A 57,671-nucleotide genomic window follows, 5' to 3' on the forward strand; every position below is an offset into this window, starting at 1 on the left:
ATTTGATCAGAAGGAGGGTCCCGAGGCCTTGGTGATCTCCACCGACCCCCTCGGGCCTGTGAACTCTATGTACGGCGTCCGCCCTCGTCAAATCAACCGCTCTCTCGACGGACGGCCCTCACCGAGGGGGCCGGACAGCCGGACGCGCGACGGACGGACACATAGCAGGTATGTGGTTTTCAACGCTTTTAGCAGGATATTTCATCTGCTTACGGGGCAGTCGGCAGGGGCGCACACGCCGTACGGCGAAACCCACACGGAGCAGGGGGGCTCTCAGTTGCCGGACAGGGGAACGGAAGGAAGACCGGGGAGCAAGGCGGGGAAGGCGTCGGCGAGGGTGCGGAACGCCGCCGCGGGCGTGGCGCTGCGACTGCTGAAAGCAGTCAACGCCCGGCGGGCCCGTCACGCGCCCGCGCCGGACGCCGGGACGGTCAGGATCCTGCTGCAGCACGCCTATGGGATGGGCGGCACCATCAGGACCGTGCTCAACCTCGCGGGATACCTGGCACGCGAGCGGGACGTGGAGATCGTCTCCGTCGTCAGGGCGGCCAAGGAGCCGTTCTTCCCCATCCCGCCCGGGGTGCGGGTGTCGTTCCTGGACGACAGGACCCGGCCACGCGGCCGGGTCGGACGGTTGCTGTCACGCTTCCCGAGCGTCCTCATCCCGGAACAGGAGAACGTCTACCGCTCGGTCTCCCTCTGGACGGACCTGCGCCTGGTCGGTTTCCTGCGGTCGCTGCGCGGCGGCGTGCTGATCTCGACCCGTCCCGGGTTCAACCTGGTCACCGCGTTGTTCGCGCCCCCCGATGTGCTGACCGTCGGCCAGGAGCATGTGGCGCTCGACGTCCACTCCCCCGAGGTCCGGCGGCTCATCAGGAGGCGGTACGGCAGGCTCGACGCCTTCGTCACCCTCACCCAGGCCGATCTCGACCAGTACGCCAGGCTGTTGAGGGCGAATCCGCCGCGGCGGCTGCTGCGCGTCCCCAACGCCGTTCCCGACCTGGCCGGTGACGTCTCGGCGCTGGAGGAGAAGTGCGTGGTCGCCATCGGCAGGCTGGTGCACGCCAAGGGCTTCGACCGGCTGGTCGAGGCATGGAAGCACGTCGCGGCGGCGCACCCTGACTGGGTGCTGCGCATCTACGGGGGTGGCACGCAGAAGGCCGAGCACCGGCTCAGGACGAGAATCGAGGAGGCCGGGCTGGCGGACAAGGTGTTCCTCATGGGCAGTTCCTCCGAGGTCGGCGTCGAACTGGCCAAATCGTCGATCTACGTCGTCAGCTCACGCTACGAGGGATTCGGCATGACGATCCTGGAGGCGATGAGCAAGGGCGTGCCGGTGGTGAGCTTCGACTGCCCGCACGGTCCCAAGGAGATCATCACCCACGAGCACGACGGCCTGCTCGTACGCCCGCGGAAGCCGCGGGCGTTGGCCGAGGCCGTCTGCCGTCTGATCGAGGACCGCGAGCTGCGGGCCAGGCTGGGCGGCAACGCCCTGCTCACCGCCGCCGGATACGACCTGGACGCCGTCGGCTCCCAGTGGGACTCGCTCCTGGCCGATCTCGTGAGGTCCTGACCCCGAGGGCCCGTCAGCGCGTGGACCGGGTCCGGTGAGGGCGAAGCCGTGGGCCCTGTCCGGCGAAGGCCGAGGCGAGGGCGTGGGCATGGCCGGGCGGCGTCGCCGGCCCGTCGTGGACGGGGCTCATACGACTGGGAAGAACGCGAAACTCCGGTAATCTGCCCGTCGTCGTCAGGAGGTGGCAGATGGCCGAAGCGGGCGCCTTGTCGGTACCGGGCTACGAGGTGTCCGGCGTGCTCGGCCAGGGCGGTTTCGGAATCGTCTACCGGGCCAGACAGCTGGCGGTCGACCGTGAGGTCGCTCTCAAGGTCGACAACCGGGTGCTGGTCTCCGAACGGGACCGTCGCCGTTTCATGCGCGAGGTCACCTCGGCGGGGGCCCTGTCCGGGCACCCGCACGTCGCCCACGTCTACGACGCCGGGGTGCTCGCGGACGGCAGGCCGTACATGGTGCTGGAGCTGTGTCCCGGCGGGTCGCTGCTGGACCGGATGCGCTCCGAGGGGCCGCTCGCGCCCGCCGAGGTCGCCGACATCGGCATCCGCATCGCGGACGCCCTGTCCGCCGCCCACGCCGCGGGAGTCCTGCACCGCGACATCAAACCGGCCAACATCCTGATCAACCGGTACGGCAACGTGGTGCTGTCCGACTTCGGCCTGGCCACCATGCCGTCCTCGGGCGGCGAGGCGTCGGTGACCCGGGAGTCGCTCACTCCCGCGTACGCGCCGCCGGAGGCGTTCGACCTGACCGAACCCGCGGCGGCGGGAGACGTCTACTCCCTGGCCGCCACGCTCTACGCGCTGCTGTCGGGGCGGCCGCCCCGGTTCCCCGAGAGCGGGGTGGTCAACATCGCGGTCATCATGGCCCTGCACCGGTTGCCGATTCCGGAGATCCCCGGTGTGCCGCCCGAGCTGACCGCCGTGCTCCGCCACGCCATGGACAGCGACCCCGGGCGGCGGACCTCGTCCGTCGCGGCCCTGCGGGACGCTCTCACCGACCTGCACATGGACCGGGACGTCCGGGGTCCGAGGCCGATCCCCCCGCGCCCCACTCCCACACCGCCCCCGTCCCAGAGCGTCCGTCACGCCGCGCCCCCCGTTCCGCAGCCGGGCCCCTTCGTCACCGGCCCCGGCGTCGGTCCCGCTCACGCGTCCTTCCCCGGCGGGCCCTCGCCGTACGGCCTGCCGCAGGCGCGTCCCTCCGCGGGCAAGGAGGCGGTGCGCGCGCACCTGACCTCGCCGGGGTTGCAGGGGTTCGGGACCACCCAGTCACCGGCAAGGGACGTCGCGCCGCCTCCCGGTTCCTCGAACACCAGGGTGTTCGTCGCGGTGGCCGTGGCCTTCGCGATCCTGCTGCTGGCGGGGATCGGCCTGATGCTCATGGACAGCTTCGGCCAGGGGGTCTCCGTCACCGGGCAGTCCGGCACCGCGGGGATCTCCGGCGCCGTGGAGAACACGGGAACCGCGCTCGGGGTGCCCACGGTCACCTCGGGCTGTCCCGCGGCGACGGTGGCGGGCGCTCACGCCTCGTGCGTGGAGAAGGCCGAGTGCTGGGGCGGGCTCGTCGTGATCGCGGGCGACGCGGCGGCCAGGTCCATCCCGTGCGACGAGTCGCACGCCTGGGAGACGTTCGCGATCGCCACGCTGCCGAGCGGCCTCACCTACGACATGCCGTCCGTGGAGAGACACCAGCTGGTGAGGAAGACCTGCGCGGCCAGGATCCTGCTGGCCTCCCGGTACGGCGCCGCCAAGACGCTCCCGGACAAGTGGCAGGCCACGGTGCTGCCTCCTTCGAAGGAGGAGTTCGCCAGGGGGGTGCGGACCTACCGCTGCCTCGGGGGCGTGGTGGGCGAGGACCGCACAGGAGCCGCCTTCCGTCCGTGAGCGCCGCGGAGTCGTTCCCGGCCGTCCCGCGGGCGGGGGCGTGTTCCGTGCGGACCTCGACGAGCGCCTCTCCAGCCTGGCGGTGCAGACTGACATCCTTGAACGCGAAGGGGGTGTCACAACATGACTCAGGCACAGATAGGCGTGACGGGCCTGGCGGTGATGGGGGCGAACCTGGCTCGCAACCTCGCCAGGCACGGGCACACGGTGGCCGTCCACAACAGGTCGCAGTCCAGGACCAAGACGCTGGTCGAGGAGCACGGGCACGAGGGGTCCTTCGTCGCCTGCGAGACTCCTGAGGAGTTCGTCGCGGCGCTGGAGCGCCCGCGCCGCGTCATCGTGATGGTCAAGGCGGGAGCGCCGACGGACGCGGTGATCGAGGAGTTCGCTCCGCTGCTCGAGCCCGGCGACATGCTCGTCGACGGCGGGAACGCGCACTTCCTCGACACCCGCAGGCGGGAGGCGGCGCTGCGGGAGCGGGGAATCCACTTCGTCGGCGCCGGGGTCTCCGGAGGCGAGGAGGGCGCGCTGCTCGGGCCGAGCATCATGCCGGGCGGCTCCAAGGAGTCCTACGAGGCGCTGGGTCCGTTGTTGGAGGACATCGCGGCGAAGGTCGACGGCGTGCCCTGCTGCACGCACATCGGTCCCGACGGGGCCGGTCACTTCGTGAAGATGGTGCACAACGGCATCGAGTACGCCGACATGCAGCTCATCGCCGAGGCGTACGACCTGCTCAGGCAGGGGCTGGGGTTGAGCCCGTCACAGCTCGCCGACGTCTTCGACGAGTGGAACCGGGGCGAGCTGTCCTCCTACCTCATCGAGATCACGGCGGAGGTGCTCCGGCAGGTCGACGCCTCGACCGGCAAGCCCCTGGTGGACGTGATCGCCGACCGGGCGGAGCAGAAGGGCACCGGGCGGTGGACGGTGCAGATCGCGCTGGACCTGGGCGTCCCGGTGAGCGGCATCGCCGAGGCGGTGTTCGCCCGCTCGGTCTCCGGTCACGCGGACCTGCGTGAGGCCGCCCGCGGCCTGCCGGGCCCCTCGGGCGTGCCCGCGGGCGTCCTCGACGAGAGCTTCGTCGAGGACGTGCGGCGGGCGCTGTACGCGTCGAAGATCATCGCCTACGCGCAGGGGTTCGACCAGATCAGGGCGGGGAGCGCCGAGTACGGCTGGGAGGTGGATCCGGGCGCGCTGGCCACGATCTGGCGGGGCGGCTGCATCATCAGGGCGGTCTTCCTCGACCGCATCCGTGAGGCCTACGAGTCCGAGACCCCTCCGGTGACCCTGCTGACCGCTCCGCTCTTCGTCGAGGCGTTGGGGCTGGCGCAGGACTCGTGGCGGCGGGTGGTGGCGAGGGCGGCCGAGTTCGGCATCCCCGCGCCCGGCTTCTCGACCGCGCTGGCGTACTACGACTCCCTGCGGGCCGAGCGCCTGCCCGCCGCCCTGATCCAGGGCCAGCGGGACTTCTTCGGCGCGCACACCTACCAGCGGACGGACCGGGAGGGGAGCTTCCACACCCTGTGGTCCGGTGACCGGTCCGAGATCGGCGGCTGAGACCCGCTCCCGCCGGGGGCCGCCCCCGGCGGGACGGCTCCGGCCGGGACCGGTTGTCGGCTTGGGCGCGTCGGTGTCTGGACCGAGGCCCGGCTTGGGCGCGTCGGTGTCTGGAGTGACGAGGGGAAGACGCCGACGCGGAAACGCCCAAGCCCGCGACGCCGCAGGCGTCGCGAACAAACACCGCTCAGCCGAGGCGGGGCAGCAGGTCGAACGCGCGCCGCGCGGCGGCGACCGCGGCGGGGTACACCTGGTCCGCCGTCTCGCCCTCGGCGAGCCTCGCCCAGTTTCCCCTCGCCAGCACGCGTTGCACGGCGAGGACCTGTCCCGCGACGAGCCTGGCGGTGAGTTCGTCCACGGTCTCGGCGAGGGCTTCGGCGAGGGCCTCCTCGTCGACGGCCATGTGGTGCAGGAGCCTGGCCGCCAGGCCGGGGACCGAGAAGATCATCCGGTGGTAGGCGAGCACCTCGCGGTGGTCGTTGAGCCCCGTCACGGGGTCGCGTCGCTCCAGTCCCGCCAGGAAGTGACGGCGGAGGGCGGCCAGCGGCGTCTCGCCCTCGTCGCGCCGCCGTACGACCAGGGCGGCCTCGCCCTGGTGGTCGGAGATCCGGTGCAGGACGAGGTCCTCCTTCGTGGCGAAGTACTTGAACAGCGTCGGCTTGGAGATTCCCGCGGCCGCCGCCACCTCCGCGACGGACACCTCGTCGAATCCCCGCTCGAGGAACAGGGCGATCGCCGCGGCGGATATCGCCTCGTGGACCTGCTGTCTCTTGCGCTGCCGGAGTCCCGTCACCCGTTCAACCTAACAGACACGCAACCGGGTTAATATCTTAACCCGGTTAACCTTTTTAGGGGTGATGCGTGTGACGGGCACGGGGCTCGACGAGGAGCTGGCGTATCTGGCCGAGTGCAGGGCGGGCCTGCGCCGCATGGTCGAGGGCGCTCGCCTGAACGTCGTCGTCGGCGAGCACGTGGCCGGGGACCGCTACAGCGCGGAGAGGCTGGGACGTCACCTCAAGAGCCTCGCCAAGGAGCTGGAGGAGGAGCCCGAGGGCCCCGCGTTCTTCGGCCGCCTCGACTTCGGCCACGGCCCCTCCGCGGGCGACCACCGGGGACAGCGCTACTACGTGGGGCGGCGGCACATCTCCGGGGAGACCGGACGGCCGCCGCTGGTGATCGACTGGCGCGCGCCCGTCTCCAGGGTGTTCTACCAGGCCGACGCCCGCGACCCTCACGGCGTCGCGGTGCGCCGCCGCTTCGGCTGGTCCACGAGACCCGCCGCCCTGACCGGCTTCGAGGACGAGCGCCTCGGCAGCGGTGAGGCTCTGGGCACGGCGAGCCGGATCGTGGCCGCCGAGATCGAACGCCCCCGTGTCGGCCCCATGCGCGACATCGTCGCCACCATCCAGCCCGAGCAGGACGAGCTGGTCCGCGCGGGGCTCGAGGAGTCGATCTGCGTCCAGGGGGCGCCCGGCACCGGCAAGACCGCCGTCGGACTGCACCGTGCCGCCTACCTGCTCTACACCCACCGGCAGCGGCTCGTCAGGAGCGGCGTGCTGATCCTCGGCCCCAACCAGGCGTTCCTCGGCTACATCTCGGCCGTGCTGCCCGCGCTGGGCGAGGTCGACGTCGAGCAGACGACCTTGGAGCGCCTGCTGGCTCCCGACCCGCCGCGCGGCACGGACGGCGAGGCGTCCGCGACCGTCAAGAACGACGTCCGGATGGCGAGGGTGCTGCGCAGGGCTCTGTACGAACGGGTCGGCCGCCCGTCGGGCCCGCTCACCGTGCCCGACGGCTCCTACCGCTGGCGCGTCTCCGAGGAGCGGTTGCGCCGCGTCGTGGACGACACCAGGCGGGAGGCGACGCCGTACGGGATCGGACGCGAGCGCGTGCTGTCACGCGTCGTCGGCGTCCTGCGGGAACAGGCGGAGTCGCGCGGCCAGACCCCCAACGCGGCCTGGACGAGGAAGATGGGCAGGGCCGCCACGGACTTCCTCGACACGGTGTGGCCCGCCGTACGGCCACAGGAGGTCGTGGCGGGACTGCTCGGCGATCCCGCGGCGCTGGCCAGGGCCGCCGACGGGATCCTCACCCCCGGCGAGCAGTCGGCGATCCTGTGGGCGCGACCGCCGCGCTCGTTCAGGAGCGCCAGGTGGTCGGCGGCGGACGCCGTGCTCATCGACGAGGTCGCGAGCCTCGTCGAGCGTCCCCGAGGGTACGGCCACGTCATCGTCGACGAGGCGCAGGACCTGTCGGCGATGCAGTGCCGGGCCATCGCGCGCCGGAGCGAGCACGGCTCGATCACCGTGCTGGGCGACCTGGCGCAGGGCACCACACCGTGGGCGGCGCGGGACTGGGCCGAGCAGCTCGCCCACCTCGGCAAGCCCGGGGCGCAGGTGGTCGCCCTGACGACCGGTTTCCGGGTGCCGGGGGCCGTCGTCGCGGTCGCCAACCGTCTGCTGGAGGAGCTGGCGGTCGAGGTGCCCAGGACCCGTTCCTTCAGGGCCGACGGCCTGCTCAGGATCCGTGGGACGACCGACCTGCGGGGCGCTGCGGTCGAGGCGGTGCGCGACGCGCTCGGCCACGAGGGCTCGGTCGCGGTGATCGCCGCGGACGGCGACCTCGCCGTCCTGGCGGAGGCGCTCGAGGCCGCCGGCGTCGAGGTCGCCGCGCTCGGCGAGGCGTCCTCGCGGGCCCGCGTCACCGCGGTCCCCGCGACGATGGCCAAGGGCCTCGAGTACGACCACGTGGTGGTCGCCGAGCCCGCGGGCATCGCGGAGGCGGAGGCAAGGGGTCTGAACCGGCTCTACGTCGTGCTCACCAGGGCCGTCTCACGACTGGACGTGCTGCACTCCCGCCCGCTGCCCGCCGGGCTCGGAGACTGATCGCGGCCGGCGGGCTCGCCGGGCCGTGCCGCCCTCGGCAGGCCGGGCCGACGGCTCCTGTCCCGACGCCGCAGGAACAGGACACGCCGTAATGCTGGAATTCGCTGGAAATCAAGGGAGACTGGTGGAACTGCTGTTACGCTCCGTGCCGTGAGTGAATCACTGGACGCGCTGGAGCGGCGGATAACCGGCCTCCGCGCCGAGGTGCGACGCGCGGTCAAGGCGAGGGAGAACTCGCTGGCCCGATCACTGCGCGGAGACCTGCGCAGGGCGGAGAAGGCCTGGGACGAGGCGATCAGCGCCGAGGAGCCCGTGCCCGCGTCCCATGAGCCCGAGCCCTCGCTGCTTCCCATCAGGGAGCAGGTCCACCAGGCGCTGGCGCTGCTGGGCGTGCCCGCGGCGGCCAGGCTGGTCGTGGCGGTGAACGACGCGTTCTTCTCCCGCGCGCTGCGCGGTCCCCAGCTGACCAGCCTTCGCAGGGACGAGGAACGTTCCTTCCGCAGCGACCCGTACGCCCGCCCCTACTACCTGTGCGCCGCGCTGACCGACCGCCTCTCCCCCGCGAGAGGACTGCTCGCCGACAGCACATGGGAGCCGGAGCGCAGGGTGCTCGGGCCGCTGAGCCCGCGTGTCGACTTCCTCACCTCGACCATGCGCGTCGCCGAGCACCTGACCCGCCTGCCCGATCCCTCGCCGGCCGCGTTGCGGCTGCTGTCGCGGATGGCGCAGAACATCCCCGGCGCCGTCGAGAGCTTCGCGCCCGCCGATCCGGCGATCGCGATCCGCGCCGCCCGCGCCGAGCTCGAGGTGCACCACGCGGCGGACACCAGGCAGCGGGCCGAGGTGGCGGCGCGGGCGAGCAGTCAACTGTCGGACGTGGAGCGCCTGTTCGGCGCCGCCACGATGAGCACTCTGAGGGGGGCCTGTTGAACGGCAGGCTGGACGAGCTGCGCGGGCCCGTGCCCTCGCACCCGCACGACGCCCGCGCCATCGCGGCGCTGGCCGCCAATCCCGGCTGCGCCCGCAGGGCGCTGCTGGACGCCGCAGGAGTGGACAAGGACCGCACGGCCAGGCATGTGGGCTTCCCCGCCCCCTTCGGCCAGTCGCAGTTCGCGATCACCCGAGGGAACGTGTTCGAGGCGCTGGTGAAGGAGAACGGCTGCGCGGAGCTGCTGCGGTTGCTGCGCGAGCTGCTCGGCCTGCCCGTCTCCGAGGTCGGCTACCAGGACGTGGAGAACGTCGGCGCCCACCTGCGCCACTCCCACACCCGGGCGCTGATCGACCGGGCCGCGCGCGAGAGCGAGGAGACCGCGGTCTTCTACGACCATCCGCTGTTCAGCCTGGAGATCGCCGGGCACACCTCCTACCTCGAGCCCGACGTGGTCGCCTTCCAGCTCGGGGGGCGCTTCCACATCGTGGAGATCAAGTCGTTCGGCGTGATCGACGGGCAGGCCGAGCCTCAGAAGGTCGCCGGGGCCGCCAGGCAGGCCGCGGTCTACGTGCTGGCGCTGCGCACGCTGCTGGCCGAGCTGGGGCACGACCCGGAGCGGGTCTCCCACGACGTGGTGCTGGTCTGTCCGGAGAACTTCGCGAACCGGCCCACCGCGACGCTGGTCGACGTGCGAAAGCAGCTCGCGGTGCTCAGGCGGCAGCTCGCCCGGATGACCCGCGTCGACCGCCTGCTCGAGGGGATCCCCGAGGGGCTCACCTTCGACCTCGCGCCCGACCGCGACGGCGTGCCCACCCGTTCGGCGCAGGAGCTGGCCGAGGCGCTGTGCCAGGTGCCCGCCCGTTACGCGCCCGACTGCCTGTCCACCTGCGACATGTGCATGTTCTGCCGCGACGAGGCCAGGGGGAACGGCTCGACCGACCTGCTCGGGCGCCAGGTGCGCGACGAGCTCGGCGGCGTCTCGGGCATGGCCGAGGCGCTCGGTCTGGCCGAGGGGACCCTCGAGCCCGCGGAGGGCCAGGAGGAGGTCGCCCGCCTGCTCCGCACGGCGAACCTGCTGCGCGAGGAGTGCCTCAGGTGAGCGCGTTGACGGCGCTGGCGCAGCTTCGCGCCATCAGGGACGGGATCGCGCAGCCGATCACCACGGTCCGGCACTGCCACCTCGCCCCGCACCCGATGGTGTTCATCCCGCTGAGGCTCGCCGGTGAGGCCGCCGCCCCGATGGGGGCCATGGTCGGCACCGATCCCGGACACCCCAGGTTGCTCGTGGTGCCGCAGCCGCGCAACCGGGATCTGCGCTTCGCCTTCACCGCCGAGCTGGCCGAGGTGGTCCTGCCGTACATCGAGGGGTTCGGCAAGACCACGGAGACCATCGAGAAGAAGGGCGGCGAGCCGTACGAACGGTGCCTGGACGCCCCGCAGATCCTGGTGCCGAACCCGCAGGCGGTGACCTTCGTCGGGCTGCTGGGCCGCTCGACCCGGTTCCGCAGGGTCGACGGCCCCTACCCCGTGCACCCGTCGGTGCCCCTGCTGGGCCGGTGGCTGACCTACTTCGCCGACAGGTCGCAGCACCCTGGCTCCTCCCTGCTGCTGACGGCGACCGAGGCGCTGGGGGCGCACTGGGCCACCGGGCAGAGCGGTCTCGAGGACGCGAACCTGGCGGCGCTGCTCGGATGGATCGATCCCCCCGAGGGCATGACGGGGCCCGGGGCCGCGGAGGAGGCGGAGGATCCGCTGCTGTGGCCCCCCGCGGGGCCCGCGACCGACCCGGGCTTCGACAACGAGGTGCTCGGCCCCGCCGTGCGCGCCTACGAGGAGGCCCCGACGGAGCGTGCCGTCGAACGCGTCGCCCAGGCTCTGCGCACCCAGCTCGAGCCGACGTGGCGGCTGATGTGGCGATCGGTCGAGCTGTTGCGCGCGCTGCCGGAGGGGGCGCGGGTGAAGGACCGCTGGGACGTCGACCGGGGATCCTTCACCCGGTTCCTCGAGCGGGTCACCGAGGGCGGCCCGCCGCAGGCGCGCAGGGACGGCGCGGTCGGCGCCGCGGCGCGGCTGGCCGGGCTCGAGCGCGCGCGGGCGAGTTACGACGTTCAGCGCGCCTACGACGACCCGCTGGTCATGGCCGAGTACCGGCTGACCGGTGAGGCGTTCGCCGGGACGGTCACCGCGGCCGATCCCGAGCACACCGAGGGCGAGGGCCGCTCGCGCAAGCTGCGTCCGCTGATCACGGTCAGGACCGAGGACCAGGTACGGCTGACGCCCGGCGCCACGGTCGGCAGCCCGGACCGGCGCGGACACGCCGCCGAGATCGTCGAGGTCGTGGACGGCGAGGTCACCCTGAAGATCACCAAGGGGATGGGCAGGGGCAGGACGCCCTCGCCGGGTTCCGTTCCCGAGCCCGGCGAGCGGGTCACCTACACCTCGCTGACCGACGACTTCCAGTCCTCGGCGGCGCTTCCCGACCCCGAGCTGACGCCGTGGACGCACGGCGGCCCACCGCAGGAGTACGTGCCCAGCGACGAGGACGCTCAGGAGGAGTGGTCGTGAACGCTCATCGGACGGCGCGCCGCGCGGGAGTCCCGGCGTGACGCCGCAGCAGGAGGCGGCGGCCGTCGTCGACGCGGTCCTGGCCGACCTGCCCCGCAACCGGGGCGTGGTGGTCGACTCACCGCCCGGCGCGGGCAAGTCCACCCTGGTGGTCAGGGCGGCCGGGCACATCGCCGAGACGGGCGAGCCGCTGATGATCGTGGCGCAGACCAACGAGCAGGTCGACGACCTGGTGGAACGGCTCGCGACCGAGCATCCCGACCTCACGGTCGGCCGCCTCTCCGCGAGCGGCTACGTCACGCCGGGCCGCGTCCTGGCCCTGCCCAACGTCTCGGTCGCGGGCAAACTGCCCGATCTCGGCGACCCGGCGGTGGTGATCGCCACCGCCGACAAGTGGGCCTGGATCGGTGACAGGACCTGGCCGTGGGCGATCGTGGACGAGGCCTACCAGATGCGTTCGGACAAGCTGCTGCGCATCGCCTCGCTGTTCGAGCGGTCGCTGTTCGTGGGCGACCCCGGCCAGCTCGACCCGTTCTCGATCGTGGACGGCGAGCGCTGGGCGGGCCTGTCGTGGGATCCGGTGCAGAGCGCGGTCTCGGTGCTGCTGCGGCACAACCCCGACCTGCCGGTGCACCGGCTCCCCGTGTCCTGGCGGCTGCCCGCGTCGGCGGCGCCGGTGGTCTCCGAGGCGTTCTACCCGTTCACCGGGTTCCGGGCGGGGACGGAGCACGGCGACCGGTCTCTCGAGCTGACCGTGAACGGCATGCGCACCTCCTACGACCGGGCTCTGGAGGAGGCGGCGGCGTCGGGCTGGGCGTTGTACGAGCTGCCGAGCCGCCACACCGTGCGCACGGACGCCGAGGCCGTGCAGGCGGTGGCGGTGCTGGCGGTGCGGCTGCTGCAGCGCGCCCCCGTGGCGCACTCGGAGCGCGGCAGCCACCGGGTGACGGCCGACAGGATCGCCATCGGCGCCGCGCACCGCGACCAGGTCGCCGCGATCCGCGCCGCCGGGGTGCCCGAGGAGATCACGGTGGACACCGCGAACCGGCTCCAGGGACGGGAGTACGACGTGACGATCGTGCTGCACCCGCTGTCGGGACGCCGCGACGCCACCGCCTTCCACCTGGAGTCGGGACGACTGTGCGTGCTGGCCTCACGGCACCGGCACGCCTGCGTCGTGGTCGCCAGGGCGGGCATTCCCGAGTTGCTGGACGCCCACCCCTCCGCCGAGCCGGTCCAGCTCGGCGTTCCGGTGAAGTTCCCCGACGGCTGGGAGGCCAACCAGGCCGTGCTGGCCCACCTGTCGAAGCACCGGGTCGCGGCTCACTGAGCGGAGACGGAGAGCCCTGCCGGGCGGAGGCGTCCGTCTCCCACGGAGCGGCGTGACGGCCCCTCCCGCCCGCTCACAGGGGCGTCGCCCGGGACGGGCTCGGCCGGTGCGAGCCGTCAGTGGGTGTGGACGGGAACCGGTGAGACCTCGGGGTGGGCCCTGATCCACCGGATGCGCTCACCGCTCTCCTCGTCGAGCGGCGTGTAGACGACCACCCGCGCCTCCGGCGGGGAGGACAGAGCCAGGCTCGTGGAGATCGTGCGCACCACCCCCGCCGCGGAGTGCTGGAAGATCTTCATACGGCTTCCCGGCCTGGCGACGTCGTGCGCGGACCACATACGTGCGAACTCCGGACTGGCCGCCGACAGCCTGCGGACGAAGTCGGTCCAGGCGGGCTCGCCGAGGTGCCGCCCGAAGCCCGCCCGCAGGGTGGCCACCATCTGCGGCAGCTCCTCGGCCCGGTTGACCACCGGGGTGCAGCAGTCGCGCGAAACGAACAGCTGCCAGAGCGCGTTTCTGGTCGCGGGCGGCGCCGAGGTCATGACCGGGAACAGCGTGCCGTACGTCTGGTTCCAGGCCAGCAGGTCGTAGCGGCCGTTGTAGACCGCGGCGGGCAGCGGGTCCAGGTTGTCGAGGATGATCTGGGTCTCCGGCTCCAGGACGCCGCAGGTGTCGCTCTCGGGCACGGACGGCATGTCGGCCAGCCGGTAGAGGTGCTCACGCTCCGCCTCGTCGAGGCCGAGCGTCCTGGAGATCGCGTCGAGCACCTGCACGCTGGCGTTGATCGGCCTGCCCTGCTCAAGCCAGGTGTACCACGTGACGCCGACCCCGGCGAGCATGGCGACCTCCTCGCGCCGCAGCCCCGGGGTACGGCGGCGCAGCCCGGGAGGCAGGCCGACGTCCTCGGGGGTGATGCGGTCACGACGGCTGCGCAGGAAGGAGGCGAGCTCCGTCCTGCGGGCACACGGCTGGGTCATGGTCACCGCTCCATGCTGGCCGAAGGGGAGGCGCTCTGCCAGGTGCTGTCAGTACCAGGATCGGCAGGCTCTCGTTACCGGTATCCGCGCGGCCTCACAGTCGTTCCCATGACCGCGCTACCGACCACCGGGGCCCCTGCCGTCCCGGCGGCCTCCCCTCGTGCGCCCTGGCTGCTGACGGTGATCCTGACCGGGCAGTTCATGGCGATTCTCGATGTCTCGATCGTCAACGTCGCCTCCCCCGTGATCCGTTCCGACCTGGGCACGTCCGGTTCGGGCCTTCAGATGATCATTTCCGGATACACCATCGCCTATGCGATGCTGCTGATCACCGGCGCCCGCCTCGGCGGCCGCCACGGCGGGCGGCGTCTGTTCCTGTACGGCCTGGCGGCGTTCACCGCCACCTCCCTCGCCTGCGGTCTGGCCGTCTCCGCCGGGCAGCTCATCGCCTTCCGGCTGCTCCAGGGGGCTGGAGCGGCGTTGATGGTCCCCCAGGTGCTGAGCATGATCCAGACGAACTTCGAAGGAGCCTCGCGGGCCCGCGCGCTCAGCCTCTACGCCACGGTGATCTCGGGAGCCGCCGTGATCGGTCAGGTGCTGGGCGGCGTGCTGGTCTCCGCCGACCTGTTCGGCTCCGCGTGGCGTCCGGTGTTCCTGGTGAACGTGCCGATCGGGGTCGGCCTGCTCGTGATGGGCTCGAGGCTGCTGCCCGCGGACGGCCCGCAGCGCCACCGCCCCCTGGACCTGCCGGGCCTGGTCACCCTCTCGCTGGCGGTCAGCCTCCTGGTGGTGCCGCTCGTGCTGGGCCACGAGCAGGACTGGCCGCTGTGGGGCTGGGCCTCGATGGCCGCGAGCGTGGCGCTCGCGGGGATCTTCGTGCTGGTCGAGCGGCGAGCCTCCGCGCCTCTGGTGCCCGCGCGGGTGCTCAGGGCGCCGGGGGTCGTCCCCGCCGCGCTGGCCGTCTTCGGGGTGATGGCGACCTACGGCGGGTTCCTGTTCAGTCTCGCCCTGCACCTGCAGGGCGCCCTGGGCGACAGCCCCCTGCGGGCGGGCCTGACGTTCATCCCGGGCGCGCTGACGTTCGCGGTGGCGAGCCTGAACTGGCGGCGGATCCCCGAGCGCCTGCGGCGCCGCGCGGTGATCGCCTCGTACGGGGTGGCCGCGCTGGGTTACGCGGGCCTGGCGGTCGCGCTGAGCGGCGACGGCCACGGTCAGCCTCTCCTGGCGATATCGCAGGCCGTGGTCGGGTTCGGCCTGGGCGGGGCGTTCAGCCCGGTGCTCACGATCGCGCTCACCCACGTGGCTCCCGAGGACGCCCCGGACACCAGCGGGCTGTTCGTCATGGTGACCCAGCTCGGCCAGGTCGTCGGCGTGGCCACGTTCGGCACGCTGTACCTGAGCGGGGGGTCGATCACGGGCGTGGACGTGGCCCTGGCCGTCACGACGCTGGTCACCGGAGTCTGCGCGCTGCCGCTGCTGCGGCGGTGACGAGCCCTCCCGTGACGGGCCCCGCGGGCACGGTCTGCCGGCCGTGCCCGCGGGGCCGATCGCGCTCCGGTCCGCTGGCTGAGGGGACGGATCTGAGGGGTCAGACGGTCCGGCGCCAGACGTCGATGGCCAGCACCTGCCGCATGCCGACCGACAGGTAGAGGTCCAGCGCGGGGGTGCTGTTGTTGGCGTCCACGTGGAGGTAGGTGCCGACCCGGCCGCGCCGGGCGTCGGCGGCGAACGCCGTGCGCAGCATGAAGCGGCCGAGGCCGCGCCCTCTGAAGCCCGGCAGCACCGCGAGCTGGCGCACGTAGCCCGAGTTCTCGTCTCCGGCGAAGGCGTTGGTGCCCAGCAGCATCGCCGCGGGCTCGCCGTCGACCCGCGCGACCGCGAGCTGCGCCCAGTCGGTGTTGGCCGAGGAGTCCAGCTCGGCGTACCACTCGTCGTAGTCCGTCGGGGCGAACCCGAAGTGCTCGGCGAACCCGGCCTGCTGGACGGCGTGCCCCTGACGCCGCACCTCGTCGGTCGTCCCGTGGTGGAGCGTCACCCCGGCCGGGAGGGCGGGCTCGGGAACCGAGGCCCCGTGGTCGACCAGCAGCCGGATGAAGCTCGTCGCCGCGGCGAACCCGCGGGCGGCGGCGATGGCGCGCTTGCCGCTGTCCTCCCGGTAAAGACCGATGTCCACCACGGCCCTGTCGTGGCCGAGTTCGGCGGTGATCCGCCTCGCCCGCTCGGTCACGGTGTCCCACAGGTGACCGGTGAGCACGGCCGCGTCCGGGTGCACGACCACGTCGATGTCCACGTTGTCACCGCTCCCCTTGCGGCAGGCCCACGCCCAGGCGACCAGCCGGCCCGTCTCGTCGTGGACGACCCAGCCGTCCGACTCCCTGTCGAAGGAGGGTTCGTTCAACTGGTCGGCGACGTCGTCGAAGGTCATGTCCGCCTTGCCGATCACCTGCGTGTCGCACAGGGAGATCAGCTCGTGGATGTCGGCGGCGTCCTCGCCCCTGGGCCGCCGGGTGAGGTACCCGGCGGCGGTCGCGGTCGTTTCCATGCCTGCGTGCGTCTCTGTTGTCATGCCGCCAGTCTGCGCGAGGCGACTTGGCGGCCGCTGGGTCGCGACTTGCTTGATCGGTCCGCGTGACTTGCCCGGCCGGGCGTCACGGCGCGCTCAGTCGAGCACCGGCACCGGCGCCTTGTCCTCCGCGGCCTCCTCGGGGCCGCCGCGCAGCGGGATCTCCTTGATGAAGACGGCGAACACCGGCACCAGGACGGCGAACAGGATGGCCCACGAGAACACGCTGCCGATCGAGACCGCCAGCGACTCCAGGAAACCGGTCCGCACGTTCGCGGGCAGCTGGTGCAGGGCCGCGGGGTTGAACTGGCCGCCGCCGGAGGCGAGCTTCTCGCCCGCGACGGGCCCCAGCTTGCTCGACAGGTTGGCGGTGAGCTGGTTGTTGAAGACCGCGCCGAACAGCGAGACGCCGAACGAGCCTCCGATGGACCTGAAGAAGGTCGAGGCGCTGCTGGCGACGCCCAGGTCCTTCTGCTCCACGCTGTTCTGCGCGATCAGCATGGTGGTCTGCATCAGGAAGCCCATGCCGAGGCCGAGCACCGCGATGTAGACGCCGGTCCGCCACGAGGGGGTGTCGACGTCCATCGTGGACAGCAGCCACATGGCGATCGCCATGATCACGCCGCCGAGGACCGGGTACATCTTGTACTTGCCGGTCTTGGTGATGGCCCGGCCGACGAACAGCGAGATCACCATGGCCGAGGCCATCATCGGCAGCAGGAGCAGGCCCGAGTTGGTGGCCGAGGCGCCCTGGACCGTCTGCTGGAACAGCGGCAGGAAGTTGATGGCGCCGAACATCGCGAAGCCGAGCAGGAAGCCGACCAGGGAGATCAGCGTGAAGTTGCGGTTGCGGAACACGTTGAGCGGCATGATCGGCTCGGCGGCGCGAAGCTGGACCGGCACGAACAGCGCCAGCGCGACCACGGCGGTGGCGGCGAGGCCGAGGATCTGCGGCGAGCCCCACTCGTAGTCGTTGCCGCCCCACGTGGTGATGAGGACCAGCGCGGTGATGCCGACGGACAGCAGGACCGCGCCGAGCCAGTCGATGCGGTGCTCGGTGCGGTACTTCGGCAACTTGAGCTTGGCGGCCAGCACGGCGAGGGCGACGAACCCGATGGGCAGGTTCACGTAGAAGGCCCAGCGCCAGTCGAGGTGGTCGGTGATGAACCCGCCGACGAACGGGCCCGCGATCATCGCGAGCGACATCACGCCGGCCATGATGCCCTGGTACTGCCCGCGCTCACGGGGCGGGACGAGGTCGCCGATGATCGCCATGGCGTTGACCATCAGGCCGCCCGCGCCGAGCCCCTGCAGCGCGCGGAAGCCGATGAGCTGGGCCATGCCGTCGGCGGGGCCGCCGAACATCTCGGATCCGGCCATGCCGCAGAGAACGGAGCCGACCATGAAGATCACGATGGAGGCCAGGAAGATGGTCTTCCTGCCGTACAGGTCGCCGATCTTGCCCCAGATGGGGGTTGATACGGTGGTGCCGAGCACGTAGGCGGTCACCACCCAGGAAAGGTGGGCCAGGCCGCCGAGCTCACCGACGATGCGGGGCATCGCCGTGCCGACGATCATGTTGTCGAGCATGGCCAGGACCATCGCGAGCATCAGGCCCGGCAGCACCACCATGACCTCGCGCCGCCGCTCCGGTGCGGTCGCGGTCTCCTTCACTTCTGTCGCCCCCTCAGAACGATCTCACTTACTTGCCGACCGGCTAGTGTCGGATATGCTGGGAATGTAGGCGGCTCACTTACCGGTCGTCAAGTTAATTTCGCCGCAAAGGGAATCATGAGGGAAAACGCCGATACTCGGACGCGCATCCAGGAGATCGCCCTGAAGCTCTTCGTCGAGCAGGGTTACGAGGCGACGTCGCTCCGCGAGATAGCGGAGGAACTCGGCGTGACCAAGGCCGCCCTCTACTACCACTTCAAGAGCAAGGACGAGATCGTCACCAGCCTGGCCGAGGACCGGCTGCGCGAGGTCGAGGAGCTGGTCGAATGGGCGAAGGACCAGCCCCGCAACGACGAGGCCCGCCGTGAGCTGATCCGCCGCTACTCCGACGACCTGCACCACGGTCAGCACCACCAGATCATGCGTTTCCTCGAGCGCAACCAGACCTCGCTGAAGAACCATCCGGTGATGGAGCGCACCCGCGAGCGGATGTTCGAGATCCTCGAATTCCTCGTCGAGCCGGACGACCCGACGGTCACCCGGCTGAGGAACTCCATGGCCCTGTTCGTCCTGCACGCCTCCTGGTTCATCATCAGAGACGAGACGATCACCGACGACGAGCGCAGGGAGGCCGCGCTCGAGGTCGCTTTCGACCTGCTGCGCAGATGAGCGTCCTCATCGACCCGCCGAACTGGCCGGGTCCCCGCGGCCTGCTCTGGTCCCACCTGGTCAGCGACAGCTCGACCGAGGAGTTGCACGCCTTCGCCGCCCTGCTGGGCGTGCCGGCCCGGGCGTTCGACCGCGACCACTACGACGTCCCCGAGACCGTCTACGAACGGGCGGTCTCCCTGGGGGCGGAGGCGGTCTCCTCGCGCGAGCTTCTCGCCCGGTTGATCGCGTCAGGCCTGCGCAGGCGCAAGGTTCGTCCATGAATCACCCCTGAACCATGCCTTTCGCATGGATCCCTCCATCAAGGGCATGACGGCTCCCTGAACGACACAGACCACATGTCGAAGGGGAAAATCATGCTCAACGGCAAGACGATCGCCTTCCTGGTCGCGCCCGAGGGGGTCGAACAGGTCGAGCTCACCGAGCCGTGGAAGGCCGTCCAGCAGGCGGGAGGCACCCCGAGGCTGGTCTCGACCCAACCGGGCGAGGTCCAGGCGTTCAACCACCTCGACAAGGGTGAGCGTTTCCCGGTGGACACGACGGTCGAGGAGGTGTCGGTGGCCGACTTCGACGGGCTCGTGCTGCCGGGAGGAGTCGTCAACCCCGACTTCCTCAGGACCGACCCCGGCGCAGTCCGGTTCACCAAGGAGTTCTTCGAGGCGGGCAAGCCCGTCGCCGCCATCTGTCACGGGCCGTGGACCCTGGTCGAGGCGGACGTCGTCCGCGGCCGCACGGTCACCTCGTGGCCCAGCGTCAGGACGGACCTGCGCAACGCCGGAGCGAACTGGGAGGACAGAGAGGTGGTCGTCTGCACGGCGGGCCCCAACACCCTGGTCACCAGCCGCAAACCCGATGATCTCAAGGCCTTCGACCAGGCCGTGGTGGACGCCTTCGCCGCCTAGCCCTGCACCGGGAACGGGCGGTGCGGGTGGTGCGAGGCGCGAAGCGTGAGAAGCGGCGGCCTCTGCTCGGTTAGGACGACCAGAGTGGGGCAGGGCTCTAAAGGTCAACTGCGAAGGAGGCACTGTGGAGGCCACAATCGCGCTACGTCTTCCGCGAGACGCCGCGAGCGTTCCCGTCATCAGGCAACTGCTGGACGCGTCACTGCGCGCGCTGGGAGTTGAGCCACAGATTCGCGAGGACATCCTGCTCATGCTCTCCGAGGCGTGCTCGAACGTGATCCAGCACGCGACGCCGAGTGACGACTACATGGTGAGCACCGAGCTGTTCCGCGACCGTTGCGTCATCAAAGTGGTGGACGCGGGAAACGGCTTCGACTTCACGGGAGCGCGTTCCCCGTCCCCCACCTCGGAGCACGGCCGCGGCCTGCTCATCATGAAGGCCCTGGCCGACGACATCCGCTTCGTCAACCGGCACGAGCGGGGCTCGATCGTCTGCCTGGAGAAGACCCTGCGCTTCGTGGAGGACGCTCCGGGACTGTCGCTCCTGCTCAACGAGGAACACGAGGGGGAGGGAGAACGTCACGCCTCCGGCAGGACGACGCAGAACGAGCCGCACATCGGTGATCACACACGGGTCGGCGAGCACGTGAAGGTCAGGTGAGCGAAGGCCTCCCGCGTGTCTCCGACGGTCTCACGGCCCCGGCCTGACCGGGGCCCGGGAGTCCGGGCCGCGGACGGAGGCGTCCGTCGCCCCGGCGCTCCTTCCCGTACCGGCGCTCCTTCCGCGCCTGGCGGCCCGGCCTCGTCGGCGGACGGTCGACACGGCGAGCGCCGCCAGGGCGACGAGGACGACCACGGAGACGAGGAGTGCCGCCAGCCCGAGGAGACCAAGAACGATCATGATGCTGACGAGCTCGCTGATCAACTGCCGCACCGCAGAGCTTTGCCCGGATTATTACTGGCTACACCGCATTCCAGCGAGCCAGCTTCAGCGCGAGATGGAGTTCTAACCTGTCGGCTCCGTCCTTCAGGCTCCGCCCGGTGGCCTGCTCGATCCTGGCCAGGCGGTAGTAGAGGCTGGTGCGGTGCAGGTGGAGCAGCCTGGCGGTCTCCTGCGCGTCTCCGCCGCTGTCCAGATAGACCTCCAGCGTGACGGTGAGGGCGGGGTGCTCGCGCAGCGGGCCGAGAGGCGTGGCCGACGGCTCGGCGAGCAGCCGGTAGACGCCCAGTTCGGGCCAGCGGGCGACCGGTCCGAGCGCCGGTTCGGCCACCGCCGCCCTGGCCGCGGCGACCGCCTCCCGGTAGGCCTCCCCAACCGATCCGAGCCCGGCGTGCACCGCGCTCACCCCCGCCCCGCCCCCGGTGCGCGCGATCAGCCGCTCTCCCAGCGCGGCCGCGTCCTCGCCTCCGTTCAGCAGCAGCACGGCATGCCGGTCGAGGACGGCGAAGGCGGTGGGACGCCGCATCCGGGAGAGTTCCTCCCCCACCGCCCTGCCCAGGTCCTCGCGGTCGCCGCGCAGGGCCAGCAGGCGCAGCGGCCTGTCGCCGAGCACCCCTGCGGCCCGCTCCACGGTGATCCCTCCGACGAGGAGCCTGCGCAGCGTGCCCGAGCCACCGCCGTCGTCGAGCAGGGCGGCGATGGCGGCGGCGTCCCGTACGGCCCTCGCCTCCTCCTCCGGACTCAGCGGGCCCTCGCCCTCGATGATCCAGAGCAGGCCGACACGCCTTTCCTGGTGGATCAGGGGCACACAGAGCCGGGCCGCCATGCCCAGCGCCGGGTTGGCGGGCACCCTGACCGGCACCCGGATCGTGGCCACGCCGTGAGCCTCCTGCCAGGCTCTCACCTCCGAGGGGACGGAGCGGGACAGGATGGCCTGAGCCCGGACCCGGTCGACCTCGCCGTGGTGGACGCTGTGCGCGACGACCTGGCCCTCGGAGTCGTCCACGGCCATGCCCCGCCCGACGGCCACGGCCAGGGAGTCGAGAAGATCCTGGACATCATCGCCGATCATCACCGAATCCTACAGATGTATGAAAGATCTCCGCTGGGCAGACGATGACGGGTTATGACGCGGGCCGTAGCGTCGCATCCGTCGCCTCGCGAAAGGAACCGGCGTGGAGGAACGCAGTCGAGTCGCCCCGTGGGCGCCGCCCAGGGCGCAGCGGCGGCTGGTGGAACTCGAGTCCGAGACGGACGGTCTGGGACTGAACGAGATCGTCCGGCTGGTCGACGCGGTGCTCGCGGAGCACAGGGGCAGGCTCGACGAGGACGGCGTCGTGCTCTACGCGGGCACCAACACGATGAGCGAACGCGCCAGGGCCGCCCACGAGGTGTCGCTGGGCAGCCGCCCCTCCATGGGGTGGCCGGGCGACAAGTTCCAGACAGGCCTGGACGAGCTCGACATGCTGGAGGTGCTCGCCCCCCTCCAGGTCGCGGCCCTGATGGGCGGCGAGTTCGCCGAGGTCAGGCTGCAGAGCGCGACGCTGGCGAACCTGGCCTGCTACACCGCGTTCGCCAGGCCCGGCGACACGATCGCGGTGCTGCCCGAGGCCGCGGGCGGCCATGCCAGCCATCACGCTCAGGGGGCGGCCGGGATCAGGGGCCTGCGGGTGGTCGACCTGCCCTACGACGCGGACCTGTTCGGCATCGACCACGACGCGCTGCCCGGGTTCCTTCACGAGCACCGGCCCGCCCTGGTGGTGATCGGAGCGAGCCTGATGCTGTTCCCGCACGACGTCGCGCGGGTCAGGGCCGCGTGCGACGAGGTCGGGGCGGTGCTGGTCTACGACGCCTCGCACATGGCCGGGCTGATCGCGGGCGGCCGTTTCCAGCGACCGCTGGAGGAGGGCGCCCACCTGGTGACCATGTCGACCTACAAGTCCTTCGGCGGCCCGCCGGGCGCCGCCGTCGTGACCCGCGACGAGGAGCTCGCGCGCCGGGTCTCGGCTGCCGCCTACCCGGGACTGACCGCCAACTACGACGCCTCCCGGCTGGCTCCGCTGGCCGTCACGGCCGCCGAGCACGCCGCGAACGGCCCCGCCTACGCCGACGCCTGCGTCGCGAACGCCAAGGCGCTGGCCGCCGCGCTGGCCGCGCAGGGGTTCGCCGTCGCGGCGCCCCACCTGGGCTGGACGGTCTCCCACCACGTCGCGGTCGACGCCGCCGCGTTCGGCGGCGGGGACCGGGCGGCCCGGCTGCTGGCCGAGGGCGGCGTCTACCTCAGCGGCATCGGCCTGCCCGACCAGGCTCCCGGCGAGGCGATGCGAGGACTGCGGATCGGTACCCAGGAGGTGACCCGTCGCGGGTTCACCCCCGATAGCATGCTCGAGGTCGCGGCGCTGATGCGCGGACTGCTGATCGACGGCCGGGATCCGGCCAAGGTCCTGCAAGAGGCGGTCGCGCTACGCCGCTCGACCCAATGATCTCGGACCGGCCCGCGACCCCCTGGGGTTCGCCCCTGGCGGGCCGGTCCGGGCCGCCCTCTTGTCCGCTTCGCCGTGTCCTCCGTCCCCGCGCCGGCGTCCTCACCCCCCGCTCTAATCCCCGCTCTCCGGCTCTTCGAGCGTCGGAGCGCGTCGGGCGGCTCAGCCGATCCAGACCGTCTTGAGGTTGCAGAACTCGCGGATGCCGTGCGCGGACAACTCCCTGCCGTACCCGGAGTTCTTGACGCCGCCGAACGGCAGCTGGGGATACGAGACCACCATGCCGTTGACGAAGACCATTCCGGCCTCCAGGTCGGCGACGAAGCGCTCCTGCTCGATCTCGTCCTTGGTCCAGGCGTTCGAACCGAGCCCGAAGGAGGTGCTGTTGGCCAGGGCGATGGCCTCGTCGATGTCCTGGACCCGGTACAGCGAGGCCACGGGACCGAACGCCTCCTCCCTGAACAGTCTCATCTCCGGGGTGACGCCCGCCAGCACGGTCGGCTCGTAGAACCAGCCCGGCCTGTCGGGGCTCACCCCGCCGCACAGCACCCGCGCGCCGCGCCCGACCGCGTCGGCGACCAGTTTCTCCAGGTCGTCGAGGCCCTGCTCGGTGGCGAGCGGCCCCACGTCGGTGGAGTCCTCCATGGGGTCTCCCACCCGCAGCGACTCCATGCGCTCCACGAAGCGGCCGGCGAACTCGTCGTACACGTCGGCGTGCACGATGAACCGCTTCGCCGCGATGCAGGACTGGCCGTTGTTCTGCACCCTCGCGGTGACGGCGGTGGAGACGGCGCCCTCGATGTCGGCGGACGGCATCACGACGTAGGGGTCGGAGCCGCCGAGCTCCAGGACCGTCTTCTTGACCTCGCCGCCCGCGATCGAGGCGACGGAGCGGCCCGCGGGCTCGGAGCCGGTCAGCGTGGCGGCGACCACGCGCTCGTCCCTCAGCAGCCGCTCGACCTGCGCCGAACCGATCAGCAGGGTCTGGAAGCAGCCTGGGGGGAAGCCCGCCCTGGTGAACAGCTCGCCCAGGTAGAGAGCGGTCTGCGGCACGTTCGACGAGTGCTTGAGCAGTCCCACGTTGCCCGCCATCAGCGCGGGCGCGGCGAAGCGGATCACCTGCCAGAGGGGGAAGTTCCACGGCATCACCGCGAGCACGGGCCCCAGCGGCTGGTAGCGCGCGTAGGCGTGTCGCGCCCCGACGGCCCGCGCGTCCGCGGGCTCGTCCGCCAGGAACTCCTCCGCGTGGTCGGCGTAGTAGCGCATCCCTGTCACGCACTTGGTCGCCTCGGCGCGGGCCGCGGCCAGCGTCTTGCCCATCTCGGTGGTCATGAGCCTGGCCACCTCCTCCCGCTCGCTCTCGAGCAGGTCGGCCGCGGCGCGCATCCAGGACGCCCGTTGCTTGAAGTCGGCGTTCCGGTAGGTTCTGAACTCGGAGGCGGCGCGCGCGAGCCGCTCCTCCACCTCCTGGTCGCTCAGCGGTTCGAAGGTCTTCAGAGTCTCACCGGTGGCCGGGTTGATCGTCGCGATCGCCATCAGTACCTCCTCGACGGCCGCCGCCCTCGGACGGCGAGCCGGTCGGAATCGAGAGCTGCCGGACGGGGCGGGCACGGCCGCCTCTCACCGCGCCGGTCGCGATGCGAGCGGGGAACCGCGGAGATCGACGCCCTGCTCCCCCTCCACCCCATATCCCCTCAGGCCCCGGGGAAACGGAAAGGAACCGGGAACCTGGACGGCCCGCCGCCGGGGAGAGCCCCCACGCGGAAGAGACGGCGCGAACCGGGGACGGCACCGAAAAGACCCCTTTGACCTGGAAAGACAGGAAATCGGCAGCCGTGGTGAGGAATGTTGGGAGGTGCCGGATTGGGTACGGCCACCTCATGACGACCCTATTTCGGGAGCTGAGACCATGAACGCCGAACGCGGCAGCGCCAAGCACGGCCCGCGAGTGGACGAGGAGCGCAAGCACGAGGTCGAGGGGACCGTACGCGGCGGCGGTCCGACCCACGCGGAGGAGTGGCGGGACCGCGAACCCATCCGGGACGCCGACGACGAACTGACGCCCAGGAGATACCCTCCGGGCCACGAACCGGGCAGCCCGGAGGGGATCACCCCCGGCGACGTCGAACGCCGCAGCACTCTGGCGAAGTGGCTGAGCGACGCGCGATGGCCGGCGGACCGCGACGAGCTCCTCGCGCACGCCGAGGAGAAGATGGCCCCGGACAGTCTCGTGGCGAGCCTGCGCGACCTGCCGGACGGGGAATTCCGCAACGCGGGCGAGGTCGCCAGAGCCCTCGGCCTCGGATCGGAGCGCCGCCGCCGGTAGCGGCGGGATTCAGAGGCCGACCTCGATGACGACCTTGCCGACCGCCCCCGCCTCGACCGCCGCGTGGGCGTCGGCCGCGCGTTCCAGAGGGAAGCGGACGATCGGCAGACCCGCCTGCTCCCCCGCCCTCAGCGCGCCCGCCGCGACGGCGGCGGAGACGTCCTCGACGGCGGCCAGCTTGGCCCCCTCGGGAACGGTGTAGACCAGGACGCCCTGGTAGCGGAGGTTGCCCGTCGCGACCGGCCCCATCGGCAGGCGCAGCTCGGCGGGGCCGCCGTCCACGGCGTAGACGGCGACGGTTCCCGTGGGGGCGAGGACCGCGAGGTCGAGCTCGGCGTTCACCACCGGGGCGACCTCGACGACGAGGTCGACACCGCCGGGAGCGACGCCCCTGATCTCGGCCGCCGCGTCCCCGGTTCGGTAGTTCACGACGTGGCGGGCTCCCGCCGCGCGCGCCAGCTCGGCCTTCTCCGGGCCGCTGACGGTGGCGACCACCGTGGCGCCCGCCCATCCGGCGAGTTGGATCGCGGCGTTGCCGACCGCGCCCGCCCCGCCCGCGACGAGGACGGTGCGGCCCTCCAGACTGCCCGGGGCCAGCCGCCCCGTCGTGCCCTCCGCCACGGTGAGGCAGCGGTGCGCGGTCAGCGCAGGGATTCCGAGCGCGGCCCCCACCTCGAACGACGCCTCCTCCGGCAGCCGTACGGCCTGCCGGACGGGCAGCACCACGAACTCCTGGGCGGTGCCGTCCTTGCGCTGCCAGGCCGCCTCCCAGATCCAGACACGGTCGCCGGGCCTCAGCTCGTCGACCCCCTCGCCGACCGCGTCGACGACCCCGGAGCCGTCCTGGCCGGGCACCACCTCGGGGAAGGGCGGCTTGCCGTCGGCGCTGTCCGCGCGGTACTTCCAGTCGCTCGGGTTGACCGCCGACAGGACCACCCGGACCCGTACCTCGCCGGGGCCGGGTTCGGGAACGGGCCTGTCGACCAGACGCAGGACCTCGGGACCACCGGTCTCGGTGTAGATGATCGCCTTCATGTCGAAAAGAAAGATCCCGTCCGCCCGCCCTATTCCCCGTATTTCCTACTCTCTATGTCCGCGCTCCCTCCGTTCGTGGACCGGGTCCTGCCGGAACCAGTCCTGTCAGAACTGGTCGGCCGCGAACGGGGCCAGCGGGGTGGCGAGGGCCGCGTCAAGGCGTTCCGCCGTACCGGGGGTGTGCTCGACGGCGAGCCCCGCGGCGACGAGCCGTCGCACCGGCGTGTCACCGAGGTAGGCGGAGGCCAGATCGCGTACGGCGAGCGTCAGGTCGGGCGCCGCGTCGACGCGGCGGCATGAGGCGCCGTCCCGTCCCGCCCGCAGGCTCCAGCGGCCGTGATTGGCGGGTATCCGCTCGTCGCGCACCTCGAGGACGGCCTCGACGTCCCGCGCCCAGCCTCGCCGGGTGAGGGCGGACTCCAGGTCGACCAGCCGCAGCCACAGCGCGGGCCATGTCCGCGTCACGACCACCTGGTCGGGGTCGGCGGCCAGCAGCGGCAGCGGGTCGTCGACGGGACGCGCCCAGCAGGAGATCCGCCTGGTCAGGTCGACGGACGCCAGGTAGCGCCAGAGCGCGGCCTCCGCCTCCACCGTGTCGGCCTCCAGCTCCACGACCTGCACGACGCCGGGAACCCCGACGCTGTCGTCGCCCTGTTTCGAGCGGTAGACCGCGTATCCGCGGGGCTCCTCGCCGAGCACGACGACCCGGGGGGCCGTGAGGTCCTCGTCCTCCTCGTCGACCCGGGGAAGCACCGACTCGGCCCACCACTGCTCGTCCCGCAGGAACTGGCCCGCGCGGCGCGCGGTGGCCCTGCCGTACAGCGGACCGACGACCTTCGCCGCGTCCGCGGGGGAGATCAGCCTGAGGGGCCCCGGATCGGGTTCGACACGCAGGCCGAGCGGCCGGTCGGTGGCGACCTCCATGCTGATCGCCCTGGTGGCGGCGCCGAAGCCGAACCGCCCGTAGATCGCCGCCTCGGAGACGTACAACGCGGCCAGGGGCTCGCCGCGTTCGGCCGTGTCGGACCAGAGCCGGTCCATCATGGCGGTCAGCACGCCCCGCCTGCGGTGGGTCGGCAGGACGGCGACGAAGGTGACGCCCGAGCATCCCAGGGTGCCGCCCGGCACGGAGACGCCGAGCGGCAGACAGGCCATGAAACCGACCAGCCGGTCTCCGTCGTAGGCGCCGACGCGATGGGCGAGCAGGAAACGCCAGCGGCGCTCCTCGCGCTCCCCCGCGTCGGTCCGCTGGTGGAAGACGATGTCACTGAGCTCGAAGACCTGCTCGATGTCGGACTCCGGCACTGGGCGGACCTCAATCGTGATCATCTGTCCGACCATATCCACCCCGCCGGATCCGGCAAAGCGATTAACGTCGCATGACCGGTCAACGCCGACGCGGGCGGTGAACACGGCTGTGTCCGCCGTGTTCACCGCCCGCGTCGACCGGCCAGGCGGGTCCCGGTCGAGGCCTGTCGGCCCACCCCCCGGTGCCGGGACCCGCCTCCCCCTCCGGCCGGTCAGCCCCTGATGCCGGAGGAGCGGAAAAGCTTGACAGCGAATGTGACCACGACGGCGACAAGGCCGATGATCAGAGCCCACTTGAGCAGCCCGAAGACGAAGCCGAGAAGCGAGCCGAGCAGGAAGAAGGCGAGCACCACGGCCGCCACGATCAGAAGAATCCGTCCCATGGCTCCACGCTACGTGCCGGTACGGCCCCGCGGCAGGGGCAGGAGAGGAAGTCAGGGTCAAGCCAGGGTCTCCCCTCAGGGACACCCCTGACTCCTGCCCCTCCGCTGCCCCTCCGCTTGACGGCGGGCCCGGTCCCCGCCTGTGAGGCGGCGAAAAGATCTCGGTTACGGCGGGGCCGCCCATGACCTCGGGTTCTCTGCCAAACTTCCGGGGTGATCCCGTCGTTTTCCGCCCTGTCCGTTGTCCGGCGTCCCACCGTGCCCGATCTCCGGCGGGGCTTCGGACCGCCCGTCCCGGCCACGCGCCCCGCCCGCCCGCGCGGGGCGGTATCCCCCGTGACTGCGGGGTAGGGCTCACCCATGACGGCCATGAGCTTCACCGGGCGGTTCACCGGGCGAATCGCGGCGGCGTGGGAGCGGGCCCGCCGCCGCCATGGCTGGCTCGACCACCTGGCGCGCGCGGGCACGCGTTACGACCAGGTGGACGGCGGACGCCTGTCGGCCGCGCTCACCTACTACTCCTTCTTCGCCCTGTTCGCGCTCGGTCTCCTCGGTTTCGCGATCATCGGGCACGTTCTGGACACTCCGGAGGTGCTGCTCGCCGTACAGGACTACCTGAGCGCGAACTTCCCCCGCCTCGACGTGGCGGCTCTGCGCGACGCGCAGAGCACGGCCGGGGTGATCGCCCTCGTCGGCCTGCCGCTGACCGGCCTGTTCTGGATGGACACGCTGCGCTCGGCGATCAGGGCGATCTGGCGCCTCGAGCAGTACCCCGGCAACTTCTTGGCGCGCCAGCTCATCGATCTGGGCGTGCTGGCCGGGCTCGGGCTGCTGCTCTCCGTGACGCTCGCCATGGCGTTCGTCACCGGAGAGGTGCTGAACTGGCTGGTGGCCCACACCCTGGGCGCCCACGACGCCCCGTCCAGGTGGCTGTTGTCGACCGCCGCGTTCCTGATCGGCCTCGGGGTCAACACCCTGCTGGCGATCGCCCTGCTGAGCGCGCCCCCTCGGCTGCGGCTGCCGCTGCGCCGGGTGCTCGGCCCCGCCCTGCTCATCACCGTCGGCCTGGAGATCCTCAAGACCCTCGGCCAGCTCTACATCGGCATGACCGCGGCCAACCCCGCCTACCAGGTCGTGGCGGGCGCGGCCGCGCTGCTGGTCTTCCTGAAGGCCCTCAACCAGCTCGTCCTGTTCGCCGCCGCGCTGACCGCGACCGGCAGGAGCGGCAGGATCGTGGATCTGACCACGGGAAAGGCCATGCTCTCTCCGCCGCCAGGCAGCGGGGCCGCCGGCTCGCCCGCGCCCTGACACGGACCGGCGCGGGCGCGGGCGCGGGAGACGACCGGCCGACCGGTCCGCGCGGCGAGGTCAGCTCCGCCGGGGGCGGGGCCTGCGGAGCAGGAAGAACGCGCCGACCATGCACAGCAGTCCGACTCCGAGCCCGGATCCGCCGACGACGAGGTAGGTGGAGTCGATGGGCGGGTGCGTGACGGGCGAGCCGGTCGGACCGCCGCCGAGATACTTCTTCCCCTTGTACGGCACGGCCTTGGCCGCCGGGGGCGAGCTCGCGGCCCGCACGGCCGCGGCCGCGTCGACGACCCCGTGGCCGAGGAGTGTCGTGTATCCCGCGGGCGGTTTCACGGCGGTGTCGACAAGGATGTCGCGAACCTGTCTGAGGGTCAGCCTGGGGTTGCGTGACAGCATCAGGGCCACCGTGCCCGCGGTCAGCGCCGCCGCGGGCGAGGTGCCGCTGCCCGCGCTGTAGCCGCCCGTGTTGCGGGCCGCGTAGATGTCGACGCCGGGGGCGGCGACCGTGGTGTAGGTGTGCACCTGGGAGAACTCCGCCCGCCCCCCGTCGGGCGCGGAGGCGGCGACCCCGATCACGGCGGGGAAGGCCGCGGGGTAGGACACCCTGTTGTTGGCGTCGGTGGCGAGGACGTCCGTCGAGCCGCCGTTGCCGGAGCTGGCCACCAGAACGACGCCCTTGCTGGCCGCGTAGTCGACGGCGGCCGCGGTGTCCTCCTCGTATCCCGCCCACGACCACTCGTCGGTGCCGAGGGACATCGAGATGACCTTGGCGCCCTTGTCCACCGCGTAGCGGATGCCCTTGGCCAGCGCGTTGCCTCTCTTGCGGTTCTCCTCCTGGCTTTCCTTGTCGCCTTTCTCCGCCGCCTCCTCCGCCCGCCTGCGGGCGGGGTCCTCGTGGTCCCAGATGACCCGCACGGACAGCACGCGCGCCTGCGGGGCGACCGCGAGAACGCTGGAGGCCATGGCGGTGCCGTGCTCTCCCCAGTAAGGCTGGCCGGGTTTCGCTCCGCCGCCGATGAAATCGGGGCCCGAGCTCACCCTGCCCCTGAACGCGGGGTGGCCGCGCACGACGCCGGTGTCCAGCACGGCGACCGTGACGCCCCTGCCCTGGGCCAGGCGTTGCGCCGCGGGCACCTTCATGACCCGCATCTCCCAGCCGTGCGGCGCTTCGGCCAGCGCGGGCGTCGCCGCACCCGTGAGAAGGGCCGCGGACAGGAAGGCCGCGGTCAGCGTCCGGCGTGTCATGCCCGCGCCTTTCCCGCCTCGGCGGCCAGGCGCGCGGCCAGTGTCCTGGCGAGGCCGGTCGCCGTTTCCGCCCATGGCTCGAGGTCCTCCAGTTGCTGAAGCTCCCGTCGCCCCCACGTGCCGGGCAGCCTGCCGGCTCTGCGGCCGTCCGCGGGACCCGAGGTGACCACGACGAACAGCGGGGCGTCGACGGCGTAGACGTGACCGCCCCCGCTTCCCGCGCGGAAGGCGTCCTTCCACTGCAGGCCGGGGGCGGCGAGGGCGTGAACCGCCTGGTCGGCCCCGCGCTTTTCGCGCTGGGTCTCCCTGACCATCATGTCGAGGTCGTTTCTGTCCTCCTCCTCGGAGAACGCGACGACGGCGGCTGTGGCCGCCGTGCCTCCGGTCGGGTCGAGGTAGGTGGCCCGCAGCGCCGCCACGCAACCGCGTTCGGCGGCCGTCGCGGCGAGGTCACCCGACAGCGCCGCCTCGCAGGAGGTGTCCTGGGAGATCGCGACCCTGGTCCAGCCGCGTTCGGCGCTGACCTTGCTGTCGGGGTCGCGCACCCCGATGGAGGCGGGGAAGAGCGTCTCGACGGGCAGGTTGCGCCACAGGTTCCGGACATATGTCCTGTCGGTGATCTCCTGCCTGCTGTTGGAGACCGCCTGGGCCACGATCCCCGCGCCGCCCAGCGCCGCCAGCAGCCCGAACCCGCCGACGATGACCCCGCCGACGATTCGCCCCGCTCCGCGCGGGGGTCGCGCGGGCGGGGCCGGGGGCTGCGGTGGCGGATACGCCTGCTGGGCGGGCGGCTGGTGCCGTCCGGGCGGGGGCCCGGCGGGCGGATGCCCCTGCCACGGGTAGGACTGCGGAGGGTACGGCTGCGGCGGGTAGGGCTGCTCCTGGTGCGGCGACTGGAACCGTTGCGGAGGCCCCTGCGGCGGGGAGGGCCGCGGGGGGTAGGACTGTGACGGATGGACCGGCCCCTGGTGGGGCCACTGCGGCTGGGGAGGAGGCTGCCAGGCCCCGTCCGGCACAGGGTGAGGCCCCGCACCCGGACCTCCGGCAGGAGGCTGACTCCTGGGTGGGGGGTAGGTCATCGTCGCTCCTGTCGCACATCCGGTGGATCAAGGTTCAGAACGCGCGCCTCGCCACCACGGTTCCTCTTGACCGTGTTTGACCCTACAGACCCATGATTCACATTAGATGTCCAGAACCAGGCGGCATGAGCAACCGGGCCAGGCGCGACGCCCGGATCGGAGCGCATGTTCATCCATAAGTGATTGATGGGGCACGCATTGTTATCTACGATCACCGCATGGAGATCCCTACCGAACCAATCGGCAGCATCCCCCGGCCTCCCGCTCTGCTGGCGGCGCTGGCCGCGCACTCCGAAGGCCGGATAGGCGACGACGAGCTGGCGGCCCGGCAGGCCGAGGCCGTCGCCGACACGATCGCACGGCTGGAGCGGACCGGTTCCCCGGTCCTGGTCGACGGCGAGCAGTCGAAGCCCAGTTTCGCCACCTACCCGATCGCCGCTCTGGAAGGCCTCAGTCCCGACGGCGCGGTCATCCCCTTCGCCGACGGGCACACCCGGCAGCTGCCCCGTCTCACCTCGGGGCCGTTCCGCTACGCCGTGCACGCGGAGACCTACCTCAGGCAGGCCCGCGACCACACCCGGTCGCCGGTCAAGCAGGCGGTCATCGCCCCGTCGGCGCTGAGCCTGCTCTATCCGGCCGAGGGCATCGAGGACTACCCGCGCAAGGCCTTCCTCGACGACCTGGTCGCCGAGGCGGAGGCCGACATCCGCGGCTGCCTGGACGCCGGAGCGCACGTGGTGCAGCTCGACTTCACCGAGGGGCGTCTTTCCCTCAAACTCGACCCCAGCGGCGGCCTGCTCGAGGAGTTCGTCACGCTCAACAACCAGGTGCTGGAGCGCTTCAGCCCGGCCGAGCGGGCCAGGATCGGCGTGCACACCTGTCCCGGCGGCGACCAGGACTCCACCCACAGTCTCGACGTCGACTACGCGGGCCTTCTGCCGAGCCTTCTCAGGCTCCAGGTGGGAAACTTCTACGTCCAGCTCGCCGGCGAGCCCGATCCCGACCGGGTGCTGAGCCTCATCGGCGACCGTCTTCCTGCCGAGGCCAGGGTCTTCGTCGGGGTCACCGATCCGATCAACCCGGAGATCGAGACCCCGGAGCAGGTGCGCGACCGGGTGCTGGCCGCCGCCCGCCACATTCCCGCCGACCGGCTGGGGACCTGTGACGACTGCGGGTTCTCCCCCTTCGCGGACGACACCTCCACCTCCCGCGAGACCGCGTTCGCCAAGATCACCGCCCGGGTGCGGGGGACCGCGCTCGCCACCCAGGCTCTGGGCCTCTGACGCCCGGGGGGCGTCGCCGGATCGTACGGCGACGCCCCGCCCGCGGCGGCCGCGGCGCGCCGTCAGACCTGACGCCGACGAGGCGGACGTCAACGGATGAGGCGCAGCGGTGACAGAGTGCTCACCCGTTCCCGAGCGGAGGCCCGGGTCCTTCGGATCGCCGCGCCCTCTGCGTACGGTGGAGCCCATGACCGCATACGTGATCGCGAAGGTGCAGTTGACCGGCAGCGCCGAGGAGGTGGCGGAGTACCGCTCCAAGGTCCCGGCGACCCTGGAGCCGTACGGCGGCCGCTATCTCGCACGAGGGGAAGCCGACGCCCTCGAGGGCGACTCCGCACCCGGCCGGGTCGTCATCATCGAGTTCCCGAGCGTCGAGGCCGCCCACGCGTGGAACGACTCCGCCGAGTACCGGCTGATCGCCCCCCTGCGGATCCGCAACACCGACAGCGAACGCCTGATCGTCGCCGGGGAGTGACCCCGTGCCCCGGACGCAGCGCCCTGACACGGCGCCCCGGACGCCGCGCCTCCGACACCGGGTCCCGGACACGGCGCGGGTGACGCCGTGGCCGTGGCCACGGCGTCACCCGGTCACCGGTCGAGGTCAGCCGAGCGCGGCACGACCGCCGACGACGGGGAGTTCGACCGAGCTGCCGCCCGGATCGACCGAGACCTTGGTCCCCGCGGGCAGGCGGAGGGTGTAGTCGCGGTCGGTGGAGATGAGCACGACGCCGAGGCGGTGACCGGCCTTGACGACGTAGTCGCTGGGCTGGAGGTCGACGTCGAAGTCGTAGAACCGGCCCTCGCGGAGCAGATCGGTCCTCGAGTCGGAGACGCGGTTGCGGACGTCCAGCCAGCCCCTGGTGATGATCTTGTAAGGGGCGGTCACCGTGACGTGCTCGGCCAGGCGGGTGCAGCCGGTGTCGCCCGGAACGCCCTGGCCGTAGCAGACCGGGGTCTCGCCGAAGACGACGTCGCCGTAGGCACGGGCGTCGGTGCCGTAGTCGACCAGCAGCGCCGTCAGGTACGGTGAGCGCCCTCCCGCGAAGGCGGCCCTGACCGAGACGCTCGGCGTTCCGGAGAGGCGGGCCTCCCTGACCAGGGGGGCCGACAGGTAGGCCAGGCGGTTGGGGTCGGTGGCGGCGACGTTCTCCGCGAGCTGTTCGGCGGTGCGGGCGCTCTGGTCGGTGAAGGACTCGACGACGTGGCCGCGCCTGCGCTCCCCGCCCAGGGTGCCGTTGCCGCCGTCCTTGCCCGCGGCGAGACCCAGCCGCACGTCACGGGTGCCGGGCAGCGGCCACGAGGCGTGCTGGGCCCACTGGCCGGGACCCGACTCCACGTCCGCCTGCGGCTCGTTCAGGATGCCGTTGCGCAGGCCGTACAGGTGGTAGTCGAACCAGCGGTGCAGCTGGCGCAGCCACTCGGCGTTGCGCTGGGCGAAGGAGAAGGGGTTGAAGTGGGGCCCCTGATGCAGCCAGATCTTGCGCGGCACACCCTGGCGGGCGAGGGCGTTCCACCACTGGACGGTCTGCTTGGTCTTGACGTTCCAGTCGTTGAGCCCGGCGACCGCGAAGACGGAGGCGCGGACCTTGCGCACGTCCCTGAGGTAGTTGCGCTGGTCCCAGTAGGCGGAGTAGTCACCGGTCACCCGGTCCTGGTCGCGTTCGAGCCCCTTGATCAGCTCGCCGCAGGCCTGTTCGGCGTTCTGCCTGGTGAGGACGAACTTGGCCAGGATGTCGGTGTCCTCACCCTGGTAGCCGCCGGGGGCCAGCACGCCGCCGTTGGCCCGGTAGTAGTCGTACCAGGAGGAGATGGCGGCGATCGGCACGATGGTCTTGAGTCCCTTGACCCCGGTCGCGGCGACGGCGTTGGCGAGCGTGCCGTTGTAGGAGACGCCGATCATGCCGACGTTCCCCGTGGACCAGTCCGCCCGGACCTGCTTTCCTGCGGCGTCGAACGCCCTGGCCCTGCCGTTGAGCCAGTCGATCGCGGCCTTCGGACCGGCGGTCTCGTTCGCCAGGCCGCTCGTCGGGCAGCCGGTCGCCCGTCCCGAGCCGAGGTTCTCCACCAGCACGACGGCGTAGCCGCGCGGGACGAAGTAGTTGTCGTAGTAACCGCGGAAGGGCGGCGCGATCGCGCGGGAGGCGTTCGAGGGCTCCTCGACGCCGAAGATCGCCTCACGCAGGTCGTTGTACTTGTTGCGGTACTCCATGCCCGCGGGGTCGGAGCCGTCGAGGTCGACCACGTGGTTGGGCACGTCGTTGGTGCCCGCGTAGTACGGGCTGGACTCCATGATGACCGGGACCTTCAGCCCGGACGCGGTCTCCTTGGGCCGCATGATGTCGACGGCGACCCGGTCCGGACTGCCGTCACGGTCGCTGTCGACTCCGGCGACCTCGACGAACACGGTCTCGGTGAGGGCGTCGGCGCGCGAATAGACCGGCTGGGTCTCCTCGTTCTCGATCGGGGCGACCGCGGATCCCGCGGCCGCGACAGGCAGGGCGCCGGGGGGCAGGGCGACCGCCAGTGCGATGAGGACTGTCTTCCACCTGTTCATCGAGGGGGACTCCCGAAGGGTCGATGAAGATGACAACAGTTGTCAATGTCCTGCACGACGAACTTCACTTGCAAGATCCGGGAGGTAACGAATTCGGTTGCCGTCTCGGACTATCTCGAGTTGCGGGCGAGCTCCAGCGCGTAGGAGTGGAACCACGTCCCCGCCGCGGGCTCTCCCCGGTGGCACTCGCCGTCGGACTCGCCTGGCCGCTTGACCCACAGGAAGGCCTCGACCCGTTCGCGGCCCGTCTTCGTGGTCGGCTCGGCGCCCAGCGCCCTGCCCGCCGGGTTGCACCACGCGTCGTCGCCCCGCGCGTCACGGGGCGGGCCGTTGCCGTTGCGCGAGGTGTCGATCACGTACGGCGCGCCGCCGAGCGCGTCGGAGAGCTTCCCCGCGACGGCGACGCTCTCCTCGGTGGTGAAGAAGTTGCTGACGTTGAAGGCGAAGCCGTCGGCGGTCGCGACCCCGGCCCTCCGCATCGGGTCGACCCAGTCGCCCGGGTTCCTGATCCATCCCGCGTTGCCCGCGTCGAGGTAGACCTTCGTTCCCGGCTTCTTCTTCAGTTCCTCGACGGCTCCCCTGAGCAGGTCGAGCCGTTCGGCCGCCTTGCCGCCCTTGGTGCAGTTGTCCAGGATGTGGGCGAGCGCGTCCGGTTCGAGGACCACCCAGGCAGGCCTGTCGCCGATGCCCTCGGCGAACCGGCGGATCCAGGCGCGGTACTCCTCGGCGCTCGCGGCGCCGCCGGCGGAGAACTGGCCGCAGTCCCGGTCGGGAATGTGGTAGGCCACCAGGAGCGGCACCTGGCCCGCGCGCCGCGCCCTGTCCGTGATCTCGGCGACCCTGGCCCTCGGGTCGGGGTCGCCGATCCAGACGGCGGTCGGCCGGTCCGCGATCCTGCGGATCAGCGCCGCCTCCTCGGCCTTGCCCTCCCGCAGCAGCCTGCGGACCTCCTGGGCCGCCGCCCCCTGTCCGTCGACGTAGAACCGGATCGCCGCGGGATCCGGGGAGCCCGCCGAGGGAGCCGGTCCCGCGGTCCGGTCGGGCCCCCCCGACGGGGCGGGGTCACCCGTGCAGGCCGTCATCATGATGACGAGCGCCAGCGCGGCGGCGACACGGCCGTACCTGTTCATCGATCTCCTCGGACTCGGTCACCTCGGACGTGGACCCAGGACGTGGACCCAGCGGGCCTGGGACGGGGTTCCCTTTTCCGTTACCCCGAACATCATGTACCAGCCGGGAGGCATCAGCGCCGGGTTGGCCGGCAGCGTGACGACGATGCCACTGGGCACCCGGGTGAAGCCGACCTCGATGGAGCGCTGCTCCACGTCGGTGACGTGGGTGACGGCGCTCGGCCGCATCAGCCGTACCTTCGCGATGCGCTGGGCGTCGGGGGTCTTGAAGCCCGCCCTGCCTCCCAGGTTCAGCGTCTGGCGTCCGTCGGTGAAGACCGGGCGCCGCTCGCCGTTGTGCAGGTAGGTGGGGGTGTAGATCTCGACCCGCTGGTCGAAGGTGCCGGGGATCGAGCCGTCCTGGTCGGCGAAGAGCGGGTCCGACCCCATGCTGAGCACCCGGCCGTCCGGCAGCAGCAGGCCCTCCGCGTGGTAGTTGCGGCCGACCGCGGGCGCCGCCGCCTTCCTGAAGGCGTTGCCCGCCGGGTCGTAGACCTCCGCCCGCAGGACGTCGCTGTCGCCCCGGCCCCGGTAGTCGCCGGACCCGTTGAAGGAGAGCACCGTGTCGTCGGGCAGGAGCACCGCCGACGGGTAGCGCACGGGGTCGGACAGGTTCGGGCCGCGGACGTAGCGGGGCGCGGGCTGCTTGAAGTCGATGACGGCGGTCCGGTCCGTGGCGTTCTTCTGACCGGGCTGGCGTTCCCCGACCGGGCCTCCGCCCATCACCATGATCTTCTGGTCCTGGGCGGGGGGCAGCATCACCGAGGCGCCGGTCTCGTTGAGCTCGGGCTCCGGCAGGCCGGGGACCGGGGTGAAGGCCTCCATCTCGTCCGGCGCCACGCCGCCGACGCCGTCGGCTGACCTCACCAGGTGGTCGGTGTCGTGGCGGTAGTCCCACACGCCGGGGGGACGCAGCGACAGCTGGCCCGGGCCGTACCCCGCGCTCATCCCGGAGAAGAAGAGCGTGTCGTCGTCCAGCAGGAACAGCGCGGGGTAGGTGGGGAAGAAACGCTTGGGGCCGGGACTCCACTTCCTGGTGCGCGGGTCGTAGATCTCGTTGTCCCTGGTGACCTGTCCGACGGTGTCGAGCCCCGAGACCGTCATCACCCTGCCGTCGGGAAGGGCCGTCATCGTGGGATACCAGCGGCCCTCGGTCATGTCCTGGACCTTGACGTAGCGCTCGGTCGCGACGTCGAACTCGTAGGCGTCCCTGATCCCCTGGAAGTCCTGCTTCTCGAGCGTCATGCCGGCGCCCATGGCGTACAGGTTGCGCTTCTCCCTGACGGTCGTCAGCCCCTGGATCTCGTACTTGACGTAACCGCCCGGGGAGGCGAACACGCCTGCCTGCCCCTCGACCACGGACTCGGCGAACACCTTGGTCTCGCTGGGCTTCACCTGCGCCTTGCCGGGCACGCCCGTCTCGGTCTTCTTCGCGGGCGGCACCGTGACGGGGGCGGTGGTGCGGTAGACCTTTCCGCCGGGGGCGGTGACCAGCGTGCCCGCGGGCAGGTCCTTGGTGAGGTGCGGGTTCTCGTTCTTGACCGTCAGGGGCCCGCCCGCCCGCTTGACCTTGTTCTTGAGCACCTCGAAGCGCAGGGTGCCGCCCGCGATGAGAAGGTTGCCCCCGGGCAGCATCACGTGGCCCGCGCAGAAGAAGTCGACGGGCGTGTCGATCATCTTGAACTCGCCGGGCTGTCCCGGCTTCGCCGGATCCCACAGGAGGGTCTTGAAGGTGCCCTTCGCGAAGTTGGCGGCGTTGTTGCCCGACCCGGCGACGATGAGCACCTTTCCGGTGTGCAGCAGTGCCGCGTGGATGGCGTTCACCTTGAACCGGTCGGGGACGTCCAGGAAGCTCCAGTGGCCGTAGCGCGCCTTGTAGTCGTCCCGGTTGATCTGGTAGTCGTGCCACTCCCGGTAGGCGAACCCGGCGACGGCGGGCAGGTTGACCCCGACGACGACGGCCGCGACGGCCACGACGACCAGGTTCTTGCGCCACCTGCTCAACGGCTCCCCCTGCCGCTCCAGGCCCAGACCGCCAGGGGACCGAGGCAGATCACGAGGGCGAGGATGCCCCACAGGGTCATGACCAGGTGCACGTGGCCGGTCCAGAACACGGTGAGCAGCAGCCCTCCGCCGAAGATCGCCGCCCACCACAGGTGGATGCGGAAGGTGGCGATCTGGTCGGGGCTCGCCGAGTCGCCCTTGGGGGTGACCACGAACCGGCTGGGACGCCGCAGCGCGGCCCCGAGCAGCGACGCCACGTAGATGGGCGCGGACAGGGCCGACATGACCATTCCCGCGACCCCGGAGGAGCCCTCGGGCTCGTGCGGGCTGACGTTGTGACGCCGGTTCCAGGTGTAGAGCATGACCTGCAGCAGCGCCGCGTCGCCGTACAGCATGAGCCACATGTCCATCGGCACGGTGACGCCCGAGCCGCCGACCGCCATGAAGAGGATGGCGCTCAATCCGGCCAGCAGCCAGTTGAGGGCGGACATCGGATAGAACGTCACCATCAGGCTGTAGTTGAACAACCTGCCGGGCGAGAGCCGGAACGCCGCCCGCCAGAACTGGGTGAGCAGCGTCTCGTAGGTGCCGCGGCTCCAGCGCAGCTGCTGGCTGAAGAAGTCGGTCCACGACGACGGCCCCTCGCCGACGGCCAGGACGTCGGGGGTGTAGACCGACATCCAGCGCTGTCCGGTCTCGGGGTCGCGGGCGCGGTGGAACTCGATGCCGGTCGCCATGTCCTCGGTGATCGAGTCGTACAGGCCGCCGATCTGCTTGAGCGCCCTGATCCGCACGGCGTTGTTGGTGCCGACGAACATCGGCGCCCCGTACAGGTTGCCCGCGCGCTGGATCAGGGAGTGGAAGAGGAACTGCTGGCTCTCGGCGGCCTTGGTGACTCCGGCGGTGTAGTTGCCGTAGACCTGCGGGCCGACCACGAAGGCCACCCTGGGGTCGCGGAAATAGCCCAGCATGCGTTCGCAGAACTCCGGCAGGGGCACGTGGTCGGTGTCGACGGAGACGAAGAAGTCGTAGTCGTCGCCGTGGGCGGACAGCCAGCTGTTGTAGTTGCCGTGCTTGGTCTTCGCCCTGAAGGGACCCTTCGGCTGGTTCCACTCGGGCACGCCCTTGCGGGTGAAGTGGTGCGCGCCCAGCCAGTCGCAGAGCTCGTGGATGTCGGGGTCGTCGCCCTCGTCCAGCAGCCACACGTCGAGCACGCCGTCATGGCGGATCTTCAGCGCCGCGGCCAGGGTCTCCCTGACCATCTCCAGCGGCTCCTTGCCCGGCACGCAGGTGGTGATGAAGGCGACCCGGCTGCCCGGCTCGGGCGTGACCGGGAGCGGGTCCCTGGCCGCGAGCATGGCGTGGACGTTGGACACCACGCTCACCAGGCGGAACAGCTCGATCATGGCGATCGCCACGAGCATGATCCGGTCGGAGACCGTCAGGTACCACGGGAGCACGCCGTAGGGGTCGGGCCGGACCGTCCAGTGTTCGGGCAGGAGCAGCCACACCATGAGGGTGAACTCCACCAGGAGCGCGGCGACCATCAGCAACGCCGCCCGCACCCGGTGCGGCTCGCTCGACAGCAGCGAACGGTAACGGACCCGGTACGGCCTGCCCGGCTCGGGCTCGGTCACGGGTCCCGCCAGCCTGCTGAACCGCTCATAGTCGTAGAGCGCGATCTTCGTGGCGCCCGCGGAGACGCTCATCGGTTCGGCGACCTCACGGCACGCACCACGAAACCCGGCACAGTCCCCCCAGGTGGATCACACCGGCTGTCCCGCCCAAGGCGGAGCCGACACCGGCCTGTAGATCATTAAACAGTGAGACATCATATTCCGACCGCTAAGTAAGACATCACCCGTCTGATGAAGTTATGGAACATTCCACAGAGAGGTCGCCAGGGGCGGGAAAACCCCGTGCCGGAACAACCCCGGAACTGACAGGCTGAGCGAATGCAAGATGAGTTTGTCCCGAATTATCTAATTTTGTCGGTTGTGGTTGGTTCACGGGCATATGGGCTGGAAACAGAGGATTCCGACGTCGACAGGCGCGGCGTCTTCGCGGCGCCGACCCCGCTGTTCTGGCGGCTCGTCAAACCGCCGACGCACGTCGACGGGCCGCTGCCGGAGCAGTTCTCCTGGGAGGTGGAGCGATTCTGCGGCCTCGCACTCGAGGCCAACCCGACGATCCTGGAGTGCCTGTGGTCTCCGATCGTCGAGCACACCACCCCGGCGGGCGCGGAGCTGCTCGCGATCCGGCGCGCCTTCCTGTCCCGGCGCGCCCAGCAGACCTTCACCGGATACGCCGACGCCCAGTTCCGCCGCCTCGACCCCGAGCGTCCCCGGTGGAAACAGGCGATGCACATGATCCGGCTGCTGCTCAGCGGCCTGCACCTGGCCCGTCACGGCGAGCCCCTGGTGCGGATGGAGGCCCACCGCGACCGGCTGCTGGCCGTACGGCGGGGCGAGACGACCTGGACCGAGGTCGAGCGGTGGCGGCGGGAGCTGGTCGCCCTCGTGGACGGCGCGAGCGCGCTGCCCGCGGAGCCGGACCGGCGGTGTGTCGAGGAGTTTCTCGTCCGCACGAGAAAGGCCGCCCTTTGACGTCCGCCCCCGCCGGTTCCCCGCACCGACAAGCCGCACAATTCCCCTCAGACAGGAGCGTCCGCCGATGACCGTCACCCTGCCCGCGTGGCTGGCCGAGATCCCCGGGGAGCAGCCGCACCCGCCCGCCTTCGTGACGGTCAGCGGCGCGCACCTGTACGGCTTTCCCTCGGTGGACTCCGACGTCGACCTGCGGGGCGTGCACGTCCTGCCCGTCGAGGAGGTGGTCGGACTCCGCGCCGGCGAGGAGACCGTCACCCGCTCATGGACACGGCACGGCGTCGAGGTCGACCTGGTCACCCACGACCTGGTGAAGTTCTGCCGCCTGCTGCTGCGCCGCAACGGCTACGTGCTGGAGCAGCTGCTCTCCCCGCTGGTCGTGGCCACCTCCCCGATCCACGCCGAGATGGTCGCCGCCGCGCCCGGATGCCTCACCCGGCACCACGCCCACCACTATCTGGGCTTCGCCCGCACCCAGTGGCGCCTGTTCGAACGCTCCGGTCAGCTCAAGGCACTGCTCTACACCTTCCGGGTGCTGCTGACCGGCCTCCACCTGATGCGGACCGGCGTCCTGGTCGCCGGCCTGCCCCAGCTCACCGGCCTCGTGCCCGAGGCGCCGCCGTACCTCGCCGACCTGGTGGCCGCCAAGCGCCTCGCCGAGCACGGCTCCCCGCCCGGCGACTCCCCGGCCCCGGCGCGGCTGGCGCGTGACGTCACCCGTCTGACCGCCGACCTCCAAGAGGCCATGGAGGTCTCCCCGCTCCCTGACACGGCGGCCTCCGCCGACGTCCTGCACGACCTCGTCGTCCGCGCCCGGCTGGCGGCACGCGCCCCACGAGGCTGACGTGCCGGTCACCGCGCCCGCGACGCCGGTCCGAGGTCGGTCCGGTGCCCGCACGCTTGGCAGACTCCGACGGGCAGGTGCCGGACCGGCGCCGGGCGCGTCACGCGCCGAGCAGTTCCCACCAGCTGTCCGGCGCGGGCGCGTCGTCGGCGTCGACGCGGTCACCGGGGCGGGGAACCGCCAGGCGGACGTCTCTGGCCTTCGCCTCGCGCCACAGACGGTCGACCGGCTCGGCCCAGGGATGGAAGGCGAGGGTGAAACTCGCCCAGTGGACGGGCAGGAGCAGCTCGCCTCCCAGGTCGAGGTGGGCGTTCACCGCCTCCTCCGGGTTCATGTGGATGTCCGGCCAGCTCGGGCTGTAGGCCCCGACGGGCATGAGCGTCAGGTCGAAGGGGCCGTGCGCGGAGCCGATCCCGGCGTAGCCGTCGAAGTATCCGGAGTCTCCGGCGTAGAAGACCCGCCGGTTCTTCCCCGCGACGACCCAGGAGCCCCACAGCGTCGTGTTGCGCGTCAGGGTGCGCCCCGAGAAGTGCCTGGCCGCGGTCGCGACGAACCGCAGGCCCGCGACCAGCGTCTCCTCCTCCCAGTCCAGCTCGACGATCCGCGACCGGGGAACGCCCCAGCGCTCCAGGTGCGCGCCTATGCCCAGCGGGACCAGGAAGGGCGCCGCCTGACGGGCGGTGAGCGCGCGGACCGTCGCCATGTCGAGGTGGTCGTAGTGGTCGTGCGAGATCACCACGGCGTCGACCACGGGGAGGGCGGTCAGCGGCACCGGCATCGGGTGCAGCCGCTTCGGGCCCACCAGCGGCACCGGGGAGCACCTGTCGCTCCACACGGGGTCGAACAGCACCCGCCGCCCCTCGATCTCCACCAGCGTCGTGGCGTGGCCGTACCAGACGACGCTGAGGCCGTCGGCGGACGGTCGTGTCGAGGGAGAGGTCACCAGGGGGATCGGCCCCGGCGGACGGCGCCCGTCACGCTCGAGGAGCAACTCGCCGAGGAGCCTGGACATGGTGCCCGCCGGCACCACGGCGCCGGGCACGGGATTGTGGAAGACGCCGTCGCGGAAGCGCGGCGAGCGGCGCATCCGCGCCAGCCGCTCGCCCTCCGCCCTGCCGCCGAGGGCGGCCCGGACGTCCCGCAACGCCCACCCCGCGGCGGCCAACGCCAGCCCGCCCGCGAGCAACCGCCCCATCGACCCGTTTCCCGCCATCCGCTCACGCTCCCGAGGTCCGTCCCACACACCCGAAGTGGCTCCGACCTTCCAACTGATACGCCCACGCCGGTGTTCCCGGCACGGCGCCGCCGGAGTGCGTGGTGACGGCACGGTCACCGGCCCTACCGGCCGCAGGGCTCCTGGTAGGGATGGATCTCTCCGACCGCCTGTTCCCACTGCTCGGGAGTGATCGTCCCCCCGTCGAGTGAGCAGAGATGACGGTAGACCTCCTCCGGCCGGTAGTTCGCCAGGAGTATTCCGGTCTTGCCTCCGGGGAGGCTCACCCCGTACAGAGCGAGGGTCCGGTTGTCCGGACTGAACTCCATCCCCCATACCGATGAGCCTGGGTAGTCGGCCAGGTCCACGGGATGGTGCGGGTCACCGATCTCCCACAGGTGCACCTTCTCCCTGAGCTCTCCCGTTCGGCCTGCCAGGGTCCGCCTGTCGGGGCTGACGACGACGTCGTTGAACTCCTCGTCGGTGGGCAGCAACCGGAAACGTCGTGGGTGACGGGGGTCTCCGACGTCCCACAGGGAGATGCTTCTGTCATCCTGAGTGACCATCACCATGGTGGAGTCGTTCACCACGTCCATGGATCGCACCTGCGCGACCAGGAGATTGTCATTGACTTCGACGGGGTGCCGGACGTCGGTGAGGTCCCACATGCTGATCGAACCGGTCGTCGAGCGCCCGGTGAGAAGGCCTGTGCCCTGGTTGAACACGAAAGAGCCGAATTTTCGCCCCCTTCCCATGTCCGCCACTCGGAGGGGTCTTCGGACGTCGCTCAGGTCCCAGAAGTGGAATCCGTCGTCGTCGTAGATCATCAAGGATCTGCCGCCGAGGAAGTACGGGAGGATCTCCGAGAAGGAGGTTTCGGCGCGCGCGGGGATGATCGAGACCCTTGCCGGGTGACCGGGATCGGCGACGTCCCAGACCTCGGCTCTCCTGCCGGGCCGATCCTCCACGACGAGGACACGCCTGTCCTCGGTGACGCCGACATGACCGATCGTGCCGGCGACGCCTGCACCGACGGCGAGACTTGACTTCTTGAGAGGACGGCGAGGGTCGTTGACATCCCACAACGCGAGCGACGACCTGTCCTGGCTGTCGCTGACCAGGGTGCGGCCTCCGGAAAGGAACGCGACCCGCCCCCAGAGTCGCGGGAGTGCGGAGGCGAGGGCAGGGTGGTGCGGATCGGTCAGATCCCAGACCTGGGCCGGGCCCGGCCTGGGCACCGACACGGGGTCGCCGCTCACGGCCATCAGTCGGCCGTCAGAGGTGAAGGGGCTCCCCGGGACGACGAAGCTGGACACCTCGAAGCGCCCCGGAATGGGCTCCGGGCCTGCCCTGCTCCACAGTTGAACCTCTCCCACGCCACTGCCGCTCGCGATGACCTGACCGTCCGGGCTGAAGGCGACGGAGTACACGGGGGACCTGCCTGGAAGCCTGGCATGGACGCGGATCGCCGTGTTCTTCCCGGAGTCGTCGACCTCCCAGTGCTGGACGGCGCCGTTCAGGTCCGCGGCGGCGAAGGTCCTCCCGTCCGGGGCAAAGGCCAACCCCAGGACACCGCCCCCTCCGATGGGAGAGTTCCGTGTCTTCAAGGTCGGGTGACGAGGGGCCGTGACATCCCACACGGCCATCGCTCCAAGGCCACCGCTGGCGACGAGCAGGTTCCCCCGCGGGCTGAACGCCAGACTCTGGGCGGAGTCGGCCTTGAGGGTCGCTACGGGCCTTCGGAGGTCGGCGACGTCCCAGAGCCTGACCCTGGCGGTGCCGAAGCCTTTTTCCGTCGAGGCGCTACCCGTGGCGAGCGTCCTCCCGGCAGGGCTGAACGCGACGGCGAAGACGGTGGCGCCGTCGGCGCGGATGGTGGCCTTGACCGTGGGACGTCCGGGATCTCCGACATCCCACAGGTGCACGTCCCCCTCCCGTCCGGCGCTGGCGACCGTCTTTCCGTCGGAGCTGAAGGCTACGCTCAGCGGGACGACTGAGGGGCTGGCGAAACTGCCCTTGGCCACAGGGCGGTTCGGATCGGCCACGTCCCACAGCGAGAACGTGCGCTCGGTCTGGGCGGCGAGGAGGTGACCGGTCGGACTGAACGCGATGGCCGCCGTGTCGTCGGTTCGCAGCACGGCCTTGGGGGACGGCCTGCGCGGGTCGGTGACGTCCCACAGCCGAACCGTCCTGTCCCGGCTGGAGCTGGCCAGGGTGCGGCCGTCGGGACTGTAGAGCACGGTGCGCACCAGGTCGGTGTGGCCGGTCGCCGAGGTGGGATAGCCGGTGGTGTAAGAGGTGAGGAGGTTCATGCGGGCCTCCGGGGTGGGGGCGATCCGGTACGCCGCGAGACTCAGTCGCAAAGCCGTGGCGGGATCCCCTCCGCGCGTTCTGCCGGCCAGCTGGGCGATCTGCCGGGACGCGATGAGCCTCTCGCGGTCGGTCACGGCCTGACGTTGCCAGAGGAGCACCCCGGCGGCCACGAGAAGCAGGGCGAGAAAGCCCGCCAGGGTGACCCTGATACGCCTGCGACGCCGCGCGTCGGCCTGCCGTCTCCGCCTGCTGGAGGTGAGGAACGCGGCGATCTCGCCGGGCAGGCCGCGGTCCTTGGCGAATTCCAGGCCCTCGACGAGGGCGGTCCCGTCCAGCAGGTCACTGGGGTGACCGCTTCCGGCCCAGTGCACCCGCTGTTCCTCGGCGCGACGTAGCCAGTCGTGGAACTGGCGGTCCTCGTCGACCCAGTCGCGAAGTCGGACCCAGTCACGGATGAGCGCGTCGTGGATCAGTTCGACCACCGGCTCACCGGGCACACCACCGGCTCCGAGGAGCATGCGGGTGATGAGAAGCCGGGAGCGCGTCAGGTGGGCGATGACACGGTCGACCGCCGGATCGACGACCTGTTCGACGGCCGGCTGAGCGGGCGGGGTGTCGGCCGCCAGGGCGCGGAGTGTGTCCAAGGGGAGTTGCTGGCGTGCGGCGGGGACCTGGCGGGACTCGTCAGCCGGTCGCACGAGGGCGGTGAGCACACGCTGCGCGATGCGCCACTCGTCGTCGTTCAGCTGGCTCAGGGCGGTGTCGCACCAGGTGGCGAGGCTGCCGGTGACCTCCCCGAGGCGCCGGTAGGCGTCATGGGTGAGATGCCCGTCACGGCGGCGCTCCCACAGTCGGCTCAACGTCAGCTCCAGAGCGGGAAGGAGGGTGACGGGGGCCGTCCTGGTCACGACTCCTATGGGGTCGGACGCGAGGATGTCGGTGATGATGCGTTCGGGGAGCTCAGCTTCGAAGCGCGCCCCGGCGGTCATGGCCGGACGGGTGATGATGGCGCGAAGATCCCCCACCCCCAGGCCGGCGGACACGTTGAGCACACCCGGTGTCACGGTCTCCAGGAGCTCGGGGAGAAGTGCCGCCAGCCTCGGATAGAAGTCGTCGCGCATGACCAGGATCACGGTGAGCGGGGCGTCGGATGTGACCGCCTCCATGAGCCGCGAGTGGACCACGAGATCTGCGTCGGCTCGCTGCCCGTCGACGCCGTGCTGGGTGAGCAGTTCCTCGAACTGGTCGATGACCAGCAGCAGACGCTCCTGGTCGGGCTGGGCGGCCAGCCTGCGCCTGGCCGCCGCCACGATGCCCTCGTCGGCGGCGCCCGGCAGGCCCGCCTGCTCCAGCTCGGCCAGCAGGCCGAGCCCCGGGCGCGCGAGCACCGGCAGCCACCGGTCGCCGACGGGCAGACTTCCCTCGGCCAGCGCCGGCAGGACGCCTGCCTGAATGAGGGAGGACTTGCCCGCCCCGGACGGCCCGAGCAACAGCAGGGCCCGATGCGACGACAGAGCGGCCAGCACCCGTTCGATCACAGCGTCACGACCGTGGAACCAGCGGGCGTCCTCGATCGTGAACGGCTCCAGGAACCGGTAGGGGGACACCTCCCGCACGGTCAGCTCAGGCCATGCCTCACGGAGGCTCTCCGTCGGCGTCGCGTAGGCGACGCCCGTGCTCCTGAGGTGGGCGTCGGGGGCGGAGATGGCGGTGACCATGCCGATCACCCAGCCGGTCTCCTCGTCCAGGAGCGGACCGCCGCTGAACCCCGTCGCCATGTCGTTCGCCCCGGTCAACTGCAGCAGGGGACCGGTGCCTCCGGTGTCCTCCGTCTCTCCGGTCTCCCCGGTGCCGGGAAGCACGTCACCGGCGACGCCGTAACCGAAGTGGCCTCCCGAAGGCGCCTGGGCGGGAAAGCCGAAGGCCCGGACGCCATGCCCTCTGGAGCCCTCCGCAGCCCCCAGGGGTAGCGCCGGAACACCCACGGGGCCGTCGCCCAGGCGCAGGACGGCGATGTCCTGCGCCTCGGGGGCTCGCCATGGGGCGGTGAGGACGTCGGCCTCGAGTCGTGGCGCGCCGTCAAGGTGGGGGAAGGCGAGCCAGAGGCGCTCACCGGGCCCGTGGCCCGCGGCGCGAACCACATGGGCGCAGGTGATGACGTGGTCGTCGCCGACCAGGAAGCCCGCTCCGGCCACACCGCCGCCGTCGTCGAGGACCTGGACGACGGCGGCGAGAGCTCCCCCGTCCGGGCCGCCTTCACGACCGGGGGAAACGGCGTCCGCGGCAGCCATGACCGTGTCCCTCAGCCCGTCACCTGGTCGGCGTCACCGCTCGCCCACCTCAGGGTGACCTTCAGATGGCAACTCGCCTCACTCTTGGTGATGACGGCTCCGGCCTGCGTGGCCAGGTCGACGCCGAACTCCACCTCGATCTCGTCCGGACCCGCCTGTCGCAACTGCTCCAGCACCGCCCTGGAGGCCTCCCTGACCGGGGCCAGGACCGACCGCAGACTCGACGGCAGATCCTGGATCACCTCGCTCACCCTTCCGGCCTTCACCGGTCCCTCGGAGATCACCGGAGCGGCTTCGAACAGGATCGTCCCCCCGTCTTCCAGAGGAATCCGCACACAACTGCGCACCGTTCGTTCCTCCCTGATCCACCGCGTCCACAGAATGACAGGCAACCGATCCGGTACGGCTGACTTTCGGAAAAATACGCATCGAAATAATCGGAAAAAATATGATCTAACCAGCCGAAAACCACCTACAAGGACATTCTTAATCTTCCACGTGTACCTCAACCGGTGCTTCGAGGAACCAAAAATGAGACAGAACGCCCGAAGGAAGGCGATGGGCTGCCTGCCTCCTCCACACCCCCATCCAGCGGCAGGACGGCGCAGAGCATCGTGCCTCCGCTTCTGAGCCCTATGGGCACGACCTTTCCGTCCGGCCGGACCTCCCCGTCAACGATCACCTCTTCAGGCAGGTCTCCCACGGGTACCGCGGGCACGTCCTGCCGGACGGGACACACGAGGAAAACGGTTGTTCCGTATTTCCAGACGTCGACGAAGACGGCCTGTTCCTTGTCGGCGAGTATCTCCACGCCACTCTTGAGGGGGTTGGCGTAACCGACCACCTCCCCGCCCTGAAGAACCCCCGCGAAGTACCGCCGCCTGTCGGGTTCGCTCACATACTGCAGTATGTCTTCAGCGTTCCTGGTGTAGTACTGCTCATAACACGCGTCCGTGAGCGACTCCACACTCATGGAGCCGCTCAGTTTCACGTCGTCGCCCGCACAAGAGCCGAATCCAGTGTTGATGACCACACTGCAGCCGCAGCCAGAGAGCCCCGCGGACATGATCATAAGAACCACGATCAAAGCCGAACGCAGTTTCAAGGGAACTCCCCAAGGGACCTGAACCGCGGAGCGGTCACATGCCTCAATGCCGAACGGAGCTTTTCCCTATGACTTACGAGCGGAACGGAGAAACGTCAACCGAAAACCGGAACACACTTCGGTCACGAACAGCCGACGCCCTCCTCCGGAGGAAACCGCGTCCGCCTTTCTCGCGAATCACATTTCACATCGGACGCACTTTCGCCGGAAACCATGAGGAGAGGCCCACGCCGCACCTCCGCCAAGAGCCCGTCAACCTCCGCACGCTCAGAGGCGTGACGGCGCGGCGGAAAGAAATCACTGACCAGGGCGACCGAAAAAGACTTCCGTCGTCCGCGACGCGGCCCTCTCGCCCCTCCCTGCCAATCCTGGACGTCGCGGGACCACACCCGAACATGCGGCCCGCCCTCCGCGGGGGGCGGCTTGTCCTCAGTGATCCTCAGTGATCCTCAGCGAGCCTCGGTAAGCCTCAGCGAGCGAGGTAGCTTTCGACGGCGGCGACCTTGGCCTCCAACCTGCCGTCCTGTCCCTCGCGGATGTCCGCCTTGAGCACGAGGCTGACCCGCCCGCAGCGGGCTTCGACCACCGCGACCGCGTCCCTCACCACATTCATGACCTCGTCCCAGGTCTCCCCTTCGACCGTGGTGAACATGGCGTCGGTCCGGTTGGGCAGCCCCGAGGCACGGACCACCCGCACGGCCTCCGCCACGAGCTCGCCGACGTCCTCCCCCGTTCCGATCGGAGTCACACTGAACGCCACAAGAACCGACATCTCACACTCCTTTGAAGTCCTTTGAAGAAGGTCTCCCGTTTGAAGAAGGTCTTCCGCGCGCCCTGAGGTGAGCCGCACCGGGTGAACCGGTGTCCCCAGGTACGGTTCGAAAGCGCGCTCCTCACGGAAGCACCCGGCCCAAGCCGTCGACCACCGTCCGGTCGCCCTGCCTGACGACTCCCGGCCTGGTCGCCCGCACGATCACGCCGAACTTGTTCTCGTGCTCCCGGATCAGCCACTTCTGCAGTTCCGGCCAGCGCTCCCCGCCCTCGGGATCCCAGCTGGGCACGGCGCACCGGATGCAGGGACCCGCGTTCTCACCGGTCACGGCGAGCTCGACCTCTCCGACGGTGATCACGGTGCCGGGACCCCAGTCCTCCTCGGCGAAGGCGGGGGCGTCGAGGTCGAGGTGCAGGTTGGGCCGGAACCTGCGCAGGTCGACCGGGGCTTTCAACTCCTGCCCGAGCGCGGCCAGGGACGCCTCGAAGGTGACCAGCACGGTCGGCCCCCTGTCCTGCTGCCCGTCCGCCGCGCGCAGGCTCAGCGGGGTCCCCAGCGAGCGTGCCAGCGCCTCGGCGAGGCCGGGGTCGTCCCATCCCCAGACCTTCCCGTCGGGATCCGTCAACGCGGGCACGTCCCCGTCGCCGTACGCGCTGCTCCAGTGGAGCATCTCGGCGCGCTGTCGTACGGTCAGCACCCTGCCCGCGTGGTTCTCCCTGTCGTCGACCAGGGAGTAGGCGCGGTCGCCCGCCATCCCCCGGTCGTCGAGCCGCGCCTGCTCGATCTCCTCGCCCCTGAGCGACTTGACCGGCCATCTCAGAACCCGCAGCAAGGTCCCGCTGTACGTCGTCATGTCTTAAAAATAGCGATCATGTCTTTATGAGAGGACGAACCCCCCGCACCGTCGCCGAGGCCGAGGCGATCCAGGACGAGCTGCGGGCGCTTGTCGATCTGGCCGGCCCGGGGCCGCTGCGGCCCGCCAGGGTCGCGGGGGTGGACGTGGCCTACGACGGAGAGCGGCTCGCGGCCGCGGTGGCCGTGCTGGACGGGGCCACGCTGGAGGTCGTCGAGCAGGTGGTCGTCGGCGGCCGGGTGGCCTTCGACTATGTTCCCGGCCTGCTCGCCTTCCGTGAGGTCCCGGCCCTCGTCGAGGCCATGGGACGGCTGACGGTGACCCCTGACCTGGTCGTCTGCGACGGTTACGGCCTGGCCCACCCCCGCCGGTTCGGCCTCGCCTGCCATCTGGGCGTGCTGACCGGCCTGCCCACGATCGGCGTCGGCAAGACCGCCTTCGTCGGCTCCTATCCCGTTCCCGCCGCCGAGCGAGGCTCATGGAGCGAGCTGACCCTGGACGGCGACGTCGTCGGCCGCGTGCTCCGCACCCGCGACGGCGTCAAACCGGTCTTCGTCTCGGTGGGCCACCGCGTCGACCTCGAAACCGCCTGCCACAACGTCCTGGCCCTGACTCCGCGATACCGCCTGCCGGAGACGACTCGGGTCTCTGACCAATTGTCACGTAAAGGTTTGATCGAAAATGTCACCTTCGAGTGATTTGATCCTGTCACCACGACGAAATGGGGTGACAGTGGGCGACATCGAATGGGGCGAGATCATCGGCGTCTGGCGCGACACGAACCTGACGGAGATCCGCGAACGCCTCGCGGGCGGGTTCGATCCCGGGCAACGGCTTCCCTGGCTGGGGTCGACGCCCCTGCACCAGGCGGCCCAGGAGGGCGCGGTCCGGGTGATCGAGCTGCTGCTGGCCTCGGGAGCGGAGGTGGACCTCCTCGACGGCGACGGGGTGACCTCGCTCTGGGAGGCCGTACGCCATGGTCAGGACGACGCGGTCCGGCTCCTGCTGGCCGCGGGGGCCGACCCCTGGCGTCCCTGCGTCGCCGGACGCTCCCCCGGGCTCCAGGCGCTGTTCACCGAACTGGCGGACCTGTTCGCCCATCTCCCCGGGGCTCCCCGCGTCGGCCCCAGGCTCCGCGAGATCCAGGAGACCGTCGACGAGATGATGTTCTCCTACGAGGACTACCGCGAGGAGTTCTGCGTCGCGTTCGTCGGGGGTGTGACCGAGGAGGAGGTCGTCCGCCGTCTGGGAACGACGCCGGAGCGGTGCCCGCCGGTCAGAGCGGAGGAACTGCGGCGCGCCGAGCACGACTCTCCCTTCGAGACCCTGCGGGTCGCGAGTCCTCCGGACGGCGGGGTCGTGCTCTTCCAGACGGAGGGCATGCTGCCGGTGCACGACACCGTCGCCCGTCTCGTCACCACGGGCGGTGGAGTCCTGGCGGGAGGGTTCCCGCTCACCAGCGTCTCGGTCGACATCTGGCGGGACGGCGTCAACGTCGCCAGGCCCTCTGTCTACGAGCAACTCGGCGACGACAGCCCGTTCGAGCTGTGGATGTGCCGGTTCGGCGACTGCGGGGCGCACCCCTCCACCTCGACGGAACGGATCCTGGCCCTGATGACGCTGCTGACCGCCACCTACGTCACCGAGGGGTGGCTGTGGAGCACTCCGGTACGGGTGGTCCCCATTGAACTGCGACACGGAAGCCAGGGTGGATAGAGTCGCGAAACCATGAAAAAGCACACCATAACTGCGCTGTGGAACGATATTCCAGACGATGCCGATGATCTCCTCGTGGTCCGTGGCGGCTTCCGGAGCTACCTGTGCCTGTGCGGCAAGCACCTGGCCGACCGTGACGCCGCGGAACTGCACGCGATGGAGACCAACCAGTGCACCACCTGCCTGGGCACCGCCACCGAGCAGATCGTGCCGAACTTCTCCCAGCGCTGCACCTCGTGTGCCGGAACCGGCCGCCGCAAGGCCCAGCTCAGCTGGGAGCTCGCCTACGCGGAGGCGGAGGCGGCGATCACCGTCGACCTCGTCCGCAGCCTGATCACCCCGTTGACCGGCCCCTTCCAGCTCTCCCAGGTGGCCGACACGGTCCGCGCCGTCCTCGGCCTGCCGGTGGGACGCCTGCCGGTCGGCCCCCGCGTCCGCGACGTCCTCCGCCAGCTGGAGGCCGCGGGCGAGCTCGTCCTCGTCTCCGCCCCCGACGAACTGCTCCGCGGCACCACCGTCGTGCTCTACCGCGACCCCTACTGGCAGCACGCCTCCGAATGAGGCCGCCGAGCGCCGGCCGCGCCGAGGTGAGAGCCATGGACCTTCCGCTGGAGCGGTGCCGGGTCGAGTTGGCCGGCTACCGCCATCGGATGCCGGTCTCGCCGACGCGGCCTACGCGCCCCACCGGTGATCGGTTCCGCGCGCGACGCCAGGGCGCCGCGACCGGATCGTACGCGGCGAGCGACGCGGAGTAGCGGCGCAGCAGCAGGACGGCGGTGGCGGCGAGCCCGATGAGCAGGCCGAGCCGGGGCAGCCCCCAGGTGCCGTGAACGAAGACCCAGTTCAGACCGGCGTTGATCGCGACGGACGCGATCGTGATGCGCACGAGGATCATGATCACGGCTCCCGCGACGCCGGCGACGGTGGCCACGGCCATGCTTGCCCGGACGATCCTGCGGATCTCGTCTCGCGCCTCCGTTTCAGCGCCTGTTCCCTTCTCGGGTCCGCCGTCCTCGTCCGTGCCCTTCACGGCTCGGCCCCTCTCCGGCGACGGTCCGGCCTTCTCCCCCTTCCCCGCCCCCACCCGGGAGACACACCCGGTCCCGCCGATCCCGCTCACCTCCGGCAACGAAACCGAATGCCATTCACCGACCGGGCGAGATGTGAAAATGTCCCTTTTGTTCCCTATGACGGCTCCATATCGAGCGGTCATATGCGATTTGGTATGCGGCCTTCCGATGCCACACGCAGCACAAACGCCACTATTTCGCTCACCAAAACAGCGTGTCACAAAGTTGGGCCTTACCGGAAAGGTTCTTTACTATTAACCTTCTGGTGTGGACCTAGAAGTGCGTCATTTACGGGCGATCTGTGCTATCGCCGACTCGGGCAGCATTTCCAAGGCGGCGGCAGCACTCAAGATGTCGCAGCCTGCGCTCGCCACGCAACTACGGCGGATCGAACGCATGTTCGGTGGACCGCTGTTCGAGCGAGGCCGGGAAGGGGCACGGCCCACACAGCTCGGCATGTGGGTGCTGGTCCGTTCGCGCTCGTTGCTGCCAGCCTTCGACGAGCTGCGGCGGGACGGCATGCGCTACGCCGAACAGGCCGCGGAGAAGCTCAAGATTCGGGTGGGCTGCATGTCCAGCCACCTCGCGATAAACGTCATCAAGTGCGTCCACGAGCTGCTGGCCGGTGCCGACATCACCGTCCGCACCGAGGAGGCCATGGACCTGCTGCCCGGGCTGCTGGAGTCCGAGCGGCTCGAGCTCGCGACCCTGGGCGACTATCCAGGGCACGAGCTCACCCCGCCACCGGGGGTGGTCTACGCGGGCGTGGCCGTCGAGCCGATCTTCGTCGGGCTGGCCGCCACCCATCCTCTCGCCCAACGGGAGGAGGTGGAGCTGCGCGACCTCGCCGGCGAGGACTGGACCCTGCACGCGCTGGCGGAGTCGGGACACCGGGAACACTTCTGGGCCGCCTGCGCCCGGCAGGGCTTCGCCCCGAAGATCGCCTACTCCGCCGACCTCAGCCTCGCCGTGGACCTGATCTCCACGGGGCGGTGCGTGGGCATGTTCCAGGCGACCAGCAAGGGCTATCCCGGCATCGTCATCCGGCCGCTCGCCGGAACCCCGCTGCGGTTCCGGCACATGATCGGATGGACCGAACACGGCCCCATCTCCAGGCACGGCCCCGATCTGGTCCAGGCGGTGACCAAGACCTACTGGTCGGAAGTGCGGCGAGCACCGGTCTACGCCTCATGGCTGAGGCGTCACGTGCCGCTCTCGCCGCCCGTTTAGAACGACCATATCCTGTCCCCCCGCCGGTTCGGGCGACCATATCTCGAAGTTATGCACATTCGTGGGGTACTCCACCCGGTCCTCCCAGTGTGAGCTTTGGTCCAGCCCAAACCGTCAGGGCTCCTTGCATCCCTCTAACCCCCCAAGGGACACCGAGAGGAGTCACCCCGCGTGAATCCCAAGGTCAAATTAGGCGCGGTCGCCGCACTGGCCGCCGTCGCCGTGGCCGCATCGTCCGTGGTGAGCGCCACAACCGCAGCCGCGGCACCGGCAGCGGGCACCCAAGCCGCGCTCGCGGCGCCCGACCTGTCCGTGGGCAACATCCAGGCCCACCTGAGCCAGTTCCAGTCGATCGCCAGCAGCAACGGCGGCAACCGGGCCAGTGGCACCGGCGGCTACACGGCTTCGCTGAACTACATCAAGAACAAGCTGGACGCGGCCGGATACACCACCACCGTCCAGAACTTCAGCTCCGGTGGCCGCACCCACTCCAACCTGATCGCCAACTGGCCGTCCGGTCCCGCGAGCCCGACCTTCATGATCGGCAGCCACCTGGACAGCGTCAACGCCGGTCCCGGCATCAACGACAACGGCTCGGGCTCGGCCAGCCTGCTGGAGCTGGCCCTCAACGTGGCCAGCATCAAGCCCAACCTCAACAAGCACCTGCGCTTCGCCTGGTGGGGCGCGGAGGAGCTCGGTCTGCTCGGGTCGAAGTACTACGTGCAGAACGGCGGCGCGAGCGGGGTCGACACCTACCTCAACTTCGACATGACCGCCTCGCCGAACCCCGGCTACTTCGTCTACGACGACGTCCCGGCGATCGAGAAGGTCTTCAAGGACTACTACGCCACCAAGAACATCCCCACCGAGATCGAGACCGAGGGTGACGGCCGCAGCGACCACTCGGCGTTCAAGAACGCGGGTGTGAAGGTCGGCGGCGTCTTCACCGGAGCCTCCAACCGGAAGACCACGGCGCAGGCGTCCAAGTGGGGCGGTCAGGCCAACCAGCCCTTCGACCGCTGCTACCACTCCTCCTGCGACACCACCAGCAACATCAACGCCACCGCGCTGGACATCAACGCCGACGGCATGGCCAACGTGCTGTGGAAGCTCGCCGTCACCGACGCGCCGCAGAACGACTACTCGCTGTCGGTCAACCCGGCCTCGGCCACCGTCCAGGCGGGTTCCTCGACCACCGCGACGGTGAACACCCAGACCACCTCGGGCAGCGCCCAGACGGTCTCGCTGAGCGCCAGCGGCGCCCCCTCGGGCACCACGGTGAGCTTCAGCCCCAGCAGCGTCAGCAGCGGCCAGAGCTCGACGGTCACCGTCTCCACCTCGGCCGGCACCCCGTCGGGCACCTACACCATCAACCTGAACGGCAGCGCCGCCAGCGGCGCCAAGTCGACCTCGTTCAGGCTCACCGTCAACGGCCAGCCCCCGACGGACGACTACTCGGTGTCGGTCAACCCGGCCTCGGCCACGGTCCAGCCCGGCGAATCGGCCACGGCCACCGTCAGCACCGCGATCACCACCGGCGGCTCGCGACCGGTCTCGCTGAGCGCCAGCGGCGCCCCCTCGGGCACCACGGTGTCCTTCAGCCCCGCCACCATCAACAGCGGCGACAGCTCCACGCTCAACATCGCCACGTCCTCGAACACCCCGACGGGCAACTACACCATCACCATCAACGCCACGGGGCCGACGACCCGCACGACCACCTTCACCCTCACCGTCAACGGCGGGCAGACCGGCAGCGAGTGGACCGCGTGGAAGACGTACGCCACGGGCGACGTCGTCACCTACGGCGGCTCCAGCTACCGCTGCCTGCAGGGTCACACCGCGTACCCGGGCTGGGAGCCGCCGAACGTTCCCGCCCTCTGGCAGAAGATCTGACCGGCTGAACGGCTCGGAGGAGCCCTCCAGAACCTTCCTGGAAATCGGGTGACGAGTACGGCGGGTGGCCACAAGCCGCCCGCCGTACTTGTATGCGCTGATTGCCCCGCGGTGGGACGATGCCCGTCGGGCGGGAGGCGCTCGCGGGGAACCTGCGGCCCGTCCCCCGGCGGAGCGGCCGACGGTGATTGGATTACCCGAAAAGGGTAGGTATGTGCCGCTAAAGCATGGAAGGTCCAACCGCAGGTCGAGGCCAGGACGGTCATGATGCTCCCCAGCCGAATGCCCACGTCGTCAGGGAACACGCTGCCCGCGGGCACGCTGTTCACAGACGCGCCGTCCGGGTGGGAGCGCCCCGCACGGCGCGCGGGCGTGCCGTGCGCGCGCCTGACCCCATGAGCGCCGCGGTGCCGCCCGGCGAGGCGGCGGCCACGACGGAGCGACGACCGGAGGCGGACCCGCGCCGCTGGAAGGCGCTGACCGTCTGCCTGGTCTCCGGTTTCATGACGTTGCTGGACATCAGCATCGTGAACGTCGCGCTGCCCTCCATCCGGGGCGGGCTGGACTCGCCGCAGAGCGACCTGCAGTGGGTGGTCTCCGGATACGCCCTCGCCTTCGGGCTGGTGCTGGTGCCCTCGGGACGGTTCGGCGACATGCGCGGCAGGCGCAACGTCTTCGTCTTCGGCGTCGCGCTGTTCACCCTGGCCAGCGCGGCGGCCGGGATCGCCCAGAGCTCGACCTGGCTGGTCGTGGCGCGACTCGTCCAAGGGGTCGCGGGCGGGGTGATCAACCCTCAGGTCAGCGGCCTGATCCAGCAGCTGTTCCGGGGCGCGGAGCGGGGCAGGGCGTTCGGGCTGCTCGGCGCGACCATCGGCGTCTCCACCGCGATCGGCCCGTTGCTCGGTGGACTGCTCATCCGCCTCGGCGGCGAGCAGGACGGCTGGCGTCTCGTCTTCTCCGTCAACGTGCCGATCGGCGTCCTGGCCATCCTGTTGGCATATCGCTACATCCCGCACCGGCCCCCCGAGAGACGCTCGCGCCAGAGCATGGACCCCGTCGGCGTGCTGCTGCTGGCCGCCGGGATCGTGCTGATCCTGCTGCCGCTCGTCGAGGGCCAGCAGTGGCACAGTTCGGGAAGG

49 protein-coding genes (1 of these 49 running past the window's edge) are annotated in these 57,671 nt (G+C 70.8%); 26 read left to right on the forward strand and 23 right to left on the reverse strand.

Annotation, left to right across the window (positions count from 1 at the left end; translation table 11 throughout):
- Positions 1-337: 337 nt before the first annotated feature.
- The 3 genes from PKF00_RS15210 (at position 338) to gnd (ending at position 5,010) form a co-directional block, all read left to right on the forward strand.
- Entirely contained in the window at positions 338-1,573 is a 1,236-nt protein-coding gene (locus PKF00_RS15210; RefSeq protein WP_271218157.1) for a glycosyltransferase family 4 protein, read from the forward strand.
- 188 nt (positions 1,574-1,761) lie between these two features.
- Positions 1,762-3,456, forward strand: coding sequence for a serine/threonine-protein kinase (locus tag PKF00_RS15215; protein WP_271218158.1), 1,695 nt, complete (start codon positions 1,762-1,764; stop codon positions 3,454-3,456).
- A 123-nt stretch (positions 3,457-3,579) separates the two neighbouring features.
- Positions 3,580-5,010 carry an NADP-dependent phosphogluconate dehydrogenase gene (gene gnd, locus PKF00_RS15220; protein ID WP_271218159.1) on the forward strand — a complete coding sequence of 477 codons (1,431 nt, stop codon included), beginning with the start codon at positions 3,580-3,582 and terminating at the stop codon, positions 5,008-5,010.
- Between the two features lie 187 nt (positions 5,011-5,197).
- Here gnd and PKF00_RS15225 read toward each other — a convergent pair whose 3' ends face one another.
- Complete coding sequence (locus PKF00_RS15225) at positions 5,198-5,803, reverse strand: TetR/AcrR family transcriptional regulator (RefSeq protein WP_271218160.1); 606 nt, start codon at positions 5,801-5,803, stop codon at positions 5,198-5,200.
- A gap of 64 nt (positions 5,804-5,867) precedes the next feature.
- Here PKF00_RS15225 and PKF00_RS15230 point away from each other — a divergent pair, with 64 nt between their 5' ends.
- The 5 genes from PKF00_RS15230 (at position 5,868) to PKF00_RS15250 (ending at position 12,721) form a co-directional block, all read left to right on the forward strand.
- Complete coding sequence (locus PKF00_RS15230) at positions 5,868-7,895, forward strand: HelD family protein (protein ID WP_271218471.1); 2,028 nt, start codon at positions 5,868-5,870, stop codon at positions 7,893-7,895.
- Positions 7,896-8,045: 150 nt separating this feature from the next.
- Positions 8,046-8,825 carry a hypothetical protein gene (locus PKF00_RS15235; protein ID WP_271218161.1) on the forward strand — a complete coding sequence of 260 codons (780 nt, stop codon included), beginning with the start codon at positions 8,046-8,048 and terminating at the stop codon, positions 8,823-8,825.
- Complete coding sequence (locus tag PKF00_RS15240; RefSeq protein WP_271218162.1) at positions 8,822-9,925, forward strand: hypothetical protein; 1,104 nt, start codon at positions 8,822-8,824, stop codon at positions 9,923-9,925. The genes PKF00_RS15235 and PKF00_RS15240 overlap by 4 nt, the downstream gene beginning before the upstream one ends.
- Positions 9,922-11,391 carry a hypothetical protein gene (locus PKF00_RS15245; protein ID WP_271218163.1) on the forward strand — a complete coding sequence of 490 codons (1,470 nt, stop codon included), beginning with the start codon at positions 9,922-9,924 and terminating at the stop codon, positions 11,389-11,391. Before PKF00_RS15240 ends, PKF00_RS15245 begins: the two co-directional genes overlap by 4 nt.
- A 37-nt stretch (positions 11,392-11,428) precedes the next feature.
- Complete coding sequence (locus PKF00_RS15250) at positions 11,429-12,721, forward strand: AAA family ATPase (protein ID WP_271218164.1); 1,293 nt, start codon at positions 11,429-11,431, stop codon at positions 12,719-12,721.
- 116 nt (positions 12,722-12,837) lie between these two features.
- Here PKF00_RS15250 and PKF00_RS15255 read toward each other — a convergent pair whose 3' ends face one another.
- Positions 12,838-13,698: a helix-turn-helix transcriptional regulator gene (locus PKF00_RS15255; RefSeq protein WP_271218165.1), complete on the reverse strand. Its 861-nt coding sequence runs from the start codon at positions 13,696-13,698 to the stop codon at positions 12,838-12,840.
- 108 nt (positions 13,699-13,806) lie between these two features.
- Between PKF00_RS15255 and PKF00_RS15260 the strand changes: the two genes are divergently transcribed.
- Positions 13,807-15,186, forward strand: a complete 1,380-nt coding sequence (locus PKF00_RS15260; protein ID WP_271218166.1) for an MFS transporter — start codon at positions 13,807-13,809, stop codon at positions 15,184-15,186.
- Between the two features lie 100 nt (positions 15,187-15,286).
- Here PKF00_RS15260 and PKF00_RS15265 read toward each other — a convergent pair whose 3' ends face one another.
- On the reverse strand, positions 15,287-16,264 hold the full coding sequence (locus PKF00_RS15265) for a GNAT family N-acetyltransferase (protein ID WP_271218167.1): 978 nt from the start codon (positions 16,262-16,264) through the stop codon (positions 15,287-15,289).
- A 93-nt stretch (positions 16,265-16,357) separates the two neighbouring features.
- Positions 16,358-17,935, reverse strand: a complete 1,578-nt coding sequence (locus PKF00_RS15270; RefSeq protein ID WP_271218168.1) for an MDR family MFS transporter — start codon at positions 17,933-17,935, stop codon at positions 16,358-16,360.
- A gap of 117 nt (positions 17,936-18,052) precedes the next feature.
- Here PKF00_RS15270 and PKF00_RS15275 point away from each other — a divergent pair, with 117 nt between their 5' ends.
- The 4 genes from PKF00_RS15275 (at position 18,053) to PKF00_RS15290 (ending at position 20,167) form a co-directional block, all read left to right on the forward strand.
- The gene (locus PKF00_RS15275) at positions 18,053-18,604 is read left to right on the forward strand and encodes a TetR/AcrR family transcriptional regulator (RefSeq protein WP_271218169.1); all 552 of its coding nucleotides are present in this window, start codon (positions 18,053-18,055) and stop codon (positions 18,602-18,604) included.
- Positions 18,601-18,867: a DUF4031 domain-containing protein gene (locus PKF00_RS15280; protein ID WP_271218170.1), complete on the forward strand. Its 267-nt coding sequence runs from the start codon at positions 18,601-18,603 to the stop codon at positions 18,865-18,867. Before PKF00_RS15275 ends, PKF00_RS15280 begins: the two co-directional genes overlap by 4 nt.
- A gap of 75 nt (positions 18,868-18,942) precedes the next feature.
- Complete coding sequence (locus PKF00_RS15285) at positions 18,943-19,506, forward strand: type 1 glutamine amidotransferase domain-containing protein (protein WP_271218171.1); 564 nt, start codon at positions 18,943-18,945, stop codon at positions 19,504-19,506.
- Between the two features lie 124 nt (positions 19,507-19,630).
- Positions 19,631-20,167 carry an ATP-binding protein gene (locus PKF00_RS15290; RefSeq protein ID WP_271218172.1) on the forward strand — a complete coding sequence of 179 codons (537 nt, stop codon included), beginning with the start codon at positions 19,631-19,633 and terminating at the stop codon, positions 20,165-20,167.
- Positions 20,168-20,197: 30 nt separating this feature from the next.
- Here the strand turns inward: PKF00_RS15290 and PKF00_RS15295 are convergent, their stop codons facing one another.
- Together PKF00_RS15295 and PKF00_RS15300 are read right to left on the reverse strand one after the other, a co-directional pair.
- Positions 20,198-20,440: a hypothetical protein gene (locus PKF00_RS15295; RefSeq protein WP_271218173.1), complete on the reverse strand. Its 243-nt coding sequence runs from the start codon at positions 20,438-20,440 to the stop codon at positions 20,198-20,200.
- 28 nt (positions 20,441-20,468) lie between these two features.
- Positions 20,469-21,518 carry a PucR family transcriptional regulator gene (locus tag PKF00_RS15300; protein ID WP_271218174.1) on the reverse strand — a complete coding sequence of 350 codons (1,050 nt, stop codon included), beginning with the start codon at positions 21,516-21,518 and terminating at the stop codon, positions 20,469-20,471.
- Positions 21,519-21,621: 103 nt separating this feature from the next.
- Between PKF00_RS15300 and glyA the strand changes: the two genes are divergently transcribed.
- Positions 21,622-22,929, forward strand: coding sequence for a serine hydroxymethyltransferase (gene glyA / locus PKF00_RS15305; protein WP_271218175.1), 1,308 nt, complete (start codon positions 21,622-21,624; stop codon positions 22,927-22,929).
- A 162-nt stretch (positions 22,930-23,091) separates the two neighbouring features.
- Here the strand turns inward: glyA and PKF00_RS15310 are convergent, their stop codons facing one another.
- On the reverse strand, positions 23,092-24,465 hold the full coding sequence (locus PKF00_RS15310) for an NADP-dependent succinic semialdehyde dehydrogenase (protein WP_271218176.1): 1,374 nt from the start codon (positions 24,463-24,465) through the stop codon (positions 23,092-23,094).
- A gap of 373 nt (positions 24,466-24,838) precedes the next feature.
- On the opposite strand from PKF00_RS15310, the gene PKF00_RS15315 reads away from it, so the two are divergent.
- Positions 24,839-25,255 (forward strand): DUF2795 domain-containing protein, encoded by a 417-nt coding sequence (locus tag PKF00_RS15315; RefSeq protein ID WP_271218177.1) that lies wholly within the window; start codon positions 24,839-24,841, stop codon positions 25,253-25,255.
- 9 nt (positions 25,256-25,264) lie between these two features.
- Here the strand turns inward: PKF00_RS15315 and PKF00_RS15320 are convergent, their stop codons facing one another.
- The 3 genes from PKF00_RS15320 to PKF00_RS15330 all read right to left on the reverse strand — a co-directional run bounded on the left by PKF00_RS15320 (position 25,265) and on the right by PKF00_RS15330 (position 27,981).
- Positions 25,265-26,290 (reverse strand): NADPH:quinone reductase, encoded by a 1,026-nt coding sequence (locus PKF00_RS15320; RefSeq protein ID WP_271218178.1) that lies wholly within the window; start codon positions 26,288-26,290, stop codon positions 25,265-25,267.
- 105 nt (positions 26,291-26,395) lie between these two features.
- A complete protein-coding gene (locus PKF00_RS15325) occupies positions 26,396-27,619 on the reverse strand; it encodes a GNAT family N-acetyltransferase (RefSeq protein ID WP_271218179.1) in 1,224 nt (407 codons plus the stop codon).
- A gap of 191 nt (positions 27,620-27,810) precedes the next feature.
- On the reverse strand, positions 27,811-27,981 hold the full coding sequence (locus tag PKF00_RS15330; protein ID WP_271218180.1) for a hypothetical protein: 171 nt from the start codon (positions 27,979-27,981) through the stop codon (positions 27,811-27,813).
- Between the two features lie 360 nt (positions 27,982-28,341).
- Here PKF00_RS15330 and PKF00_RS15335 point away from each other — a divergent pair, with 360 nt between their 5' ends.
- Entirely contained in the window at positions 28,342-29,289 is a 948-nt protein-coding gene (locus PKF00_RS15335) for a YihY/virulence factor BrkB family protein (RefSeq protein ID WP_271218181.1), read from the forward strand.
- Between the two features lie 60 nt (positions 29,290-29,349).
- On the opposite strand, the gene PKF00_RS15340 is transcribed toward PKF00_RS15335, so the two are convergent.
- Both PKF00_RS15340 and PKF00_RS15345 read right to left on the reverse strand, forming a co-directional pair.
- Positions 29,350-30,534, reverse strand: coding sequence for a S8 family peptidase (locus PKF00_RS15340; protein WP_271218182.1), 1,185 nt, complete (start codon positions 30,532-30,534; stop codon positions 29,350-29,352).
- Positions 30,531-31,613, reverse strand: a complete 1,083-nt coding sequence (locus PKF00_RS15345) for a hypothetical protein (RefSeq protein WP_271218183.1) — start codon at positions 31,611-31,613, stop codon at positions 30,531-30,533. The genes PKF00_RS15340 and PKF00_RS15345 overlap by 4 nt, the downstream gene beginning before the upstream one ends.
- Before the next feature lie 218 nt (positions 31,614-31,831).
- On the opposite strand from PKF00_RS15345, the gene PKF00_RS15350 reads away from it, so the two are divergent.
- Both PKF00_RS15350 and PKF00_RS15355 read left to right on the forward strand, forming a co-directional pair.
- Positions 31,832-32,896: a cobalamin-independent methionine synthase II family protein gene (locus PKF00_RS15350; RefSeq protein WP_271218184.1), complete on the forward strand. Its 1,065-nt coding sequence runs from the start codon at positions 31,832-31,834 to the stop codon at positions 32,894-32,896.
- A gap of 187 nt (positions 32,897-33,083) precedes the next feature.
- On the forward strand, positions 33,084-33,371 hold the full coding sequence (locus tag PKF00_RS15355; RefSeq protein ID WP_271218185.1) for a DUF1330 domain-containing protein: 288 nt from the start codon (positions 33,084-33,086) through the stop codon (positions 33,369-33,371).
- A gap of 126 nt (positions 33,372-33,497) precedes the next feature.
- Here the strand turns inward: PKF00_RS15355 and PKF00_RS15360 are convergent, their stop codons facing one another.
- The 4 genes from PKF00_RS15360 to PKF00_RS15375 all read right to left on the reverse strand — a co-directional run bounded on the left by PKF00_RS15360 (position 33,498) and on the right by PKF00_RS15375 (position 40,332).
- Positions 33,498-35,450 carry a Xaa-Pro dipeptidyl-peptidase gene (locus tag PKF00_RS15360; RefSeq protein WP_271218186.1) on the reverse strand — a complete coding sequence of 651 codons (1,953 nt, stop codon included), beginning with the start codon at positions 35,448-35,450 and terminating at the stop codon, positions 33,498-33,500.
- Between the two features lie 110 nt (positions 35,451-35,560).
- Complete coding sequence (locus PKF00_RS15365; protein ID WP_271218187.1) at positions 35,561-36,580, reverse strand: glycoside hydrolase family 6 protein; 1,020 nt, start codon at positions 36,578-36,580, stop codon at positions 35,561-35,563.
- 18 nt (positions 36,581-36,598) lie between these two features.
- Positions 36,599-38,623 carry a radical copper oxidase GlxA gene (glxA, locus tag PKF00_RS15370; RefSeq protein ID WP_271218188.1) on the reverse strand — a complete coding sequence of 675 codons (2,025 nt, stop codon included), beginning with the start codon at positions 38,621-38,623 and terminating at the stop codon, positions 36,599-36,601.
- Positions 38,620-40,332, reverse strand: coding sequence for a glycosyltransferase family 2 protein (locus PKF00_RS15375; protein WP_271218189.1), 1,713 nt, complete (start codon positions 40,330-40,332; stop codon positions 38,620-38,622). The genes glxA and PKF00_RS15375 overlap by 4 nt, the downstream gene beginning before the upstream one ends.
- Positions 40,333-40,578: 246 nt before the next feature.
- On the opposite strand from PKF00_RS15375, the gene PKF00_RS15380 reads away from it, so the two are divergent.
- Both PKF00_RS15380 and PKF00_RS15385 read left to right on the forward strand, forming a co-directional pair.
- Entirely contained in the window at positions 40,579-41,229 is a 651-nt protein-coding gene (locus PKF00_RS15380) for a nucleotidyltransferase domain-containing protein (RefSeq protein WP_271218190.1), read from the forward strand.
- 67 nt (positions 41,230-41,296) lie between these two features.
- Positions 41,297-42,073, forward strand: coding sequence for a nucleotidyltransferase domain-containing protein (locus PKF00_RS15385; RefSeq protein ID WP_271218191.1), 777 nt, complete (start codon positions 41,297-41,299; stop codon positions 42,071-42,073).
- 100 nt (positions 42,074-42,173) lie between these two features.
- On the opposite strand, the gene PKF00_RS15390 is transcribed toward PKF00_RS15385, so the two are convergent.
- From PKF00_RS15390 to PKF00_RS15415, 6 genes are all read right to left on the reverse strand, one after another.
- Positions 42,174-43,286 (reverse strand): MBL fold metallo-hydrolase, encoded by a 1,113-nt coding sequence (locus PKF00_RS15390; RefSeq protein WP_271218192.1) that lies wholly within the window; start codon positions 43,284-43,286, stop codon positions 42,174-42,176.
- A gap of 125 nt (positions 43,287-43,411) precedes the next feature.
- Complete coding sequence (locus PKF00_RS15395; protein ID WP_271218193.1) at positions 43,412-47,890, reverse strand: nSTAND1 domain-containing NTPase; 4,479 nt, start codon at positions 47,888-47,890, stop codon at positions 43,412-43,414.
- Positions 47,891-47,901: 11 nt separating this feature from the next.
- Positions 47,902-48,225 (reverse strand): CU044_2847 family protein, encoded by a 324-nt coding sequence (locus PKF00_RS15400; protein WP_271218194.1) that lies wholly within the window; start codon positions 48,223-48,225, stop codon positions 47,902-47,904.
- Between the two features lie 170 nt (positions 48,226-48,395).
- A complete protein-coding gene (locus PKF00_RS15405; protein ID WP_271218195.1) occupies positions 48,396-48,995 on the reverse strand; it encodes a hypothetical protein in 600 nt (199 codons plus the stop codon).
- A 469-nt stretch (positions 48,996-49,464) separates the two neighbouring features.
- Positions 49,465-49,767, reverse strand: coding sequence for an MTH1187 family thiamine-binding protein (locus PKF00_RS15410; protein WP_271218196.1), 303 nt, complete (start codon positions 49,765-49,767; stop codon positions 49,465-49,467).
- A gap of 121 nt (positions 49,768-49,888) precedes the next feature.
- Positions 49,889-50,620, reverse strand: a complete 732-nt coding sequence (locus PKF00_RS15415; protein WP_271218197.1) for an MOSC domain-containing protein — start codon at positions 50,618-50,620, stop codon at positions 49,889-49,891.
- A 26-nt stretch (positions 50,621-50,646) separates the two neighbouring features.
- Between PKF00_RS15415 and PKF00_RS15420 the strand changes: the two genes are divergently transcribed.
- The 3 genes from PKF00_RS15420 (at position 50,647) to PKF00_RS15430 (ending at position 52,897) form a co-directional block, all read left to right on the forward strand.
- On the forward strand, positions 50,647-51,318 hold the full coding sequence (locus PKF00_RS15420) for an endonuclease V (protein ID WP_271218198.1): 672 nt from the start codon (positions 50,647-50,649) through the stop codon (positions 51,316-51,318).
- A gap of 34 nt (positions 51,319-51,352) precedes the next feature.
- A complete protein-coding gene (locus PKF00_RS15425) occupies positions 51,353-52,336 on the forward strand; it encodes an ankyrin repeat domain-containing protein (RefSeq protein WP_271218199.1) in 984 nt (327 codons plus the stop codon).
- A gap of 75 nt (positions 52,337-52,411) precedes the next feature.
- A complete protein-coding gene (locus PKF00_RS15430) occupies positions 52,412-52,897 on the forward strand; it encodes a hypothetical protein (protein ID WP_271218200.1) in 486 nt (161 codons plus the stop codon).
- A 76-nt stretch (positions 52,898-52,973) separates the two neighbouring features.
- Here PKF00_RS15430 and PKF00_RS15435 read toward each other — a convergent pair whose 3' ends face one another.
- A complete protein-coding gene (locus PKF00_RS15435) occupies positions 52,974-53,366 on the reverse strand; it encodes a hypothetical protein (RefSeq protein WP_271218201.1) in 393 nt (130 codons plus the stop codon).
- Between the two features lie 319 nt (positions 53,367-53,685).
- On the opposite strand from PKF00_RS15435, the gene PKF00_RS15440 reads away from it, so the two are divergent.
- From PKF00_RS15440 to PKF00_RS15450, 3 genes are all read left to right on the forward strand, one after another.
- Complete coding sequence (locus tag PKF00_RS15440) at positions 53,686-54,636, forward strand: LysR family transcriptional regulator (RefSeq protein ID WP_271218472.1); 951 nt, start codon at positions 53,686-53,688, stop codon at positions 54,634-54,636.
- 171 nt (positions 54,637-54,807) lie between these two features.
- Entirely contained in the window at positions 54,808-56,532 is a 1,725-nt protein-coding gene (locus tag PKF00_RS15445) for a M28 family peptidase (RefSeq protein ID WP_271218202.1), read from the forward strand.
- A 395-nt stretch (positions 56,533-56,927) separates the two neighbouring features.
- Positions 56,928-57,671 carry the 5' end (the start) of an MFS transporter gene (locus PKF00_RS15450; RefSeq protein WP_271218203.1) on the forward strand. The gene runs 867 nt beyond the window's last position, so 744 of the gene's 1,611 nt are visible here — the first part of the coding sequence; the start codon lies at positions 56,928-56,930; the stop codon falls past the right edge of the window.

The organism is Streptosporangium carneum (genome assembly GCF_027922005.1).
GTDB lineage: Bacteria > Actinomycetota > Actinomycetes > Streptosporangiales > Streptosporangiaceae > Streptosporangium > Streptosporangium carneum.

Coding starts and splice junctions, on each gene's coding strand:
- PKF00_RS15215 (WP_271218158.1), top strand. CDS start 1,762: ATGGCCGAAGCGGGCGCCTTGTCGGTACCGGGCTACGAGGTGTCCGGC.
- gnd (WP_271218159.1), top strand. CDS start 3,580: ATGACTCAGGCACAGATAGGCGTGACGGGCCTGGCGGTGATGGGGGCG.
- PKF00_RS15230 (WP_271218471.1), top strand. CDS start 5,868: ATGCGTGTGACGGGCACGGGGCTCGACGAGGAGCTGGCGTATCTGGCC.
- PKF00_RS15255 (WP_271218165.1), bottom strand. CDS start 13,698: ATGACCCAGCCGTGTGCCCGCAGGACGGAGCTCGCCTCCTTCCTGCGC.
- PKF00_RS15260 (WP_271218166.1), top strand. CDS start 13,807: ATGACCGCGCTACCGACCACCGGGGCCCCTGCCGTCCCGGCGGCCTCC.
- PKF00_RS15265 (WP_271218167.1), bottom strand. CDS start 16,264: ATGACAACAGAGACGCACGCAGGCATGGAAACGACCGCGACCGCCGCC.
- PKF00_RS15275 (WP_271218169.1), top strand. CDS start 18,053: ATGAGGGAAAACGCCGATACTCGGACGCGCATCCAGGAGATCGCCCTG.
- PKF00_RS15280 (WP_271218170.1), top strand. CDS start 18,601: ATGAGCGTCCTCATCGACCCGCCGAACTGGCCGGGTCCCCGCGGCCTG.
- PKF00_RS15285 (WP_271218171.1), top strand. CDS start 18,943: ATGTCGAAGGGGAAAATCATGCTCAACGGCAAGACGATCGCCTTCCTG.
- PKF00_RS15300 (WP_271218174.1), bottom strand. CDS start 21,518: ATGATCGGCGATGATGTCCAGGATCTTCTCGACTCCCTGGCCGTGGCC.
- PKF00_RS15310 (WP_271218176.1), bottom strand. CDS start 24,465: ATGGCGATCGCGACGATCAACCCGGCCACCGGTGAGACTCTGAAGACC.
- PKF00_RS15315 (WP_271218177.1), top strand. CDS start 24,839: ATGAACGCCGAACGCGGCAGCGCCAAGCACGGCCCGCGAGTGGACGAG.
- PKF00_RS15320 (WP_271218178.1), bottom strand. CDS start 26,290: ATGAAGGCGATCATCTACACCGAGACCGGTGGTCCCGAGGTCCTGCGT.
- PKF00_RS15325 (WP_271218179.1), bottom strand. CDS start 27,619: ATGATCACGATTGAGGTCCGCCCAGTGCCGGAGTCCGACATCGAGCAG.
- PKF00_RS15330 (WP_271218180.1), bottom strand. CDS start 27,981: ATGGGACGGATTCTTCTGATCGTGGCGGCCGTGGTGCTCGCCTTCTTC.
- PKF00_RS15335 (WP_271218181.1), top strand. CDS start 28,342: ATGACGGCCATGAGCTTCACCGGGCGGTTCACCGGGCGAATCGCGGCG.
- PKF00_RS15340 (WP_271218182.1), bottom strand. CDS start 30,534: ATGACACGCCGGACGCTGACCGCGGCCTTCCTGTCCGCGGCCCTTCTC.
- PKF00_RS15345 (WP_271218183.1), bottom strand. CDS start 31,613: ATGACCTACCCCCCACCCAGGAGTCAGCCTCCTGCCGGAGGTCCGGGT.
- PKF00_RS15350 (WP_271218184.1), top strand. CDS start 31,832: ATGGAGATCCCTACCGAACCAATCGGCAGCATCCCCCGGCCTCCCGCT.
- PKF00_RS15355 (WP_271218185.1), top strand. CDS start 33,084: ATGACCGCATACGTGATCGCGAAGGTGCAGTTGACCGGCAGCGCCGAG.
- PKF00_RS15360 (WP_271218186.1), bottom strand. CDS start 35,450: ATGAACAGGTGGAAGACAGTCCTCATCGCACTGGCGGTCGCCCTGCCC.
- PKF00_RS15365 (WP_271218187.1), bottom strand. CDS start 36,580: ATGAACAGGTACGGCCGTGTCGCCGCCGCGCTGGCGCTCGTCATCATG.
- PKF00_RS15375 (WP_271218189.1), bottom strand. CDS start 40,332: ATGAGCGTCTCCGCGGGCGCCACGAAGATCGCGCTCTACGACTATGAG.
- PKF00_RS15380 (WP_271218190.1), top strand. CDS start 40,579: ATGCAAGATGAGTTTGTCCCGAATTATCTAATTTTGTCGGTTGTGGTT.
- PKF00_RS15385 (WP_271218191.1), top strand. CDS start 41,297: ATGACCGTCACCCTGCCCGCGTGGCTGGCCGAGATCCCCGGGGAGCAG.
- PKF00_RS15390 (WP_271218192.1), bottom strand. CDS start 43,286: ATGGCGGGAAACGGGTCGATGGGGCGGTTGCTCGCGGGCGGGCTGGCG.
- PKF00_RS15395 (WP_271218193.1), bottom strand. CDS start 47,890: ATGGCTGCCGCGGACGCCGTTTCCCCCGGTCGTGAAGGCGGCCCGGAC.
- PKF00_RS15410 (WP_271218196.1), bottom strand. CDS start 49,767: ATGTCGGTTCTTGTGGCGTTCAGTGTGACTCCGATCGGAACGGGGGAG.
- PKF00_RS15415 (WP_271218197.1), bottom strand. CDS start 50,620: ATGACGACGTACAGCGGGACCTTGCTGCGGGTTCTGAGATGGCCGGTC.
- PKF00_RS15420 (WP_271218198.1), top strand. CDS start 50,647: ATGAGAGGACGAACCCCCCGCACCGTCGCCGAGGCCGAGGCGATCCAG.